A 44316-nucleotide genomic window follows, 5' to 3' on the forward strand; every position below is an offset into this window, starting at 1 on the left:
GCGTCCGGCGCAAGCACATTGGAGCCGTTGCCCAGCACCGTGCAGGGTACCCCCTGCGCCCGTGCCTCGCAGATTACCGCGCGCAGCGCGTCCACCGACCGCGGCCGCAGGAAGATATCCACAGGGCCGCCGATGCGGAACGTGGTGTGCCGCGCCATGGGTTCGTCATACAAAATTTCTATTTCACCGGAAAAAGGCTGCAAAGCCTGTAAATATGCATGGTATTCCGCCATGAAAATGCCCTCCAACAGCAGGTACCTCCGTAAAAAGGTTCAGTATTAGTATAGCAAATTTTACGCCCCTTTAGAAGGGGGCAACAAAAAAAAGCCGCGGCAGTCCCCCTGCCGCGGCCCCTATTTTACATAAATTTTATCGGGACAGCCAAACGTCCTCGCTCTCGTGCTTTTTGGCGCGCGTCATGAGCTGCACAATGGCTTCCTTGGCGCTTGCGCCCTCATACAGGACTTTGTACATCCCCTCGGTGATCGGCATGGATACGCCGGCCTGCTGCGCGAGGTGGTAACCCGCCTCGGTCGCGTAGTAGCCCTCCACGACCGCGCCGACCTCCTTCATGGCCTGCTGCACGTCCATCCCCTTGCCGATCAGGATGCCGGCGCGCCGGTTGCGCGAATGCATCGAGCAGCAGGTGACGATCAGGTCGCCCACGCCGGACAGCCCGGCGAAGGTATCCTGCCGCGCGCCGAGCGCCACGCCGAGGCGTGCGATCTCGGTCAGGCCGCGCGTCATGAATGCGGCCTTGGAGTTGTCGCCCAGCCCCATGCCGTCCGCAATGCCCGCGCCGAGCGCAATGATGTTTTTGAACGCGCCGCCCAGTTCCGCGCCCACGATATCGGAGGACGTATACACACGGAACAGCGGGCTCATAAACATGTCCTGCACAAATTCCGCGGCCTCCTGGCTCTTGGAAGCGGCAAGGATGGCCGTCGGGATGCCGCGGGCAACCTCTTCGGCGTGCGTCGGCCCGGTCAGCGCAACGACGGCGTTCCGGCCGCCCAGCGCGCGCTCAATGGTTTCGGAAAAACGGCAGTAGCCATTTTTGGAATCCAGACCCTTGCCGACGTTGACCACGACGGTCTGCGGCGGCAAAATCTGCGCAAGCTGCGCCGCCGTGGACGCGACCGCGAAGCTCGGCACCGCGAGCACGACCATATCAGCCTTCGCGGCGCCGGACATATCGCAGGTGATCCGGATGCCTTCCGGCAGCTTGACGCCGGGCAGCAGCTTCTCGTTGCCGCGCTCCCGCTCGAGCAGGGCGCGTTCCTCTTCAAAAAACGTCCACATGGTGACCTGATGGCCGTTGCCGTGCAGCAGCATGGCGAGCGCCATGCCCCAGCCGCCGCTGCCGAGTACATACAAATTCATGGCTGTGCCTCCTATTTTTCGATCTTGGGCTGCTCCTTCTGGATCTGCGGTTTGCCGGTAAAGGAGAAGCGGTTTTCCTTGCCTGCCAGGATGCGCTTGATATTGGAGCGGTGCAGGAAAATCACCGCCGCCACCAGCCCGACCGCGATCGCGGTCATCAGCCAGTCATGATAGAAAAAATGCATGGTGAACGGCACGGTCAGCGCCGCGCAGATTGAGCCGAGCGAAATCCAGCGGGTGGCGGCCACGATGATCACGAACAGCACGATCGCAATCACGAAGATCCGCCAGTCGAACAGCGCGAGCAGCACCGCGCCGACCAGCACGCCCTTGCCGCCCCGGAACCCGAAATACACCGGGAACACATGGCCGACCACGACGAACACGCCCGCGATCAGCTTACCGAGCTGGCCGTCCAGCAGGCCGCCGACCGAGACCGCCGCCACGCCCTTCAGGATGTCGCCGAGCAGCACGTAGACGGTCTTCTTCGCGCCCATCGTGCGGTACGCGTTCGTCAGGCCGGCGTTGCCGCTGCCGTAGCTGCGGATGTCCTGGTGCAGCGTCAGGCGGCACACGATGATGGCGAAGCTCAGAGAACCCAGCAGGTAGGAGCTCGCCGCAATAATCAGGAAATTTACCAGTGTCATAATATAAGATCACTCCGTTCGGTCATTCTTTGTCGCCGCGCTGCCGCACAACCATGCGCACCGGCGTGCCGGTCAGGCCGAACACCTCGCGGATCTGATTTTCAAGATAGCGCTGATAGGAAAAATGGAACAGCCGCGCGTCGTTGCAGAAGCAGACGAACGTCGGCGGGCACACGCCGGCCTGCGTCATATAGTAGACCTTCAGGCGGCGGCCCTTGTCCGTGGGCGGCTGGACGCGCGCGGTGGCCTCGGCCAGGATGCTGTTGAGCTGCCCGGTCGGGATGCGCTTGTGGTTCTGCTCGTACACCTCGCAGATCGTATCGTAGATCTTGTCCACGCGCTGGCCGGTCAGGGCGGAGATGAACAGCACGGGCGCGTACGGCATATAGGCCAGCCCCTCGCGCACGCGGAGCGTATACTCCTTCATCGTCTTGCCGTCCTTTTCGACGAGGTCCCACTTGTTGACCACGATAATGCAGGCCTTGCCCGCGTTATGCGCCTCGCCCGCGACCTTGGTGTCCTGCTCGGTCACGCCCTCGGTCGCGTCGATCATGATGACGCACACGTCCGCGCGCTCGACCGCGAGCAGGGAGCGCATGACCGAAAACTTCTCGATCCGCTCCTCCACCTTGGACTTTTTGCGGATGCCGGCCGTGTCGACAAAGACAAAACGGCCGTGCGCGTTTTCCACTTCGGTATCGACGCTGTCGCGCGTCGTACCCGCCATGTCGGACACGATAACGCGCTCCTCGCCCACCACGCGGTTGACCAGGGAGGATTTGCCGACGTTCGGCTTGCCGATGATCGCCACGCGGATCGGCGGGTTTTCCTCCTCCTCCCCGTCCTCGGACGGGAAATGGCCGTAGGCGGCGTCGAGCAGGTCGCCCGTGCCATAGCCGTGCAGGGCGGAAATGCCCATCGGCTCGCCCAGCCCGAGGTTATAGAACTCGAAGATATCCGGCGGGGGCGCGCCCGGCGTATCGCATTTGTTGACCGCCAGGACGACCGGCTTGCCCGAGCGCTGCAGCATGGACGCGACGTCCTCGTCCGCCGCCGTCACGCCGGTGCGCAGGTCGGTGATGAAGATGATCACGTCCGCGTGATGGATCGCCGCCTCGGCCTGGTAGCGCATGAATTTCAGGATTTCATTGTCGTTCGTCGGCTCGATGCCGCCCGTGTCGATGACGGAAAAGGTGCGCCCGCGCCACTCCGCGTCCGCGTACAGCCGGTCGCGCGTGACGCCCGGCGTGTCCTCCACAATCGACAGGCGCTTGCCCACCAAACGGTTAAAAAGCTGGGACTTGCCGACGTTCGGCCGTCCTACAATGGCAACAATTGGTTTTGCCACTCCGTTCGCCTCCTTTCAAAGGGGTTACGATTCGAATATTTTTCTCAGCAGGTCTGCGCCGTCGATCTCGACCGGCACGAGCGGCACGCCGAGCGCCTCCCCAACCTGCCCCGGCGTCATATCGTCCAGGAACACGTCGCCGCCGTCGCGCAGCATATTGGCGGAGATGAGCACGCGCTCGCCGAGCGCCCGCCCCCGGAGCTGCCGCACAAGGTCCTGCCCGGTAATCAGCCCCGCGACCGACACGCCTTCCCCAAAGAAGTCGTTCCGGATGCTGATGACGCGGCTTGCCTCTAAATTATGGCACGATGGGGACGCTTCGTCAAGCAACTGCGCCAGGAAGGGCGCGGCCGCCGTACCCGTCGCAATGGTAAATGGCCGGGCGCCCCTGCCCTCATACCCCGGCAGCGCCGTGCGGAACTCGTCCATAAAGAGCGACATCATGCCGATGCCGTTTTCAAACTGGGTAAAATCCTCGTAGTAATCCACGTCCGGCAGCGGCCTGCCCGCCTTGATATAAAGCTCGTCGCCGCCCCAGGCCAGCCGCGTGCCGTATGCCTCCATGCAGTGTGCGGCGAAGGCTTCCACGATATCGATGATGTTGGCCGCGCCCCCGGCGGTGGTCGGCTGGAGCGGGTACAGGCCTTCGCGGTGCCGCGTCATGCCGAACGGCACGACGGAAATGCTGTTGACCGCAGGGTACAGCTTTTCCAGGTCGGAAAGCGAGCGCCGCAGTTCGTCCCCGTCGTTCATGCCCTCGCACACGACGAGCTGGCAGTTCATCGTAATGCCGCCCTCTGCAAAGCGGCCGAGGATCTTGAGCGCCTCGCCCGCCCGGCGGTTGCGCAGCATCTTGACGCGCAGCTCCGGGTTTGTCGTCTGCACCGAGACGTTGACCGGGGAAATGTGCATCTTTAGGATGCGCTGCACGTCGGCCTCGGACAGGTTCGTCAGGGAAATATAGTTGCCCATCAGGAAGGACAGGCGCGCGTCGTCGTCCTTGACATAGAGCGTCTCGCGCATGCCCTTCGGGAGCTGGTCGATAAAGCAGAACACGCAGCCGTTCGAGCAGCGCTTCATCTTATCCATCAAATAGGTCTCGAACACCAGCCCGATGTCCTCGCCCTCGCGCTTTTTGACCGGCACTTCGCGTTCCGTGCCGTCCTCCGCGGCCAGGCGCAGGGCCAGGTGCGCGTCGTAACCGTAAAACTTATAATCCAGCACGTCGCGGACTGGCGTGCCGTCGATCGCGAGCAGGGTTTCCCCCGGCCTTACGCCCGCGCGCGCCGCCGGGCTCCCCGCGTCTATCCCAACAATTTTCGGCGCCATGCGCCCGCCTCCCTTCCGGCTTTTTCGACAAAGTCAAAAAAAATAGAGAAAGCTTCCCGCCTTCCCTACTTTTTTCGAATTTTCACTTACGCTTCCTGGGTCTTGACGACTTCGCGGCCATTGTAATAGCCACAAGCCTTGCACATTCTGTGGGAGAGCTTCATCTCGCCGCACTTCGGGCACTTGGCCATGCCGGGCAGGGAAAGCTTCCAGTGGGAGTTACGTCGCTTATCACGTCTCGCTTTGGACGTTTTTCTCTTAGGTACTGCCATTCGGTAACACCTCCTACTCTATCTCATTCTTTTACCTAACGAATTAGTTGTCCTGCTTTTTATCGAGCAGGGTTTTCAGTACCGCAAGACGGTCGTCGATCTGCTGATCGCCGCAATCGCACGTTGTCACGTTGCGGTCGGCGCCGCAATGCGGACACAGCCCCTTACAGTCCTCTTTGCAAAGGTAAGCCATATCGATCTCAAAGTAAAGCGCCGGGATCAGGACATCCTCCGGGTCTACTTCATCGCCCTCAATCACAAAAACGTCCTCGGCCTCTTCCTCGCCGTCCTGCTCCTGAACCAACACCATCTGGACGTCGGCGCAAAGCGGGATTTCAAGGGGCTTCAGGCAGCGGGCGCACGCAGTGGCATAGGCCGTCGAGACCTCGCCCGTCAGCCGCAGCACGCCGAGATGGCTCGTGACCTCCCCCCGGTAGCTTACAGGGTACCGGAACGGGTGCGCGCCGTAAAGCTCTTCTGCGCCCAAATCAGCCGTGCCTTCGAACGGGATCCGCTCTACCGCACCGCTAAGCAGTTTTTTCAGATTGATTTTCATGATTACCTCACATGGTACATCTGATAGTATACTATAAGTAACAGAATGTTGTCAACAAATTTCTTGGGGAAATCGTGTATTTTCTTTTGCCTTTCCCTGCTTTATACTAGATAGATGAAAGTATACACGAAAAACCGGGAGGATGCAAGCCTTGAAAGAATTTCACATTGCTAAAAACGACAGCGGACAGCGCCTGAACAAATTCCTGGAAAAGGCCGTCCCCCGCCTGCCCGGCGGCATGATGCACAAATACTGCCGCCTCAAGCGCATCAAGCTGAACGGCAAGCGCGCCGAGCCATCCTGCTGCCTGCAGGAAGGGGACGTCCTGCAGCTCTACATCAACGACGAGTTTTTCAGCGTCCCCGACGGGGCGCAGGCCTTCCGCACCATTGCGCAGCCGCGCGTTTCCGTCCTGTACGAGGACGAAAACATCCTGCTCGCGGACAAGGCGCCCGGCATGGTCGTCCACACTGACGACCGCGGCGATACCGATACGCTGATCGCCCACATCCAGGCGCACCTGTACCAGTCCGGCGCGTGGGACCCGGACGACGAGCTGTCCTTCGTGCCCGCGCTGTGCAACCGCATCGACCGCGGCACCGGCGGCATCGTCATCGCCGCGAAAACCGCGGAGGCGCTACGGGTACTGAACGGCAAAATCAAAAACCGGGAACTCAGCAAAAAGTACCTGTGCATCGTGCACGGCCACCCCTCGCCCGCTTCCGGCCGCATGGATGGCTTTTTGCGCAAGGACGAAAAGCTCGGCCTCGTCACGGTGCACAAGACGCGCGTCCCCGGCGCAAAAACCGCGGTCACGCTGTACCGCACCCTGGCCGTGCGGGACGGGCTGGCGCTCGTCGAGTGCGAGCTGATCACCGGGCGCACGCACCAGATCCGCGCGCACATGGCCGCAGCCGGCCACCCGTTGCTCGGGGACGGCAAATACGGCCTGAACGAGCTGAACCGCAAGTTCGGGGAAAAGTCGCAGGCGCTCTATTCCTACAAGCTCCGGTTTGACTTCACCACGGACAGCGGCGGGCTTGCCTACTTAAACGGGCGCGCCTTCACCGTGCGTGCCGTCCCGTTTGTACAAAAGTATTTCCCGGGTTACCGTATCCCCTGAGCAGGAAAGGGCTTCCACAGGTTGTGGAAGCCCTTTTGCATTACTTCGCCGAGGGGAAGAACGACCGCAGACTGCCCGCGACCGCGCTGATCGGCATGGTTTGCAGGATCAGCTTGCCCGGCCCCTTGACGACCGTATTGAACACGCCCTCCCCGCCGAACAGCATGTTTTTGACGCCCGGCACCGTGACGATATCCATCGTACAGCTCTCGCTCATCGCGGCGAGGTAGCCGGTGTCGACAACCATGGATTCCCCGGCGGCAAGGTCGTACTCGACCGCGTGCCCGTCGATCTCCACAAAGGCCGTGCCCTGGCCGGAAAGCTTCTGCATGATGAAGCCCTCGCCGCCAAAGAACCCGGAGCCCAGCTTTTTCTGAAAGAATACCGACAGCGTCACCGTCGTTTCCGAAGCCAGGAAAGCGGATTTCTGCACGATCATGCCGTTGCCCGGCGCGATATCAAACGCGCGGATCGAGCCCGGGAAGCTGGACGCGAACGCGATCAAACCCGGCGCGCCCTGCGCCGTGTAACGGTTCTGGAACATCGCCTCGCCCGCGAACATACGGCCGAGCGCCTTGCCGATGCCGCCGTTCGAAGTCGTTTCCATCTTCATGTTCGGGCTCATCCAACTCATCGAGCCGCGCTCGGTGATCATGGCCTCCCCGGCGTCCATCGTACAGATTACAACCGGCAGCGTGCCGCCTTCAATCGAATATTTCATAGCCTGTCTCCTATCCTTTAGCTGTCATATGGGGGCTTGCCCCGCTACCTTGAGGGTACTTCGGCGGGGCGCGGTTGTCAAGCGTTATGCGGTAATTTTTGTATACACCTTGCCCGGCTGGAGCGTCACACCCTTGATTTCGGCAAGCTCGCTGACCGTGACGAACGCATAGCCCCGTGCCTGCAACTCGTCGATGGCGGCGAGCACGCCGTCGAGCGTGGGCTGGTGCAGGTCGTGCATCAGCACGATATCGCCGTCCCGCGCGTTGTTTACAATCGCCTTTTTGATCCGCGCCGCATCGCGGTATTTCCAGTCGAGCGTGTCCACGCTCCAATTGATGACCGGCATGCCGAGCGCCTTCATCTGCGCGCGCACCGTGTCGCTCACCGCGCCGCCGACCGGGCGCATGACGGTCGGCGCCGCGCCGGTATACGAGCGGATGAGATCGTTATTGGACGCCACCTGCTGCCGGATGCTGTCCGCACCCAAACGGGCGAATTTGAGCGGATGGTCCATTGTGTGGTTGCCCAGCTCGTGCCCCTCTGCAAGGTAACGCTCCATGTGCGTATGGAAATCCTTGACGCGGTAGCCGCACATGAAAAAGGTCGCGTGCGCGCCGCGCGCCTTCAGGCCGTCGAGCAGGCGCACGGTCAGCCCGGTCTTGCCGCCGGTCGGGCCGTCGTCGAAGGTCAGTGCGATATATCCCTTGGCATCCGGTTCTTTCGTTGGGAGGCCGCCGCACAGGGCGGAAATATAGGCCGTCTGGTCGGCATACCCATACAGCACCGGGCGCGTCAGCGCGATCTGCCCCTGCGCCGGGAAGCAGAGCGCATAGCCCGCCGCCGCGGCAAAGGCCTGCGGCGTGACATACACGGCCTGCCCTTCCTGCCGGATGCGGTACGCGCCATCGGCCTTGCCGTTTACTGTGCCGTCCGCGAGCGCCGCGGGTTCCATGTGGTTGACGCCGCGCAGCGTATAAACGCCGTCCGTCCCGCTGTCCACCCCGCCGCCAAGCGCTTCCGCGCAGGCGCGCAGCGGCAGCCAATAGTAGCCGTCCGCCGCCTTGGCGGCAATGAGTTTCCCATCCGCGCCCAAAAGCTGCACGCGGCTGGCATTCGCTACCGCATAGTCCGAACCCGCGCGCAGCAGCAGGCCGCCAGACAGCAACTCCTCCCGCGAAGGGCCGAGCGCCTGCTTTGCCGCCGCGACCGCCGCGTCGTNTGTATTGACTCGCCTCTTTCTACGTCGTTGCCCTTAGTATACATCTTCCCGCGCGGTACAACCCTCTTTTTTACCGGATTGAAACCGGAATTTGCTGCAAAAAACGCATGCGCCGCCCATCGGCTGCTTAAAATAACAATCATATGCCTTCTATTCCCGTAGACAGGCCCATTCCCCCGTCAATCCTTATCCGTCCGCCGGCGCCTCGCCCGCGATCAGGCGCTCCAGGCGGCGGCGCGCGCATGCCAGGATATCATAACAGTCCGCATCGCTACCGAGCGCCGCCGCGACCGCGTCCGCCAGGATATCGTCCACGAGGCCGGGGTCGACGAGCCGCCCAAAGGTGTCGTATACCGCCTCCCGCACGCCGCCGTTTGCATAGACACGGTCGACAAAGCCCAGCCACTTGTGCTGGCGGCGCAAGCCGGCATCCTGGTACACCGCAAGCGTCGGGATTCCGCCGCACATGCGCATATTGGCGACCGCGGCGCGGTCGGTCAGCATCCATTTGAGGTAATTGCAGCAGGCCTCCGGCTGCGCCGTGGCGCGGTGCACGCCAAGCGACCAGCCGCCCAGGATCGACCGGTAAAGCGGCACCGGCGCGACTTCGATAAAATTTTCAAACGTGTCGCCGTGGTACTTGTCCGGGATAAAGTGCGAGGTAAAGGAATGCACCATCGGCACCTCGCCGCGCAGCAGCAGCTCAATTACCTCGTCGTCGATCCCGCCCGCCCGCTGCGGGCAGGCGGAAGCGGCGGTCTGCCGCAGGTTTTGCAGGGCGCGCACGCTGCCGTCCTGGTCAAGCGCCACCTTGCCCCATTTGTCCACAATATGCCCATGGAACGCCCATTGCCGCGGCAAAAACTCGTTGACGCGTGCATTTGGCCGCGAGAGCGTCATCGCCGTGCCATAGTCGAACGGCGACAGCGGGTTATTCCCACGCGTAAAAAACTCGCTGATGAGCCGGAATTCCGTCCAGTTGCGCGGCACAGCGAGTGGGAACCCGTATTGCGCCGCAAATTGCGCGCGCATTTCCGGGTCGGAAAAGCAATCGCGCCGGTAGTAGATTGCCTGGATACCGGATACCACTGGCACGATATCCCGCCGCTCCAGGTTGCGGAAAAACGTTTTTTGAATGGATTCCGGGTATTTCTTCGTCAGTTCCGCCGCCAGCGCGCGCCCCGTTTCATACAGCAGGCCGCGGTTGACGAAATGCGGCAGCCACGGCAAGTCGAGCATAAGCAGGTCGTATTCGCTGTGCGCGGCGAGCGCCTCCCGCTCGGCCGCCTCCTTGAGCGTGTTGTAATCCACGCGGTCAAACACGGCGCCGACGCCGGCCTGTTCGCGGGCGCAGGCCGAAAGGCGCTCGAGCGCGTCGGTCGATTCGCAGTCAAGCGCTAGCACCCGCAGCGACCTGCGCCCGGGCAGGACGGGGATTGCCTCCTGCGCCCAGTCCGCCCGCGCGCGGATGCGGACGGTCTGCTTATCCATAGGGCATTTGCTTTCCGCCGCGCGCAGCAGCAGCGCCGCCGCTTCCTCCCCCGCGCGCGCCGCCTGCCGGGCGATCGGGAGGATGGAACGGTAGGCTGGCTGCAGGTTCCAGCCGTCGCCCGCGAGCGCATGGATTTCCATGGAAAGCCCGCGCAGGCCGAGCAGCTCGTAAAGCGCCAGCGCCAGCGGCATGTCCGACACGACCGCGGCGCGGTACTGCTCGCCGTCCTCTTCCAGGGCGGAAAAAAGCTGCTTGAAGGCCTCATTCCGCACCCGGCTGACCGTGAGCACCCGCCCCGCGCCGGCGGCGGAGCAGAACCCCTCCTGCGCCTCCTGCTCCGCGGTGTTCTGCACGCTGCTGCGGATAAACAGCAACGATGACGCGGGCAGCCGTGCGGCCAGGCTGCGCGTGCGCGCATAGACCAGCGTCTTATTGTCAAACAGCACCTGATGGCTATCCAGCCCTGGCAGGCGGCTTTCCACCAGCACCAACGGCAGGCCGCCTTCCGCATAAGCCCGGTAATGCCGCAGGCTGCGCGCCCCGCTAGGCACGGCGGCCAGCCCCATCACCCCGATGTCCGCCAGGCTGCGCAGCATTTCGGCCTCGATCCGCACGTCCCCCTGCGAAAGCTTGAGCACGGCGTAGCAGCCGCTTTCATCGAGCGCCTGCAAAATCCCCTGGTATATCTCCCCGTAGGGCGGATCCAGGCTGGGCAGGAGCACGCCGGCAAGCCGCGTTTTATGTGATTTTAGGTTGCGTGCGAGGTAACTGGGGTGGTATTGCAGCGCTTGCATCGCGCGGCGCACCCGCCCATAGGTTTCCCCCTTCATGGAGGCTTTCCCGTTTAAAATATTGGAAACCGTGGCCACCGATACGCCTGCCAGCTTCGCGACATCCCGGATCGTCGCCATGCCAATCCCCCCTTTTCCATTTTAGCATACGCGCCCCGGCGGCAGGGCGCAAGCAAAATGCAAAACCAATTTTTGAACCGGTCTAATTCTCAAAAAAAGGACTCCCCGGCGCGCAGGATGCATCCTGTACGCCGGGGCGTCCTACGGCTGGGCAGAGGCGCGGCGGGTCAGTCCTCGTCGTCGTCAAAGTCCGGGTCGTAATCCTTGAATAGCGCCGGTTCCGGGCTGGAAAACGGGGGCGGCACCTCCTGGCCGAAAAAGTTCAGCCATTTGCCGCATTCCTCGCACTGCCACGCGCCCCGGTCGTCGCCGCTTGAAACATAAATCTCGTTCCCGCAGCCGCACTCGATAATAAACACTGCTTCACACTTCCTGTCCCGCTAAAATTACGCCGCCTGCAGCTCCTGCAGGCGCATCAGCATGGCGGCGGCTTCCGCGCGGGTGGTGACGCCCTGCGGGTCAAGCCGCCCCGCTTCCTTCCCGGTAAGCAGGCCGCTGCCCACCAGATCCGTTACGGCCGCCTGCGCCCAGGCGGATACTTTCCCGCTGTCGCTGAACGCCCCGAGCGTACCGCCTGCGGCGCCCTGGTAGCCGCAGGCGCGGCGGCAATTATAGACCATGGCCGCGAACTCCTCCCGGGTCACGCGTTCCTCCGGGGCGAAAATGCCGTTGCCGACGCCCTGCGCGACATCGTTTTCCGCCGCCCAGATGACGGCAGGCGCGTAATATGCGTCCGCCGGGGTGTCGGTATAAGGCGGCCGCGCGCCGTACACCGCAGGGCTGCCCTGCATCCGGTACAGCACGGTTACGGCCATGCCGCGCGTAATGGGCGCGTCCGGGCTGAACGCCGTGGCCGACGTGCCGGAAAACAGCCCCTTGCGGACGGCCTCGTTTACAATATCCTCCGCCCAGTGCCCTTCCATATCGGCAAACTTCGGGGCGGCCGCCGGTTTTTCTTCCGGTTGCGGTTCCGCACCCCCGTCGATCGAGGGCTGTTCCAGGACGACTTTCTGCGAAGCGCCCTCCAGCACGCCGTCCGCCCAGCGGGCTTCGCCGGCAGAGAAGGTGTACACGTTGCGCCCGGCGGTGCGTACGACCGCGCCGCCCTCCGTCACCGTCATGCCGGGGATGGAGAGCGAAGCGCCCAGCATGGCCGCCTTGCTGCCCACGGCGGTCACCGAACCGCCGATTACCTTGAGCGCCGCATCCGCCTGGACCGCGACCGTGTCGGACGCGGCGGCCAGCATGCCGCCGCGGATCGAGATTTCGCCGCCGTTGCCCTCCTCGTCCGACAGCGCCTGGATCGCGACGTCGGCGGTCTGCAAGTCGAAAATGCCCTCGGATATCTGGATATCGCCGCCGGTGACGGAAATCGCGCTGCCGTTCGTCACGATGGACAAGCTCGCGTCCGCGGATTCATTTTCCGCCGTGCGGGTCAGGAACGTCAGGCTGCCGCCCTTCAGCGCAATCGCGGGGCTTTTGCCGCTGTGCAGCTTGTTGCGCCCAATGAACTGGATGGTGACGTCCTCGTCCTCCGGCAGCAAAATACAGCCGCTTTTGCCCGCGCTGTCGATATCCACGCCGTGCAGCGTCAGCAGCTTATTGTCATGGTTCCATGTCCAGCCCTGGGACGCCATACGGTCGTCGTTTTTATCCGCCCGCCGCAAATCAATGCTCTCAATTTGCGTATGGCGCACCGAATCCGCCGCCGCGGCCGAAAGCGGCAGCAGCGTGCAGGCCATAGCCGCCGCGATGAGCGCGGCAAGCCCTTTCCATGTTTTCCTCATGCCTGATCCTCCTAGATGATATGCCCGTGCGGCCCTTTGCCGCGCAAAGCCCTTTTGCACATAGCATACCACAATGCGCGTGTTTTTACCACCGTTTTGTTTGTGCGACATAGGCCGCGCCCGCCGTGCATATAGATGTACAAACCGGAAAAGGGGGACTTTGCATGACTTTAACCGTGGTTGCGGTTTTATTTTTTGCCCTGGGGCTTTACCTGACCATGCGCGGTGGGGACGCGTTTGTCGAAGCGGCGACCTTTATCGCCGAGGTGACCGGCATCCCCAAGATCATCATCGGCGCGACGATCGTCAGCGTGGCCACCACCGCGCCCGAGCTTTTCGTCAGCGTGCTCGCCACGCTGCACGGCGCGAACGACATGGCCGCCGGCAACGCGATCGGGTCGGTGTGCTGCAACATCGGCCTGATCCTCGGCATCTCGCTGCTGTTCCTGCCCGGGCGGCTGCCCGTGCGCGAAATCCGCGTCAAGGGCGCGCTGCTGTTCCTGTCCGCCATCCTGCTCGGGGTCTTCTGCGTGGACAACGCCCTAGAGCCGGCGGAAGGGCTTGTGCTGTTCGCCGTGCTCGGGATTTTCCTCTTCCTCAACCTGCGCGGCGCCAGCGCGGGCAAGCTCCCGCCGCACCACCGGCTGCACGCGGAAACGCCGGCAAAATTCCGCCACGGCGCAAAATTCGTACTCGGCGCGGCGGCGGTCGTGCTTGGCGCGCACCTGATGGTCGATAACGGCGCGCTGCTGGCGCGCCTATTCGGCGTACCCGAGGGGATCATCGGACTGACGCTGGTCGCCCTGGGCACCTCCCTGCCCGAGCTTGTCACCACGCTGACCGCGATCCGGCGCGGCGAGGCCGCGATGTCGGTCGGCAACATCCTGGGCGCGAACATCATCGACCTGACGCTTGTGCTGTCCGCCAGCGCCCTCGCCTCCCGCGGCACGCTCGAAGTGACCGCCGCCGTGGCGGCGCGCGATGTGCCGGTCGCGCTGATCCTGACGGGTATCGCGCTGCTCCCGGCCATGCGGGACGGGCGTTTCCGCCGGCTCCAGGGCGTCGCGCTGCTCGCGGTCTATATCGGCTATATCGCCAGTTTGATGTTGTGAACCGCCGGATTTATGGTATACTTAGAGGGAAGTGAGACATAAAGGAGTATCGTATACCATGGCTGATGAACTTCGCCGCGTCCCCAAAAGCGAACTTGACAACCGCCTTGCGGCCTTCCGCCGCGGCATGGACGCGCTCGACCCCGGTTGGTCGATGGCGCTGGTGAACCACAAGATCAATATGTACTACCTGACCGGCACCATGCAGGACGGCGTCCTCGTGATCCGGCCGGACAGCGCCATCCTCTGGGTGCGCCGCAGCTACGAGCGCGGCCGCAACGAGTCCCTGTTCGACGATATCCGCCCGATGCGCAGCTTCCGCACGCTCGGCGAGCATTACGGCGACGTGCCGGAAACCATTTATGTGGAAACCAAGACCGCGACGCTGGAATGGATCGGCCTTGTGCGCAAGTACCTGCCCTTCCAGGAATTTAAAAGCGTAAACCGGGTGCTAGAGGATATCCGTTCCATCAAAAGCCTGTATGAAATCGGCTGTATGCGCCTTGCGGGGCGCAACCACGCGGAGGCGCTCGAGGTCGTCGCGCCCTCCCTGCTGCGCGAGGGCGTCAGCGAGGCCGAGCTGGCCGCCGAGATCTTTGAAGCGCTGCTGCGCATGGGCAGCCACGGCATTTCGCGCTTCAACCAGCCCCTCGGCGAGGACGTGATCGGCTTCGCCTCCTTCGGCAAGGCCGCGCTCGTGACCACCGCGTTCGACGGCCCCGGCGGCACGGACGGCACCTGCATCGCCGTGCAGACCATCGGCTCCGCCGAGCGCAAGCTGTCGCGCGGCCGCCTGGTCTATCTCGACATCCCGAGCGGCATCGAGGGCTACCACACGGACAAGTCCACGGTCTTTTATTTCGGCCGCCTGGACGAAGACCCGGACGGGCAGCTTATCCGCGAGGCATACGCCTATTGCCAGGCGCTCGAAAGCGAGATCGCCTCGCGCCTCGTCCCCGGCGCGGTGCTGGAGGACGTCTACGCCGAGGTGATGGACAAGTTCGACGTGCGCTATATCGAGGGCTTTATGAACGGCGGCCGGTTCCTCGGCCACTCGATCGGCCTGACGATGGACGAAACGCCGGTCATTGCGCGCGGCTTCAAAACAGCCGTACAGGCGGATATGACGTTCGCGATCGAGCCGAAAATCGCGCTGCCCGGCATCGGCACGGTCGGCACGGAAAACACCTACCTCATCACGGCGGACGGCGCGGTATCCCTGAGCGGCACGCCGCAGCCCCTGCGCGAAATCTATTGACCCATACAAAATGCCCGCGGCGGGATGCCGCGGGCATTTTGTATGGCGCGATATAAAGGGTGCCGCTTTGGCCGGCACAGCCGCCGTTATACGGCGATATTGAGCTTGGACAGGTACTTCTGCTCATAGAAGTGCATCTGTTCCTCAAAGAGCGGCGTGCTCTTGATCTCGTGCTTGGAATAGCCGTGCGTATCAAACTTGGATGCGCCTTCACAGAGCTGGATGGTGTAGATCGCGATATTCGAGCAGTGGTCGCCAATCTTCTCCAGGTCGTGGATGATGTCCAGGAAGGGGACGCCGATCGTAAAGGTGCAGGTGCCCTCGTTGAGGCGCTGGATATGGCGGCTCTTGAGCTGGTCCTTGAGGATATCGACGATTTCCTCGATCGGCTCGACGCTGCGCGCGATAGAAGCCGACCGCGTGCTGTAAGCCTCGACCGTCATATCGATCAGCTCGCCGACCGCGTCGCACATGACGCGGAGCTCGTCGGTCGCGGCGGGCGAAAAGCGGTTGCCCGCCTCAATGAACTCGGTAATGGACTCCATGATATTCTGCGCGTAATCGCCCATCTTTTCAAAGTCGCTGAGCGAATGCAGCATTTCGGTATGCAGCTGCTGGCCGTCCTTGGACGGCAGGTTAGCCTGCATATTGAGCAGGTATTTGCCGATTTCCACTTCCGCCCGGTCGAGGAATGCCTCGTTTTCCTTAAAGGTCTCCTGATCCGGCTCCGCACCGCTGAAGATCGGGCCGGTGGCCAGCAGGAAGTTGGCCTTGGCCGCGGTGCCCATCTCGGAAATGCACTTCTGGCACTGGTCGAGCGCGATGGACGGGGTCGCAAGGAAACGGGGTTCCAGCTTGGACAGCGGGTCGGGCTTTTCCTCCCCGGCGGGGATGGTGCGCTCCGCCAGCTTGACCAGCAGGTTCGCGAAGGGCAGGAACATCAGGGTGGCGACCACGTTAAACAGCGTATGGAAGTTTGCGATGCCGCCCTTGTCGATCGCGGTCTCCCAGAAGGAGAAGTGCAGCGCGGCATTCAGCCCGTAGATCCCGACCAGGAAAATCACGGAACCGATGAGGTTAAAATAAAAATGCACCATCGCCGTACGGCGCGCGTTCTTGTTGCCGCCCAGCGAGGACAGGAACGCGGTGATACAGGTGCCTATATTCTGGCCGAGGATGATCGGGATTGCGGCGGCGTAAGTGATCACGCCCGTGGTGGACAGCGCCTGCAGGATGCCGACGGAAGCGGACGACGACTGGATGATCGCCGTGACGATCGCGCCAACCAGCACGCCGAACACGGGGTTCGAGATCGCCGCGAAAATCTGCGAAAACTGCGGCAGTTCCGCAAGCGGCGCGACCGCGGCCTCCATGGTGGACATACCGATAAACAGGATGCCGAAACCAATCAGGATATCGGCCTTGTCCTTCGTCTTTTTCTTTTTCGCCAGCATAATGATAATAATACCGGCGAGCACGGCGACATATGCGAGGTTCTTCGGCTTAAGCAGCTGCATAAACAGGCTGTCCCCCAGCCCCCCGGTCGAATCCAGCCGCAGGATCTGCGCCGTGATGGTGGTGCCGATGTTTGCGCCCAGGATGACGCCGACGCTCTGCTTCAGCGTCATAATGCCGGCGTTTACAAAGCCGACCACCATAACCGTGGTGGCGGATGAGGATTGGATGACCGCGGTGACCGCCGCGCCCATGATGAGCGCCTTGAAAATGTTGCCCGTCATCCTCTCCAGTGTCTTTTCCAGCTTTGCGCCCGCCGCGCGCTCCAGGCCGCTGCCCATGGTCGTCATACCATAGATAAACAGCGCCAGGCCGCCGATCAGGCGCAGAATTGACAGCAAGTCGAATTCCATTCTGACCCTCCCGTTAAGCCCGTCTTTTTGGCTTAACTAAAATTTTACAATTTTTTCACATTATCAAATTAAGTATACCGTGTGAAAAAGCGCACTGTCAACCTGTATTACAAAAATTACGGAATCCTTTTCAGTTTTGTCCAGACGATAACCTTTTACAATTGGGAGATGAATTTTTTGAAAAACCCTGTTATACTGTTATCATGCGGCAATACCGCGGGGGAATTGTCGCCGCAGCGCATCCTATCCGCCTATTACGGCGCGGCTTTCACCGCGGCGGGCACGCTGGCCGCGGCTTTTACCGGCGGTGCGCCGGAGGCGGCCGCGGGACGTTTCGACGGCCTTGTGCTCACAGGGGGCGGCGACCTTGCCCCCTCCTATTATGGGCAATCCCCTGAAACCGATACCCTTGCCATAGTCCCGGCGCGCGACCAGGAGGAGCTCGCCCTGCTCGCGGCCTTTGCCGCGCGGGGCAAGCCCGTGCTCGGCATCTGCCGGGGCGTCCAGGTGCTGAACGTATTCTTCGGCGGCACGCTGGTGCAGCATATGGAAGGGCACGGGGGCGGCGTGCGCCATACCGTGCAGGCCCTGCCGGGCAGCCGCCTGCGCGCATGGTGCGGCGCGGCCTTTGAAACGAACAGCTACCATCACCAGGCCGTCGATGTACCCGGGCGTGGCCTGCGCGTCACGGCGCGCAGCACGGACGGCACGGCCGAGGGGCTGGAACACCGCTCCCTGCCGGTTTTTGGCGTGCAGTGGCATCCGGAGCGCCAGACCGCGGCGACCTGCATGGACACGCCGGACGGCCAGGAAGCCCTGTTCGCAGGCTTTGCGGCGCTGTGCGGATGAAAAGACAAAGATAAGGGATGTAATCATTTATGGCACAAAATTATCGGATTATCAACCTGGAGGACGACCTCCCGACGGTCGAACAGGCCATGCGGCGGCTGGTCTGGGAGGTGCGCACCGCGCGCAAACAGGGCATACGCCTGCTCAAAGTGATCCATGGCTTCGGCTCGTCCGGCCGCGGCGGCAAAATCCGCCCGGCGGCGCGCCGAGAGCTGGAAACCCTGCAAAAGAGCGGCCACGTCCGCTTTTACATCCCGGGCGAACGGCTTTCGATCTTTGACGCGGACACCCGCCGCGCGCTCGACCTCGTCCCCGCCCTGCGCGGGGATTCCGACCTCGATCGCCACAACAACGGCGTCACCCTGGTCGTCCTCTGAACGGCAAAACAAAGGAAGTGTATCAATTATGGTAACCATCGACGAGGCGCATGACCTGCTGGACGAGGTCGCGCAGGAACTGCCCGAGGAATTTTGGGAAGGCCTGAACGGCGGCGTATCCCTGCTGCCGCAGTCCAAGCGCAGCCCAGAAGCCCGGGCGGACGACCTCTACGTGCTGGGGGAATACCGCATCGACCCGGCGCTGGGGCGCTATATCAACATTTATTACGGCTCGTTCCAGCGCCTGTTCGGCGATATCCCGCCGCAGCGGCTCAAGAAAAAGCTGCGCAAGACGCTGTTCCACGAATTTACGCACCATGTGGAATCTCTTGCAGGCGAGCGCGGCCTGGAGATCAAGGACGCGGAGCAGATGGCGCGCTACCTGCGTTCCCACGGCGAAGGATGAACAAAAAAGCCCCGCGGCTGCATAAGCAGCCGCGGGGCTTTCCCATGGATACGCCGTTTACTGCTTTTCCGCCCGGTAGATGCGGTATGCCGTCGGCGACATGCCGACATATTTGCGGAACAGCTTGTCCAGGTGCCCCGGCCCGTCGAAGCCGGTGGCCTCCGCGATCCGTGTCACATTCTCCCGCGTGTTCATAAGCAGGGACTGCGCCTCGCCGATGCGCCGCCGCAGGATATACTGCCGCACAGAATAACCGGTTTCCCGCTTGAACACATGCGCCAGGTGATACGGGCTGACGCGGAACCGCGCGCCGAGCGCCTCCAGCGTGAGCGCCTCTGCGTAATGCTCCGCGATATACTCCTTGACGCGCGTGCAAAGCGGCGCGCCCGCAGTATCCTGTGCCGCCGCCCCTTCCCCGGCCATCTGTCCCGCCAGCAGCACGGCTGCGAGCATGAGCTGCTGGCAAAGCTGCGCGTCCAGGGCGGTGTCTGCGGCGGCATGGTGGTTGATCATGTAAAGCAGCGCGCACAGCTCGTCGAACTGTGCAGGACGGTGGAAAACCGGGGAGGCGCCCGGCGGGAGCAAGCAGTTTTCCCGCAAATCCCCGTGCCGGATATTGGTCACGCCGATGCACAGCGTTTCGTAAGGCATGTCATGGTAAATCAGTTCGTCGTGCACCTGCCCGCTGTTGCAAATCACCACGTCCCCCTCGGAAATCGCGAAGCGCCGCCCGTCCAGGCAATACATCCCGTGCCCCTGGCAAATAAGCAGGATTTCCACAATGCCGCTGTGGCTGTGCATCATGTGGGAGTGCTCCTCCGTCGTGCGGTGGTCGATATGTACGAGGTGCGGCTGCCCGGGCGGCAACCCCGCGCGCCCCTCCTCTGTAAACACAATATACTGCTGCTGCATACCGCGCGCCCCTCCCGGGCAAGCCAAACGGCAAACGGGAGCCGTTTGCCGCTTTTTTACTGTTACTTAAACTTTTTCGCTACCAGGATCAGGATCGGGACCGCAATCGCCGCCCCGATGAGCCAGCAGGCCGCCATCATCAGTGCCATCGCGTCAGTTCAGGAAGTCCTTGAGCTTCTTCGAGCGGCTCGGGTGGCGCAGCTTGCGCAGCGCCTTGGCTTCGATCTGGCGGATACGCTCGCGCGTGACGTTGAATTCCTTGCCAACCTCCTCGAGCGTGCGGGTGCGGCCGTCCTCGATGCCGAAGCGCAGGCGCAGGACCTTTTCCTCGCGCGGCGTCAGCGTCTTGAGCACCTCGACCAACTGCTCCTTGAGCAGCATGAAGGATGCGGCTTCGGCCGGTTCCGGCGCATCGTCGTCCGGGATGAAGTCGCCGAGGTGGGAATCCTCCTCCTCGCCGATGGGGGTCTCGAGGGAGACCGGCTCCTGCGCGATCTTGAGGATGTCGCGCACGCGGTCGACCGGCATGTTCATCTCCGTGGCGATCTCCTCCGGCGTCGGGTCGTGGCCAAGCTCCTGCAGGAGCTGGCGGGAGACGCGGATGACCTTGTTGATCGTTTCGACCATGTGCACGGGGATACGGATCGTGCGCGCCTGGTCGGCGATCGCGCGGGTGATCGCCTGGCGGATCCACCACGTCGCATACGTCGAGAACTTGAAGCCCTTGGTGGAGTCGAACTTCTCGACCGCCTTGATCAGGCCGAGGTTGCCCTCCTGGATCAGGTCGAGGAACAGCATGCCGCGGCCGACATAGCGCTTCGCGATGGATACGACCAGGCGGAGGTTGGCCTCCGCAAGGCGCTTTTTCGCCCGCTCGCCCGCGGAAATCGCGCGCGTCAGCGTGCGGCGCTCCTCGTCCGTCAGCGCGCTGCTCTTTTCCTTGAGCGTCTTGACCGCGTCGTTGCCCGCGAGCATCTGCTCCGCGAGCTTGACCTCCTCCTCCGGGCTGAGCAGGTCGACCTTGCCGATCTCCTTCAGGTACATGCGCACCGGGTCGTCGATCGCGAAGTTTTCCGCCATCGCGGACGGGTCTGCAAGCTCTTCCTCGGGCACTTCCTCGATCTTTTCGGCCTCGAACTCCTCGTCCTCGTCCACCAGGTCAAGCGCGGCCAGCTCCGCGCCCTCGATCTCGATGCCCATGCTTTCGAGCGTCTCATACAGCTTATCCAGCTGGTCGGATTCCAGGTTGACGTCTGCCAGCGCATCCGCCATCTCTTTGAGCGTCAGCTTACCCTTTTTCTTGCCCATTTCGAGCAAATCACGGACGGCCTGCTTCTGCGCATCCATATCCGGCGCGCCCTGGGGGGCCTGTGCACTCTGTGTCATACTCTATTTCCTCCATAGCTCTTTTTTTCTCTTTGTTTCCGGCTCATTGCGAGCAGCGGGTCTTCGCCGTCCAGGGCGCCGTCCGCCTGCCGCAGCGCGCGCTGCGTTTCAATGATGTTTATGTAATCGTCGAGCGCCTTCTCGCGCTTCCCGACGGCGACCGGGGTGGCCAGGATGCCCGAAAGCAGATCCATTTCGCTTTGCTCCAGCCAGCCCTCGCACGCGGGCACCGTTATCAGGATGCCCTTCCCGTGCAGCTCGCGCGCGTAGCCGTAGATTTTCTCCAGCACGGGCGCGGAAAAGTGCCCGGGCGGCAGCCGCTCCCACAGGTAATCCATGGTTTCCGGGCTTTCAAACACCAGCCGCAGGACGCCTTCCTCCGCGCGCGCGGACTTGACGTCCGTATATTGCAGCGTGCGGTCCTTGGGCTGCACGGCGGCCACCGGCGCGCGGATTTCGCGCCGCTCGGCGGTCTTCTGCTTCTTGCGCCGGATGGCGAGCGCGCGGCGCACCTCGACCTGCATGGCCTCCATGCTGATGCGCGCCATCTGCGCCGCGCGGCCGGTATAGACCTCGCGCTCGACCGCGCCGTCGATCCTGGCAAGCTCCCGCGCCGCGTCCTGCAAAAAGCCGACGCGCTGCTCGTCCTCGTCCAGGTCGTACTTGGCGGCGATGCTGTCCAGCCGGTAGGCGATATGGTTCTCCGATTGCTCGATCAGGCGCCGGTAAGCGTCCGGCCCCTTGTCCTTGATGAACTCGTCCGGGTCCTTCGCCCCCGGGATGCGCAGCACCTTGACCGAAAGGTCGGCCTTTTTCAGGATGTCGATGGCGCGCTGCGCCGCCGCCTGCCCCGCGCCGTCCGCGTCGTAGGAGATGACGATCTCCTTCGTGTGCCGCGCGATCAGGCGCGCCTGCTCCTCGGTCAGCGAGGTGCCGAGCGAGGCCACCGCCGAGTCGAACCCGGCCTGGTGCAGCGCGATCACGTCCATATAGCCCTCCGCGAGGATAAAGTACTCCGCCTTGGTCTTTTTCGCGATGTTGAGGGCAAAAAGGTTCCGGCTTTTGTGGAACACCATCGTTTCCGGGGAGTTGAGGTACTTCGGCTTGGAGTCGTCCATGACGCGCCCGCCGAAGGCGATCACCTGCCCGCGCGTATCGATGATCGGGAACATCACGCGGTTGCGGAAACGGTCGTAAACGTGCCCTTTTTCGCTCTTGGACGCAAGCCCGGCGTCCAGCAGCTCGTCCTTCGTGTAGCCCTTGGCCTGCATCGCGTCCAGCAGCGCGGAAAAGCTGTCCGGCGCAAACCCGAGGCCGAAGCGGTTCATCGTCTTGCGCGTCAGCCCGCGCCTGGCGAAATACTGCTGCACGCGCACATGCTCCGGCGCCCAAAGCTCGTCGTAAAAAAACCGCGCCGCATCCCGGCACAGGCACAGCACCCGCTCCCGCCGGTGCGCCGCGCGCGGGTCCGCCCGGTCCTCTGGCACCTGCATGCCCGCCTGGTTGGCCAGGAAGCGCACCGCGTCCGGGAACTCCAGCCCCTCTGCGCGCATAATGAAATTGATCACGCCGCCGCCCGCGCCGCAGCCGAAGCAGTGGTAAATCTGCTTGTCGGGCGCGACCGAAAAGGAGGCCGACTTCTCGTTGTGGAAGGGGCACAGGCCAAAGTAGTTCGCGCCGCTCTTTTTGAGCTGCACATACCGCGAAACCACGTCCAGGATATCGCACCGGGCGGTCAGTTCGTCGAGGAAACCGCGGTCAAACGCCATACTTTAGTCCTCCTTCCTCGTGATAGAATACATGTTTCAGTCGTCAAACGGGTTCCAGCTCTTGGGGATAAAGAGCTTTTTATACATCATGATCGAGTACCGGTCGGTCATGCACGCGATGTAGTCGCACACCACGCGCGCGCGGCTGTCCCGGTCCATCAGCTGCCGGTAATCCTCCGGCAGCTCGTCGATATGCCCGTAAAAATACCCATACAGCGCGCGCAGCATATCCATCGCCCGTGCCTCCTCGGCCTGCGCCTTGGTGCCCTTGTAGATGCTCTGGAAATTGAAGCGCCGCAGCGCCAGCATGGCCTCGTGGATTTCTGCGTCCATGCCGATGCCGCCGGTGCGCTCGCCGTATGTAATCATATTGCTGACCAGCGTATCGATGCGCTGGCCGTGCGTGTCCCCGAGCGTCGCGCGCAGTTCTCCGGGGATATCCGCCTGCCGGATCAGCCCGGCGCGCAGCGCGTCGTCGATATCGTGGTTGATGTACGCGATGCGGTCGGCAAAGTGGATGATCTGCCCTTCCAGCGTCTGTGCCTTTTTGCCGCCGGTGTGGCAGACGATGCCGTCGCGCACCTCCCAGGTCAGGTTCAGCCCCCGGCCATCGTGCTCGATGCGCTCCACCACGCGCAGGCTCTGCTCGTTGTGCCGGAAGCCCTCCTCGCACACGTCATTGAGCGCGGCCTCGCCCGCGTGGCCGAAGGGCGTATGCCCCAGGTCGTGCCCGAGCGCGATCGCCTCGGTCAGGTCCTCGTTAAGGCACAGCGCGCGGGCGACGGTGCGGGCGATCTGCGCGACCTCCAGCGTATGCGTCAGCCGGGCGCGGTAATGGTCGCCCTCGGGCGAAATGAAGACCTGCGTCTTGTTGGACAGCCGCCGGAACGCCTTGGAGTGGATGATGCGGTCGCGGTCGCGCTGGTAGCAGGTGCGCATGGGGCAGGGGGCGATTTCCCGCTCGCGCCCGCGCGTATGCGCGGCCAGTGCGGCGCCCTTGCCCAAAACCTGCGCTTCCCGCGCCTCCAGCCGTTCCCTTACCGTCATAGCCGCCCTGCCTTCCTGCGTCCGCCACAAACCGTTCTACATGTATAATACCAAGCGGGTTTGTCTTTCCCTCTTTTTTTTCGTAAATTATTTTTTAAATATTATCCCGGGCGCGCCCTGCGTGCAATCCGCAAGTTTTCGCGCCCCTCTTGCAATCTTTCCCAAAGTATGCTATGATTACTCATGGAAAACAAAAATGCGGCAGCCTCCCGGGTGTGACAGCACCCGGGAAGCCTATGCAGGTGAGCACGCACCTACACAACGGCCATTCACAGGCCGTACCGCGGATTACAGTATACCACATTTCCCCCTTTTTTACAACCCCGGGCCAGCCACCGCCTCCGGTTTATTTACATTTTTGTACATAAACCCTGGCCCGGCGTCCCATCGCGGCAAAAAGGCAGCCCCCTTTTGCCGCCCTGTTTTGCGTTCTGGTTGTGGCGCGTCCCCTCCTCGGGATTTGAACTGTATGGGGGTTTGTGGCGCTGTTCCCCGCGCCCGCGTTTCTGACGATATGCGGCTTTTGCCGCCCCGCCGGACGCTGTGTAGGACTTCAACATCCTGCGCAGCGTTTTTTGTTTTCCCGCGCACGGCGGGAGGGGTTTTGTCCTTTTTTTTATCCCCTCCCTGTCCGCGGCGTGCGGAAAACCGGCGGGGCGGCGTGGTGCGCCGCCATCCGGCACGTCCCCCGGCCGGGCGGGGGGCCACAGAAAACTAACACGGACAGCGTGATGCTGTCCGTGTTTTTTTGCGCCTGTTTACTTGACCCGCCTGCCCATGAACCTGCTTTCCATCACCTCTGCGTACACCGTGCCCGCGGTCGCGTCCGCCAGCGCCCGGTTGAGCGCCGCCGCGCCCCCGGCAGGGATGGTGCAGGTCAGCGTCACATCCGCGCCGAAGTCCGTGTCCTCGGCCGCGCAGTCGAAACCGGGCAGCATATGCAGCACGGTTTCGTATAGGTGGTAGGGGCAGGCCACCAGCAGCACGTCGTACAGGCTCATGCGCTGCACGCCCGCCGCCGCGACGGCGATTTTCGCGCCTTCGGTATAGGCGCGCACCAGCCCGCCCGTGCCGAGCAGGATGCCGCCGAAATAGCGCGTCACCACGCAGCACACATCCACCAGCCCCTCGTGCCGCAGCACCTCGAGGATGGGCAGCCCGGCGGTGCCCTGCGGCTCGCCGTCATCCGAATACCGCATCATATTGCCCTCGCGCAGGATATATGCCCAGCAATTGTGCGCCGCGTCCCAATAGGTTTCGCGCATTTCGCGTATTTTGGCGGTCGCTTCCTCCGGCGTTTCCACATGCCACAGACGCCCGGTGAATTTAGAGCGTTTTTCCTCAAACCTGTCCTCGCCGTAGGGTTCGGCGGGAATGAAATAGTCCTTTTCCAAGCTGTCACCTGCCGTGCCGTCAGCCGTCCGTCATATAGGCCTGCATCCGCCCATAGGTTTTATCGTCGACCACCGCCTCGACCATCGTGCCCTCCGCGGCGTATTCCACCGTCAGCACCTGCGCCTCGCGGTGCAGCGCGTCGAGCAGCGCGCCTTCGCTGTACGGGATGAGCAGGCGTACGCGGTGCTTGCCGCGGCCGAGCGCGGTCTCCACCGCGGAAAGCAGGCGGTCAAGCCCCTCGCCCGTTTTGGCAGAGATGCGCACGCCCTCGCGCTCGGTAAACTCGAGCACGTCCGGGTCGCACTTGTCGGACTTGTTATATACCATGATGCAGGGGATTTGCTGCGCGCCAAGCTGCGCGATGACCCGCTCGACCGTGCGCACCTGCTCGCGCCACTGCGGGTCGGACAGGTCGGCGACGTGCAGCAGCAGGTCGGCGTAGCTCAGCTCCTCCAGCGTCGCCTTGAAGGCCGAAACCAGATGGTGCGGCAGCTTGCGGATAAAGCCGACCGTGTCCGACAGGAGGATTTCCTGCGTGTCGGAAATGCGCTTTTTGCGCGTCGTCGGGTCGAGCGTGTCGAAAAGGCGGTCGTTCGCCTCGATGCCTGCGCCGGTCAGGGTGTTGAGCAGCGTCGATTTGCCCGCGTTGGTATACCCCACGATGGCCACGAGCGGCAGCTCGGTCTTTTTGCGTTGGCGGCGCTGCACCGCGCGCACCTGCCGCACCTGTTCCAGGTCGCGCTTGAGCTTGTCGATCCGGCTGCGGATGTGGCGGCGGTCGCTTTCCAGCTTGGTTTCGCCGGGGCCGCGCGTGCCGATGCCGCCGCCGAGGCGGCTCATGGACTTGCCCAGCCCGGCCAGCCGCGGCAGGATATACTGGTACTGCGCCAGCTCGACCTGGAACTTGCCCTCGCCCGTGCGGGCGCGCTGGGCAAAGATATCGAGGATCAGCCCCGAGCGGTCGAGTACCGTGCGCCCGGTGATCTCCTCCAGCGTGCGCATCTGGGAGGGTGAAAGCTCGTTGTCAAATACAATGAGATCCGCGCCGTTTGCATCCGCCAGCATGCGGACCTCCTCGGCCTTGCCCTCGCCGATAAAGGTGCGCGCATCGGGCGCGGGGCGGTTTTGCAGCGCCCGGCCGACGCATGCGCCGCCCGCCGTTTCCAGTAGCGCCTCCAGCTCGTCCATCGTCTCCTCGGTGGAGTCCTCCTCCGCGGTAAAGCTGCGGCAGGACAGCCCGACAAGCACCGCGCGTTCCTTCTGATATTCCTGTTCTATGTTGTCCGTCAATGTACGTACCTCCGGTCTGGGGCGCATCCTGCGTCCCCCTGTGCGGCGTGGCCTGCGGTAGCGTCGTTTGCTGCGTACCGCGATTCGTGGAATAGCCGGTATAATGGCCGCTTTGCGGCTATTATACCACATTCCCGCCGCTTTATCCAGACGTACTTTCCCGCGCCCCCGCAGGCAAAGGCTGCGCCGTGCGGCACTGGGCCGCACGGCGCGTTAAAAGCTTTATTCCACATTTTCCGCAATTTTCAGGGTTTCCGCCTTGTCAAACGGGCCGCTGATTTTGAAAACCGATTCGCCGTCCGACCAGATGACCGCATAGCCGTCGTTTGTCTTGAAGAGCGCCGCGTCGTAGCCGCGCACCTTGACCTGCTCCGCCGGCTCGTCCGAGTTCTGGTACATGACCGTCGAGGTCGTCTGGCTCTGCTCATAGATCATTTCGTCGTCGCCGTTGGCGTAGAGCGCCAGCAGGTGCATGTCGCTGCCCGCGGTGTCGGTGAGGCGGTAGCCCTCCGGCAGGTACATCGGCAGCTTGAAGTCGCCTTCTATCGCACCGCCGCCCGTCTTGCCGGGCGTCTGGAACTGTATCCGCGTGCCGCCGCTTTCCGAGCTGTCCAGCACGATGTTGAGCAGCCGGACGCGCCACGCGTCCACGCTCATCATGGTGACCCCCGCAACCGTGACGACCAGCGCCGCCGCCACAACGCCGCGCCCCATATACCGGAAGCATTTGCGCCGCTGTGCCGACCGCCGTATTCTGCGCAGGAGGGCGTCCATCCGCCCTTCGAGCGCCGGGGAGGGCACGGCGTCGCCCACCGGATGCGCCGCGTCGCAGAACTGGTCGTAAAGCGCGCCGAGCTCTTCCTCCGCCGCGCACGAGAGCAGCTCGCCCAGGATATTGTCCGCCTGTTCCGTATTCACAACGCGTCGCCCCCTTTCCCTGCCAGCCACTCCTTCACCTTCTGTTTGGCGCGGTGCAGCCGCTGGTTCACCAGGTTTTCCTCGATCCCGAGCACCTTTGCAATTTCCACGCCCGATAGCCCCGCGCCATATTTGAGCAGCAGCGGTTCCGCATATTTGGGATCCAAAAACCGCAGCGCCTGCCGCAGCTCCTCCATGGACTCCTTACGCAGCAGCAGGTCGAGCAAATCCTCCTGCTGCATGTCCGGGTTCTCCCCATGCGCTTCGTGATCCAGCGTCTGCGCGCCGATCGTGCGCATCTTGCTTTCATAGAGGTCCGCCACCGCCTGCCGGCACATTAAAACCAGCAGGCCGCCCGTCCTCCGTTCATTATCTTCATCTATCCGGTCTGCCAGCCCAATGACCTTTTCGAAGGTTTGCTGCACCGCGTCTTCCGCCAGCTGGCGGTCGTCCGTCGCGGCCATCGCGGCCCGCAGCATGGCACCGGCATATTTCCGATAGAGGCGCTCCACCTTGTCCGCGCCGCCTGCCGATCCATCCGCCTTCATCCCAAAATCCACCTTTACATAAATTGCCTTGCCTTTATTATACAAATCTTTCCGTAGGTTTGCAATTTATTTTCTTGGCGGCAGGCCAGTGTCTTGGCTGTATCTGTAATTATATGAGTTTTCTTCCAGTCCAGGGGGAAAGGGGGCGCCGACCCGGCAGCCTCCTTCGGTGGCCAAATCGGCGTTATCCCACGCAGTAGCTCGCTTCATATGCCGTCTGCATATGGAGCAGTTTGCCGCACGGATTGGCCAGATAGGCGAACCCGTTCTCCACGACATCGTAAATATGCAAGGGGGAAACCTCGTAATAGTTGAGCAGATACGTAAAAAACGCCGCCCAGAGCTTGCTTTCCGTTACATCGTGCACTGCAATGCCCTCGCCCTCAATGCCGTACTGTGTAACCCCGCCGCTCTCGCGGCTGACAATCCGATACATGGCCATACCTCCTGTTTTTAGAAGAAAACTCCATTCCCTTTAGGGCGTCCCATCCAGCCCTATATTATATATACGGCTGGAACCATGCAAAACTTACAGCGTCCGACAAAAAAATTTAAACTGCTAAAGCGATAGCACAGAAACGCCGCCCGCCCCGTCCCCACGCCGGACGCGGGCAGCGCGATATCCGCAAGCCAGCCCTTCACCGCCCCGCGGGATGGGAAATAGCCGCTGGCGTACATACGGAACCCTTCCACACCAGCAGATGGTCTGCGCGCAGCAAAAAACCCCGCCGTCCCAACCGGGACAACGGGGCCTCTTCTCTGTGATTACTTGTCGAGATTGAATCTCTTCTTAAAGCGGTCAACACGTCCGCCTGTATCTACCAGCTTCTGCTTACCGGTAAAGAACGGGTGACACTTGGAGCAAATTTCGACAGAGATGTTCTCCTTGGTGGAGCCGGTTTCAATCACATTGCCACAAGCGCAACGAATCGTCGTCTGCTTGTAGTTGGGATGGATACCTTCCTTCATGCTTGTTTCACCTCTTTCCGCATAAGCCTTACAGTCGTACGATTATGATATCACAGCCCCCGGCAAAATGCAAGAACTTTTTTATCCTGGCATGCATAAAAACGCCGCAATTTTACAGCAGCCCAAAGCCGGGGCTTTCCATCACGGCTTCCATCCCGCATAGGCAGAACGGATGCCCGGCGGGGTCAAACATCACCCTCCAGGTATCGGAAAACTGCTGCTCCGCGACGGTCGCCCCGCAGCGCAGCGCGTATTGCACGGCTTTTTCCAAATCATTCACGGCGAAATCCAAATGCGCCATTTGCTGCTGCGCGCCCGGTTCTTCCGGCCACACGGGCGGCTGGTACGCCGGGTTGCACTGGAACGTGATGCCCGGATACGCGCCCTGCGCCGTACCGGGCGCGCCAATGCAGGCCCAGTCTTCATCGTGGAACGCAATTTCCCAATTGAGCAAGCCCGCATAGAATTTTGCCAGCCCATACGGGTCCTTGCAGTCCACCGTAAACGAATACATCTTGATTTTCAGCCCGTCACCCATTGCAAAAACCCTTTCAGCCCGTTGGGGCGCGCTTCCCTTTCGGCACGGCGCCGCGTGCCTGGGGAACCGTTATTTTTTACGCCTCGTCCGTCCCATCCGCGCAGCCGCCTTCATAATAACTGCCGTTGTAGCTGTCGACGACCTTTTTGCTGAGCGGCGACAGCAGCATGCCGGCCGCCAGGCCGGAAAGCGCCGCAATGGCCAGGATCAGCGCGCGCTCCGTCGCCGGCCGCTCGTCGCCCACCAGGCTTTTCATCCATTTACACATTTGCAATACCTCCTCATTCCGGATAAGATAGCTGTCCCGCCGTCCAGCCCGCGAGCACGGGGAGCATGCTGCACGCCATCTTGCGCGCGCCCTCAAGGTCGTGCTCCAGGTAGTTGCCGCACTCCGGGCGGCTTACGCCCGGCACCGCGCCTTCAAACGAGGCGACAAACGCCATCGTATCCTGTACCAGCTTGATCGCGTCCTGCGCCGCCATGTCCCGCACCAGGAAATAAAAGCCCGTGCGGCAGCCCATCGGGCCGCAGTAAATGACCTGCCCGCCCAGCGGCGAATTGCGCGTAAACGTGGCGAACAGGTGCTCAAAGGTGTGCATAGCCGCGTTTTCCAGGTATACGCCGCCGTTCGGCTTGACCATGCGGATGTCATAGGTCGTAATATCCCCGTCCACGCGGGAAACATACATGCCCGGCGTCAGGGTATCGTGGTTTACTTCAAAACTGGCAATCCGTTTCATGTGATCCTCACTCCGTAATTATCTGTGTCCTTTGATTATATCACAATCCGCAAAAAACAAAAGCGGTATTTGAATTTTTGCCCCGCCTTGACGGAAAAGCGCCGCATCCTGTATAATGGATCCCAAGCATACTATTTGTTATAAAAGGAGAGTTTAAATATGGTTTGGGGAATTTTAGGCGCGCTCGACGAGGAGGTCGCGCTGATCCGGGAAAAAATGGACGTACGCGAAAAGGCGGAGCTGCTCGGCACCTGCTTCTATCAGGGCACGGTTTCCGGCAAGGAGGTCGTCCTTGCGTGCTGCGGCATCGGCAAGGTGAACGCGGCGGTCTGCACGGCGACCCTGATCCAGCGTTTCGGCGCGGGCTGCGTCATCAACGTCGGCATTGCCGGCGCGATGCGGCACGGCCTGCACGTGATGGACGTGATCGCCGCGCGCGAGGTGGGCTTCCACGACCAGGACGCGGTTATGCTGCATTACTATCCGGAAAAGGAGTTTTTCCAAACGGACGGCGGCCTGCTCGACCTGTGCACCCGCGCCTGCGCGCAGCTCCCCGGCATGAAGGGGACGTTTTCCCCCGGCCGCATCGTTTCCGGCGACGTGTTTGTGAGCGATAAGGCCACAAAGGACGCCATTAACGCCCGCTATGCGCCGGATTGTGTCGAGATGGAGGGCGCGGCGGTCGGCCATGCCAGCTATATGCACGACGCGCCCTTCCTGGTCATCCGCACCATGTCGGACACTGCGGACGACGGCGCGCAGGAAAGCTACGACAACTTTATCCACGACGCGGCGGCGCAGAGCGCGCACATCATCCTTAAGATGTTGGAAATCGGCTGACCCCGGCAGGAAACCGCACCGTTAACTTTTCCCTTGACAATAGTTTACGGTGCGGTTATACTTTTACCAGTGTGGTAAACCATATGTTTTATTTAAGTTTACAAAAGGAGAATGAACATGAAAACCCCTGTCAAAACCATGGTGTCGGCTGCGCTGCTCGCCGCGCTGACCGCCGTTTGCTCACAAATCGCCATCCCCCTGCCGTGGGGCGTCCCGCTGAACCTGGGCACGCTGTCGGTCTTCCTCGCCGGCGCGCTGCTCGGCGCAAAGTGGGGCTTTATCAGCCAGCTTGTGTACGTGCTGCTCGGCGCGGTCGGCGTGCCGGTCTTTGCCGGGTTCCGGGGCGGGCTGGACGCGCTCGCCGGGCCGACCGGCGGTTACCTGCTGGGCTACCTGCTGGCTGCGCTGCTTATCGGCCTGCTGGTGCAGTACCGGCCGCAGAAAAAATGGATGCTGCCGCTTTCCATGGCCTGCGGGCTTGCCGTGTGCTACGCCTTCGGCACCGCCTGGTTTATGATCCTGACCGGCACGGGGCTGCTGGCCGCGCTCGCGCAGTGCGTGCTGCTCTTCCTGCCGGGCGACGCGGCAAAAATCGCCGTCGCCAGCCTGGTCGTCGCCCGCGTGGGCGCGCTGCGGCTGCGGCAGCCCACCCAGGACGTCCCCGCAGCCTAAAAAGAATCCCCGCAGGACCCAGGTCCCGCGGGGATTTTTGTCATTCGCCCTTATATTCCGGCTCGCGCTTTTCCAGGAACGCGTTCAGCCCCTCCTCAAAATCCTTGTGCCGCGCCATATACCGCGTATAGGTGACCTCCAGGTCGTTTTTGCGCTTCATCTGGAAATCCTCCTGCGCGTTGAGGCAGGCCTTGAGGTAGCGCAGCACCAGCGGGCCGCGGCGGCAGATTTCGCGCGCCTTGCCCATGGCGGCCGGCATCAGCTCGTCCACCGTATCGACCACCTGGGTCACGCCGCCGTACTTTTGCAGCTCCTCCGCGGTGATGAACGAGCCGCAGTAACACATGTCGCGCTGGATTTGCGGGGGCAGGATGCGGCCGAGGTGGCCGGAACCGCCGACAACCGACAGCTTGGCTTCCGGCGCGCCGAACTGCGTGCCCTTGACCGCGATCGTGATATCCGCGCCCGCCGGGTAGCACAGGCCGCCGCCTAGGCAGTGCCCGTGCACCGCACAGATGAGCGGTACGCGCAGCTCGTACAGCGCAAGCGCGCCGTCATAATAGACCTCCTGGGTGTTGGTAACGTCCTTGTCGACGACGCTCTGCTTGAAGCGTTTGATATCCACGCCCACGCAGAAGGTCTTCAGGTCGGAATGCAGGATGCATACCCAGATATCGTCGTCATGGTTGATGTAATCGCACAGCAGCAGGATTTCTTCCTGCACCGTGCCGCTCGCCGCGTTGACCGGCGGGTTATGCAGCGTCATAATGCCGATATGGTCCTCAACCGTCAGAAAAACCTGCTCCAGCGTGTGCCCGCCGACCGCTTCCACGTTCCTTGTCGCCATACTATTTCCGTCCTCCCGCAATATATCCCGCGCGCCGCGCCGCGGCGCCCTTTGTTTTCCAATACATCTTCACTATACTGTTTTGCTTGCATTTTGTCAACACATTGCACGAAAATGCCGTTGACACCCCTGCCGAATATGGTATAATAGCCGCAAAGCGGCGGTTATACCTATGGCATCCATGTTTGCGAAATACGGCGCAGAATTTGGCATTGGGGCTGTATGCCCGCCGCCGCTGTGGTATAATGGCGTTAAGGGAATTTTTGCGCGCCGCCCCGCCGTGGCCGGTGCGCGTACTATGACACAGGAGGCCAGACCCATGAAAGAATTTAAAATGTACCTCGACCTGCTTTACTATGATTCCTTCAAGGAATTTATGGAAGACGCGGCGGTCGGAGAAGGCGATTTCGTCCTGACGAATGAGTTCCTGTACAACCAGTTCGTCAAGCCGCTGGAGCCGTCCTGCGGCGCGCTGTTCATCGAAGCCTACGGCCTTGGCGAACCGACGACCGAAATGGTCGACCGCATCCGCGCCGACCTGCCGGACGGCGTGCGGCGCATCATCGCGATCGGCGGCGGCAGCGTGCTCGACATTGCGAAGATGCTGTCCCTGCACGTGTCCTCCGGCAAGACGGAGGACCTGTTCCTCGGCGACGAGGCGCCCAGCCGCGTCTATGACGTTTACGCCGTACCCACGACCTGCGGCACCGGCTCCGAGGTGACGAACGCCTGCGCGGTCGAACTCGTCAGCCTGCACACCAAGCGCGGCCTGAACAACAACCTGATGTTCCCCGCCAAGTCCGTCCTGATCCCCGAGCTGATTTCCGGCCTGCCCTACAAGTTCTTTGCCACCAGCTCCATCGACGCGCTGATCCACGCCGTCGAATCCTATATGTCCCCCAAGGCCTGCCCGCACACCGAGCTGTTCTCGAAGGAAGCCATCCGCCTGATCCTGCGCGGCTACCAGTACATTGTGGAAAACGGCCTTGAAAAGTGGACCGACCTTGCGGACGAGTTCATCCTCGCGTCCAACTATGCCGGTATCGCCTTCTGTTCCGCGGGCTGCGCGGCCGTGCACGCCCTGAGCTACCCGCTCGGCGGCAAGTACCACATCCCGCACGGCGAGGCCAACCAGCTTGTATTCGCGGCGACCTTCCGCAAATATAAGGAGAAAAAGCCGGAGGGCAAGATCAACGACCTGGAGGCGCTGTTCGGCGAGCTGCTGGGCGTGCCCTCCGACCAGGCGCTTGAAGCGGCCTTTGCCCTGTTTGACAAGGTGCAGCCGCGCAAGCCCCTGCGCGAGTTCGGCGTTTCGGACAGCGAATTCAAGGACTTTGCCGAGGGCGTGATCGCCGGGCAGACGCGCCTGCTGAACAACAACTATACCCTTCTGTCCCTGGAGGATATGGTCGAAATCTATCAGGCGATCTATTAAGCAGATACAGGATAAAGAGAAGGCCGGGAGCAGTTTGCTCCCGGCCTTCTCTTTATGATTTTATTTATGCGTTGCCCATCCCGGCGTCGGGCGTCAGGAAACGCAGCTCCTTGGTGTAAATGCGCCAGAGCAGCGCCATGGAAACCAGGAAGGAAACGATCTCCGCGACCGGGAACGCAAACCAGACGGCGGGCAGGCCGGACAGCTTTGCCAGCACAAAGGCCACCGGCAGGATGACGACGAGCTGGCGCGCGACCGATACGATCAGGCTGTCCACACCGCGGCCGACCGCCTGGAATACCGTGGAGTTCACGATACCAAACGCCGCACCGATAAAGGACAGGCTGATCAGCCGCAGCGCCGGCACGCCGATCTCCAGCATTTCGTCGGACGCGCTGAACATGAGCAGCAGCTTATCCGGCAGCGCCCAAAAGATCGCCGTGCCGACCGCCATAATGCAAAACGCGGCGATAAACGTGACCTTATAAGCGCCCATCAGGCGGTGCCGGTCGCGCGCGCCGTAGTTATAGCCCATAACCGGCATCGCGCCCTGCGTCAGGCCGAAGACCGGCATGAAGATGAAGCTCTGCAGCTTAAAGTAGACGCCGAGCACCGCAACCGACGTCGCGGACAGCGTGTTCAGGATCGCGTTCATGCCGGTCAGCATGACGGACGCGATCGCCTGCATAACGATGGACGGGAAGCCGACCTGATAGATCTGGCGCACAATGTAGCCGGAAAATTTGAACCCGCGGAAGGTGACGCGCAGGCCGTGGTTGTGCCGGAACAGAACGGTCAGGCCGATCGCCATGCTGACGAACTGGCCGGTGACGGTCGCGATCGCCGCGCCCGCGATGCCCAGCTTCGGGAATCCGAACAGGCCGAAAATCATGATCGGGTCCAGGATGATGTTGACGATGGCGCCCGCAAGGTTCTGGATCATCGGGAACAGCATGTTACCCGTCGCCTGGATGGTCTTTTCCGCGCACATGGACACGATCGGGAAGCACGCAAGGCCGATGACGATACGCGTATATACACAGCCGCCCGAAAAGACCTCCGCATCGTTTGTGAACGCGTGGAAATACGGCACGGTCGCGACGACCGCCAGGATCAGGAACGCCAGGCCGCTCAGCACCGCGAGCACGATGCCGTGCGTCGCGGCATGCCCGGCCTCCTCCACGTTCTTTTCCCCCAAGCGGCGCGAAATCAGCGAGTTTAAGCCCACGCCGGTGCCCACGCCGACCGAAATCAGCAGCATTTGCAGCGGGAACGCCAGCGATACCGCAAGCAGCGCCTTTTCGCTGATCATCGCGACGAAAATACTGTCGACGATATTGTAGAGCGCCTGGATCAGCATCGCAATGATCGCAGGCAGCGCCATCGTCGCAATCAGGCGGCCGATGGGCATCGTCGCCATCTTGTTTTGTCTCTTTTCTTCCACTTTACTTCCTCCTACCAAACCAAAAAACAGGGCTGCAACGGCAGGGTAACCCGCCATGCAGCCTTTCACTGTTGTTCTATTCTAACGCAATAAAAATTTGATTGCAATCCCCAATTTGCAAAAAACCGCTCTTTTCCCTGCAAAATTACAGGATGCGCGCCATATGGCACAGCGGGCCGTTGCCCGCGCCGAGGTCAAGCCCCCAGGCGATCGCGTCCGTAATATACGCCTTGCCCCGGCGCACGGCCTCCACGAGCGGCAGCCCCTGCGCGAGGTAGGCCGCGACCGCGGACGATAGCGTACAGCCCGTCCCGTGCGTATTCGGGTTTTGCAGCCGCGCCGCGCCCAGCCACAGGGGTTCGCCGCCGTCAAGCAGCAGGTCGTCGCTTGTCCCGTCCTCCAGGTGGCCGCCCTTGAGCAGCACCGCCGCGCCGGTTTGCGCGGACAGCGCGCGCGCCGCCGCGAGCATATCGCCGCGCGTCCGCACCGGCAGGCCGGTCATCTCCGCGGCCTCGGGCAGGTTCGGCGTAATGAGCGTGACGAGCGGCATCAGCGCCTGCATAAGCGCGCCGGACGCGTCCGCATCCAGCAGCCGCGTGCCACTGGTTGAGATCATGACCGGGTCGAGCACCGTATATCGCGGCGCGTAGGCGCGCAGGGCGTCCGCCACCGTTCGGATGGCCTCCGCTGTGCCAAGCATGCCGATCTTGACGGCGTCCGGCACGATATCCGTAAATACGGCCTCGAGCTGCGCGCGCACCATCCCCGCCGGGACGGGATGCACCGCATGGACGCACGCCGTGTTCTGCGCCGTCACCGCCGTGATGCAGCTTTCGCCGTACACGCCGAGCGCGGTGAAGGTCTTGAGGTCGGCCTGGATACCCGCGCCGCCCGAGCAGTCCGACCCCGCAATGGTCAGCACGGCGGGCAGCGTGCGGCCGGCCATCAGCCTGCCGCCTTTCCCGCGAGCTTGCCCGCGAGCTCGTCAAAGCTGCGCTCGATGAACAGGTCGCTCACCGAACGGAGCAGCGTCTCCCCGGCCGCGTACGCCGGCTCCGCCAGGCCGCACACGGCAAAGCCCGCCTTTTTTGCGGTCTCCGCCGCATAGGGCGCGTCCTCAAAAACCATGCAGTCCTCGGGCGCACAGCCCATGCGCGCCGCTGCCTGCAAATAAATATCCGGTTCGCGCTTGCTGACGCCGATGTCCTCGATGGTCAGCAGGAAATCAAAATACCGCAGCATATCGCGGTCGAGCAGCGCCTTTTCCGCGTGCATCCGCGAGGTCAGCGTCGCAATGCAGCAGGGTACGCCCTCGCCGCGCAGGCGTTCGAGGAAGCCGGTCACGCCGTCCTTCGGGCGCGCTAGGCGCGCATAGCGTTCGGCGATCGTGTCGTTCAGTCCCGCCGCCATCTGCTCCGCGGTCAGCGGCACCTGCGGGTAACGCCGGGCAAAGTATTCCGCCGTCTGGTACTGGGTATGCCCTTCGATCGCGGCGTAATCCTCCGGCGTGATGCGCACGCCATAGGGGTCTAAAAAGCCCTGCGAGAGCTGGTGCCACACGCACATAGAATCCAGCACGGTACCGTCCATATCGAATATTGCGCCTTTAATCAACTTCATTCCGTTTCATCCGCCTTTAATCAGTTTCACTTTTTTGCAATCCATCCCGCAGCCCGGGGCTTGCAAGGCTCGCGCCGCCCTATCCCGAAGCCTTTTACAGGCTTTTCAAGCATGTTATCTGATGCTGAAGTATATTATACCGTTTTTTATCCCAAAAGGCAATCCGTGCCCGGCATAAACGCCTGCCCGGCGGTACGGTGGCGGTGCACCGCATGGGCAACCATCCACCGGGTATGCCACATACCCCCGCGTGCAAAAAAAGCAGTTGATGCGGGGGACGTTTTGCCGTATGATGGAGATACAGCTTTGGAAGCCCCGTTTTATAGGGATTTGCCCACCTCATTGGCGATAAAGCAACTGGTTGCAAGCCGATCAAGGAGAATTTTATGCTGTTTCAAAAAGAAAAAGTAAAGGTGCTCGCGCACCACACCGGCAGGCTGGCCGCCTTTCCTGCGGAGCACCTGCTGCTCTCCGTGCAGGGCAGCCGCGGGGCGCTCCACATGGGCTGGCATGATACCGGGCAAGCCGAGCCGGATGATGGGCTGGGCTACCGTTCCATCCTGTACCTGGGCGAAACCCCACTGATCCAGATTTTAGGCAGCGGCTGCCCCACCTGCGAAAGCCTGTTGGCGGCCGGGTACGGCCTGCCGGGGGACTGTAACGCGCTCCAGGCGGTAAGGGCGGCATTGGGGCAGCCCTATGCCGGGCTTGCCGACGCGGTGGCGCGTGTGCGCCCAATCCTCGGCCTGCTCCAGCCGGGCATCTATACGCTGTCCTATTCGGGCTACTACCCTACAGACGGTGACGGGCGCTTCTTCTGGGACATACCGGAAGCGCCGACCCCCTATAAAGCGACGGCGGAATACTATAACACAGAGAATTACGGCGTACTGCCCTGCTTCCCCTGTTTCCTGTACCCCGCCCAGGGCGCGGGGACGTACGACCCCCGGCGGGTGGCGCACTACCGCCGGCGCCTCCAGGCGGGCGAGGATATCCCGCCCGTCCTGGCCTATTCGCTTTGGGGATACATGGGCGTGCTGCTCGACGGGCACCATCGCGCTTGCGCCTGCGCGCTGGAGGGGAAAACCGTGCCTGCCCTGACCATCTCCCGCCCTGGGCGCATCTGGCATGAGCAAGTCCCCTACCTCCTCTGGCCGGATGGGGAGGAGGTTCCGGCGTCTTCCCTGACCCCGACGCAGCAGGCTCTTCTTGCCCATCCGGCCGGGAAGAAGCACCCGGGGACGCCCCCGCCCATGGAACCTTGTATCCATTTCCGCCGGGCGTGGGAGCCGGCATATCGCAAGGCCGCACGACAATTTCCCACCTGTACCGACGTCGGCGCATTGGCGCTTTATCCGGGCATCGGGCTGGACGCGGACGGCCTGCGCCTACTGGCGATGGACGACGACTATGAGGCGCCGGGCTTGGCTGCACAGCTGCTCCGCTATGCCGCGCGGCAGCCCGGGGCGGATGCGAAAGGGCTGGCGATGGCCTTTATTGCGCCTGGATACCCGGCGGTACTGCGGCAGAGTGCCTTTGCAGTTTTGGATCAAATCAAAGGCGACCCCGAAATCGACGATTTAATGATTTCTGTCCTGGTCAATTGTGAACGGAAGGACGACCCCATCTACCGGATCGCCGACAGGCATTGGGAATAGGGGGAGGGAACAGAACCATGCGGGGTGCGGCGTAATGGGCTGCACAGGGATAGATTAAAAGCACCCCCTTCCGCTTTAGGGCAAAATCGCCCAGCGGCGGCAAAGGGGACGGAATCAGAAAGGGAGTTACGCACGGTGACCACGTTTGCATTAAAAATTACCGCCCTGGTCTTGATGGTGCTCGACCACGTGGGCTTATATTTCCAGCCCTTCCTGCCGCCATGGCTATTCTTGCTGCTGCGGCTTATCGGGCGGGGGAGTTTTCCCCTTTTCCTCTTTTGCATGGCGCAGGGCTATTCCCACACCCACAGCCGGAAGGCCTACCTCTTGCGGCTTTACATCGGCAGCCTCTTTATGACCGTCTTTACCCTCGCCATACGCCATCTTTTTCCCGCTGAGGGCTTTGGCTACAACAACCACAACATCTTCCTGACCATGCTGCTGGTGGGTCTCCTCATCAGCACCCTGGAAACGGTGCAGCGCGACCGGAAGAAGGGGCTTTGGATGGCGGCGGGCATATTCGCCGTCCAGGTGCTCTATTTCGCCGTCTTCCACTTCGTCCCCTTCGTCAAACACAATGTCGGCGGCGACATCCTCGCTGGCGTGATCCCCAACCTGGCGCTGAGCGAATATGGGCTGGAATTCGTAATCCTGGGGGTGCTGATGTATTTCCTGCGCGGCCGCAAGGACCTGTTCGCCGCGACGTATCTCCTGTTCTGCACCGCGCAGTTTGGCTATGAGGCCGCCTGGAGCGCGTTGGGCTTTCCCATCCAGTTCGCCATGGCCATCGCCCTCCCGCTCATGCTGCGCTATAACGGCCAAAAAGGCCGGGGGATGAAGTGGTTTTTCTACATTTTTTATCCCGCCCATACCTTCCTGCTCTTTTACCTGGCAAACTTCGTATGGCAACCGTAGCGAAAATACCGGGAACCAGCCGGCGACGCCAGAGAGGAAGCCCCGTAGCGGGCGGGAAGGCTGCATTTTCGCCGCCCGCCATATTCTCCCATTGGGGAGCCTTTCGGGCGACGTCCGGCACAGGGGCTTCCCAGCGCAGTTTGACGCGTCCGACCTCCCCGAACCCTCTTCCCCCGCCGGGCAGCTTGCCAAACGGGGCATCCCGCGAGCCGTGGTTATGCCTGTCCCAAAGCGGATACTGCCGGAGTTACAAAAAAGGCGCTGTCATATGGAAGCACTCCGCTTCCTTCATGACAGCGCCTTTCTTTTTATAAGCGAGGGGGGGGCAACCACGCCCCTCCCGCGCCCCTCCGTACAATCCTTTTATGCCCGCGCGGATATGGCTATCGCTGCGGCCCCGCGGTATGGTGGAGTGCCGGCGGCTTTACATTGAAATTAGAACGGTACTCCGTCTCATGCCAGTAAATATCCTCGGCTACCAAGCATTCCGGATTCAGTACCACCCCGTCCAAGATGAGTTCCTTGAATTTTTTATAGCCTGCCCGGTCAATGAGATGGCCGCCATGGAGGTATTCCGGCTTGTAGTCCATCACCCAGGCGGAGAACTTCTGCCAGTTGCGCAGGACCGCGAGTATCACGTCCTCCGTGGCCCAGTTGAGGAACATCTTGCCGGTGCGCGGCGTCTGCCGCCCGGTGCGCCCGCCCAAAATGACGCGGTAAAACTTTTGGGCGTCCCGTGTCCAAGCGCCGGCAGGGCACGCACGCACGCACTCGCCGCAGCCCACGCAGCAACACGCATCCTTTTCGACCTTGCCCGTGTTCTCATTGAGCGCGAGGACACGGGACGCCCGCTCTTCACAGGCGCGCACGCATGCGCCACAGCCCAGGCACCGCTCCGGGTGATAGGTCATGTGGGCAATGCCGATCACGCCAAAGTCGCACAGGTGCGCCTTGTTACAGTCGTTCGGGCATCCGGAGATGTTCAGCTTAATGTGATAGTGGCTGGGGAAAATAATGGGTTCGATCTTCCTCGCCAGTTCAAAGGTATTGCAGTTGCCGAAGATACAGTGGTAGTTGCCGATACAGGCGGTAATATTACGGGCGCCGATCGTGGGATAACCGCTCTTGGGGTCCCACGGCTGCGGCTTGCCCGCTACCGTATCCATGTCCGCGCCGCAGAGGGTTTCGTCCACCTCCCGGATATACGTTTCCAAATACGCGTTGACGGCCGGGATATCCTCATACTTGATGCCGGGGATTTCAAAGGACTGGCGGGTGCCGAAGTGGAAGTTGCCGTCGCCCCAGGTTTTGGACAAATGCTCCACCATAGACAGGTACTTGGCGTCCACCATGCCGCCGGGCACCCGCATTTGGAGCATGAACTCCCCAGGCACCTTGGACTGCCGGAAACAGTTTAACCGTAGATTTTTGACGTTAATATCATGGTTCATGGCATGTTCTCCTTCCTCAGTCCACCAGTGCGCTGGCAATGGGGTATGGGAATACCGGGCCGTCCAGGCAGACATATACCTCGTTGATTCGGCAGTGGCCGCACTTGCCGATGGCGCAGGACATCTTCCGTTCAAAGCTCATCCAGATTTTGTCCGGTTCTGCGCCGCACTTCAAAAGCTCCAGGCCGGTAAAGCGCATCATGGACGGCGGCCCCACCACCGCGACGGCGTATTCCCCGCCAAAGGTGCTAAAGGGGACCTCCTTGACAAAATCCGTCACAAAACCCGTCCTCCAGCCTTCCTTCTGCGCGGCGTCCAGGGCATAGATGGTGTTAAAACACCCTTGCCAGCCGTCCAGCTCCCCGCGGAACAGGATGCCGCCCTCGTCTTTGAAGCCCGAGATTAAGTAGACGTCCTGCACGTAGCCGGGATGCTCCTGAAAGAAGCGGAGCATCGAGCGGACTGGCGCCAGGCCGGTGCCGCCCGTGATAACCACCACGTGCTTCCCCTGGAACGACTCCAAAGGCCACCCCTTGCCATAAGGCCCCCGGAGGAAGAGCGCATCCCCCGCCCGCTTGGTAAAGATACGATCCGTGACCTTGCCTACGGAACGGATAGTGAACTCCAGCCAACCGTCCCCTTGGGCGGAAACGGAGATCGGCACCTCGCCGACCTTTGGGATGGACAGCTGCATAAACTGCCCGTGGGCAGGATGGACGTCGGTGGCCACACGGAAAGTCCATTCATGCGTGCTCTCCTGATGAACCTGCAGTATCTCGCAGCATTGGGGCTGAACAGGATTTACCATAGCATGTCTCTCCTTTACTCTGTCAGGTCCGCTTTGATCTCCGCAACCGCCGCGTTCATTTTTTCTACCGTGGCGGCGATGGAGATGCATTCCGGGCAACGGCGGATACAGCGGCCGCAGCCCACGCACATATGGGAGCCGCCGAAGCGCGCCTTATAGTCGTAATACTTGTGGAACACCTTGTAGCGCATCCGCTCCCCAGGCGTGGGGCGGAGCTCGCGTTGGCCCGCCATCTGGTCGAAACCCGCGATTTGGCAGGAATCGGTCACGCGGCGGCGCTCCCCCACCTCGGGGTTGTCGCCGTACTGGATATCCCGGGTGGTGAAACAGGTGCAGGTGGCGCAGGCCACCGTGCAGCTGCCGCAGGAGATGCACCGGCTGTCGTACTCCTTCCACATGGGATGCTGCCGCAGCAGCCCGCGGACCTCCGGGTCGTCCAGGTCGGGGACCGATACTTTGAGCGCGTTCTCCTCCACAAAGGCCGGATGGTACTCGGTTTCCGGCAGGCCGCTGAAATAGGGTTTGAACGCCTCGTCCGCCACCTGCACCAGCGCGCCGTCCCCGCTAAAGCGGAAGGCCAGCGCATAGTTGTCCGTCCGGTTCGAACCCATGGAGACACAGAAGCAGGTGTCGTCCCCGCCGTTGCACTCCATCATGGCAAAGGTCACCAAATTGCGCATCCGCTCGTAATAATAGTCGTCGAACCCGCCATTCCCGGCATAAATCCTGGACTGTACCTCCTGGGCGTGGATGTCACAGGGACGCGCCAGCAGCAATATCGGCTTCTGGGGATCCTTGCTTGCACGGAACTCCTCTTCTGTAAAGTAAAACAGGGTTTGCTGGATGGGGGAAAGCACCTCTTTTGCCGGGAAGTCGGATTTTGTGTCCCACACGATGTCGCCAAAGGACTCCACCTCGGCGTACCGGATCATATCCGTGTCCGAGTACCGTCCCTCCTGCGGGAACCGCTTGGGGGCATACACCCGGTAATCCTTCCGGAGTGCTTTCAGGACGTCATCGCCCTGGTCCATTGTCAGTAAATAACCCATTCCACAAACCTCCTTCAATACATCTGCGCGCCGTTTCCTTGTTCCTCCATCATAGCACATCGAAGTCCCGGAATAAAATACGGAATTATCATAGCACCATAACGTACGGTAATGCCCAGGCGCCGCTGTCAGGCGTTTGCCTGCGGGAAACCGCACAGCTCTTCAAACAGGCTGCGGAACTCCGATTCGAAGATGCTGCCCTTCCGCCAGAGGAAGGTGAATTCATGGTAAATGGGGAACCCCTGCACGGGGACTTGCCGCAGGCTGCCCTCCTCGAGTTCCCGCGCCACGGCCCTGCCGTATAAAAAGGTAATGCCACAGCCGTTTTTCACCAGCTCCTTGATCACATGCAGGTCGCTGATTTGGATGGTGTGGCGGAAGTCGGAGACATAGCAGTTTTGCTCCGCCAGGGCATGGACGAGCACTTCCCGCGAACCGGAGCCGGGGGTGCGCAGGATCAGGTTTTCCCCTAACAGGTCTTCGATGGACAGCGTGCCATTTGGCAGCGCATAGTTTGCAGCACAGACGCAGAAAAAGGGTTCGGAGCTCCAGGGGATGCTGTCGAACTCGCTCCTGGTGAAGTACCCCTCCACGACGGCGAAGTCCAGGTCGCCCCGGTCCAGCGCGTCCAGCAGATGCTGGGTGTTGTCTACGGCCATGTAGATATCCGCGTCAGGGTGGCGGGAAAGGTAGCCCGACAAATGGGCGGGCATCGCGTATTCCCCGATGCTCATTGTGGCGCCGAACCGGATGGGCCTATCCATCCCCCGCCTGCCCTGGAGTTCGCGCTTGAGCTTTTCCTCATCATGGCACATGGCCAACGCAGCCCAGCGCAGCTGTTCGCCCTCCGGCGTCAATGTGAGCCGTTTGCCCTCGTAGGTGAAAAGCTTCACCCCATAGTAATCCTGCAGGAAGTGTATGTGGCGGGTCACGGCCGGCTGCGTCATACACAGCGCCTCGGCAGCCCGTGTGAAGTTGAGATATCGGCAAACCGCCAAAAAAGTCTCGATCCGGAAATCCAGCATTATGGTCGCCCCTTTCGCTTCCAGTATATCGCGAATCCGCAAGGGATACAAAGGAAATCGTAGGCGGCGCGGGAATGTAAAACAGCGTTGCCCCTATCCCGGAAGGAAGGGGCAACGCCGTTTATGCCATATTTCCCGCTCACTGCGGCTGGGAGCATCCCCAAAAGCCGGTTTGGGGCACGGTTCCCAAAAGATCGTGCCCTGCATGCTGGGACGGTTGATGCGTTTGTGCGGCCGGCCGCAAATATCACATGCCGCGCCTTGTCACCCGGCGCACACCCCGTCCGCCGCGGCACGCAGCACGCGCGCCGCCTGCTCAATGTCCTTACGCCCGTATACCGAGGAGATCGCGCACAGCCCCGCCGCGCCGCAGCCGGCAA

44 protein-coding genes and 1 pseudogene are annotated in these 44316 nt (G+C 61.9%); 11 read left to right on the forward strand and 34 right to left on the reverse strand.

The window, feature by feature from the left end; translation table 11 throughout:
* From CZ203_RS04290 to CZ203_RS04320, 7 genes and pseudogenes are all read right to left on the reverse strand, one after another.
* A pseudogene (locus CZ203_RS04290) lies at positions 1–233 on the reverse strand (UDP-N-acetylmuramate dehydrogenase); the annotation flags it as partial.
* 136 nt (positions 234–369) lie between these two features.
* A complete protein-coding gene (locus CZ203_RS04295; RefSeq protein ID WP_087064940.1) occupies positions 370–1383 on the reverse strand; it encodes an NAD(P)H-dependent glycerol-3-phosphate dehydrogenase in 1014 nt (337 codons plus the stop codon).
* 11 nt (positions 1384–1394) lie between these two features.
* The gene (plsY, locus tag CZ203_RS04300; RefSeq protein WP_087064941.1) at positions 1395–2030 is read right to left on the reverse strand and encodes a glycerol-3-phosphate 1-O-acyltransferase PlsY; all 636 of its coding nucleotides are present in this window, start codon (positions 2028–2030) and stop codon (positions 1395–1397) included.
* Positions 2031–2052: 22 nt separating this feature from the next.
* Complete coding sequence (gene der, locus CZ203_RS04305) at positions 2053–3378, reverse strand: ribosome biogenesis GTPase Der (RefSeq protein WP_087064942.1); 1326 nt, start codon at positions 3376–3378, stop codon at positions 2053–2055.
* Between the two features lie 24 nt (positions 3379–3402).
* The gene (locus CZ203_RS04310; protein ID WP_087064943.1) at positions 3403–4707 is read right to left on the reverse strand and encodes a DUF512 domain-containing protein; all 1305 of its coding nucleotides are present in this window, start codon (positions 4705–4707) and stop codon (positions 3403–3405) included.
* A gap of 86 nt (positions 4708–4793) precedes the next feature.
* Positions 4794–4979: a 50S ribosomal protein L32 gene (gene rpmF / locus CZ203_RS04315; protein ID WP_087064944.1), complete on the reverse strand. Its 186-nt coding sequence runs from the start codon at positions 4977–4979 to the stop codon at positions 4794–4796.
* 43 nt (positions 4980–5022) lie between these two features.
* On the reverse strand, positions 5023–5535 hold the full coding sequence (locus tag CZ203_RS04320; RefSeq protein ID WP_087064945.1) for a YceD family protein: 513 nt from the start codon (positions 5533–5535) through the stop codon (positions 5023–5025).
* Positions 5536–5686: 151 nt separating this feature from the next.
* Here CZ203_RS04320 and CZ203_RS04325 point away from each other — a divergent pair, with 151 nt between their 5' ends.
* Positions 5687–6658 (forward strand): RluA family pseudouridine synthase, encoded by a 972-nt coding sequence (locus CZ203_RS04325; RefSeq protein WP_087064946.1) that lies wholly within the window; start codon positions 5687–5689, stop codon positions 6656–6658.
* Positions 6659–6698: 40 nt separating this feature from the next.
* On the opposite strand, the gene CZ203_RS04330 is transcribed toward CZ203_RS04325, so the two are convergent.
* The 5 genes from CZ203_RS04330 to CZ203_RS04350 all read right to left on the reverse strand — a co-directional run bounded on the left by CZ203_RS04330 (position 6699) and on the right by CZ203_RS04350 (position 12790).
* On the reverse strand, positions 6699–7379 hold the full coding sequence (locus CZ203_RS04330) for a TIGR00266 family protein (RefSeq protein WP_087064947.1): 681 nt from the start codon (positions 7377–7379) through the stop codon (positions 6699–6701).
* A gap of 84 nt (positions 7380–7463) precedes the next feature.
* A complete protein-coding gene (locus CZ203_RS04335; RefSeq protein ID WP_087064948.1) occupies positions 7464–8546 on the reverse strand; it encodes a polysaccharide deacetylase family protein in 1083 nt (360 codons plus the stop codon).
* Between the two features lie 240 nt (positions 8547–8786).
* Positions 8787–11003 (reverse strand): extracellular solute-binding protein, encoded by a 2217-nt coding sequence (locus CZ203_RS04340; RefSeq protein WP_087064949.1) that lies wholly within the window; start codon positions 11001–11003, stop codon positions 8787–8789.
* A gap of 167 nt (positions 11004–11170) precedes the next feature.
* On the reverse strand, positions 11171–11362 hold the full coding sequence (locus CZ203_RS04345; protein WP_087064950.1) for a hypothetical protein: 192 nt from the start codon (positions 11360–11362) through the stop codon (positions 11171–11173).
* Positions 11363–11389: 27 nt separating this feature from the next.
* Entirely contained in the window at positions 11390–12790 is a 1401-nt protein-coding gene (locus CZ203_RS04350) for an S-layer homology domain-containing protein (protein WP_143436125.1), read from the reverse strand.
* 164 nt (positions 12791–12954) lie between these two features.
* Between CZ203_RS04350 and CZ203_RS04355 the strand changes: the two genes are divergently transcribed.
* Both CZ203_RS04355 and CZ203_RS04360 read left to right on the forward strand, forming a co-directional pair.
* The gene (locus tag CZ203_RS04355; RefSeq protein WP_087064952.1) at positions 12955–13902 is read left to right on the forward strand and encodes a calcium/sodium antiporter; all 948 of its coding nucleotides are present in this window, start codon (positions 12955–12957) and stop codon (positions 13900–13902) included.
* Positions 13903–13960: 58 nt separating this feature from the next.
* Positions 13961–15160: a M24 family metallopeptidase gene (locus CZ203_RS04360; protein WP_087064953.1), complete on the forward strand. Its 1200-nt coding sequence runs from the start codon at positions 13961–13963 to the stop codon at positions 15158–15160.
* Positions 15161–15246: 86 nt separating this feature from the next.
* Here the strand turns inward: CZ203_RS04360 and CZ203_RS04365 are convergent, their stop codons facing one another.
* Positions 15247–17028 carry a Na/Pi cotransporter family protein gene (locus CZ203_RS04365; protein ID WP_087064954.1) on the reverse strand — a complete coding sequence of 594 codons (1782 nt, stop codon included), beginning with the start codon at positions 17026–17028 and terminating at the stop codon, positions 15247–15249.
* A gap of 177 nt (positions 17029–17205) precedes the next feature.
* On the opposite strand from CZ203_RS04365, the gene CZ203_RS04370 reads away from it, so the two are divergent.
* From CZ203_RS04370 to CZ203_RS04380, 3 genes are read left to right on the forward strand one after another with little or no spacing between them, the layout of a single operon-like run.
* Positions 17206–17877: a gamma-glutamyl-gamma-aminobutyrate hydrolase family protein gene (locus CZ203_RS04370; protein WP_159456358.1), complete on the forward strand. Its 672-nt coding sequence runs from the start codon at positions 17206–17208 to the stop codon at positions 17875–17877.
* 29 nt (positions 17878–17906) lie between these two features.
* Positions 17907–18254, forward strand: coding sequence for a Smr/MutS family protein (locus CZ203_RS04375; protein WP_087064956.1), 348 nt, complete (start codon positions 17907–17909; stop codon positions 18252–18254).
* Positions 18255–18282: 28 nt separating this feature from the next.
* Positions 18283–18660 carry a metallopeptidase family protein gene (locus CZ203_RS04380; RefSeq protein WP_227107235.1) on the forward strand — a complete coding sequence of 126 codons (378 nt, stop codon included), beginning with the start codon at positions 18283–18285 and terminating at the stop codon, positions 18658–18660.
* Positions 18661–18717: 57 nt separating this feature from the next.
* Here CZ203_RS04380 and CZ203_RS04385 read toward each other — a convergent pair whose 3' ends face one another.
* From CZ203_RS04385 to CZ203_RS04450, 13 genes are all read right to left on the reverse strand, one after another.
* Positions 18718–19572 carry a helix-turn-helix domain-containing protein gene (locus tag CZ203_RS04385; RefSeq protein WP_087064957.1) on the reverse strand — a complete coding sequence of 285 codons (855 nt, stop codon included), beginning with the start codon at positions 19570–19572 and terminating at the stop codon, positions 18718–18720.
* A gap of 153 nt (positions 19573–19725) precedes the next feature.
* Positions 19726–20958 carry an RNA polymerase sigma factor RpoD gene (rpoD, locus tag CZ203_RS04390; RefSeq protein WP_087064958.1) on the reverse strand — a complete coding sequence of 411 codons (1233 nt, stop codon included), beginning with the start codon at positions 20956–20958 and terminating at the stop codon, positions 19726–19728.
* Positions 20955–22727, reverse strand: coding sequence for a DNA primase (gene dnaG, locus CZ203_RS04395; protein WP_087064959.1), 1773 nt, complete (start codon positions 22725–22727; stop codon positions 20955–20957). Before dnaG ends, rpoD begins: the two co-directional genes overlap by 4 nt.
* 36 nt (positions 22728–22763) lie before the next feature.
* A complete protein-coding gene (locus CZ203_RS04400; RefSeq protein WP_087064960.1) occupies positions 22764–23774 on the reverse strand; it encodes a deoxyguanosinetriphosphate triphosphohydrolase in 1011 nt (336 codons plus the stop codon).
* Between the two features lie 758 nt (positions 23775–24532).
* Positions 24533–25168, reverse strand: a complete 636-nt coding sequence (locus CZ203_RS04405; RefSeq protein ID WP_087064961.1) for an IMPACT family protein — start codon at positions 25166–25168, stop codon at positions 24533–24535.
* A gap of 19 nt (positions 25169–25187) precedes the next feature.
* The gene (hflX, locus tag CZ203_RS04410) at positions 25188–26459 is read right to left on the reverse strand and encodes a GTPase HflX (RefSeq protein ID WP_087064962.1); all 1272 of its coding nucleotides are present in this window, start codon (positions 26457–26459) and stop codon (positions 25188–25190) included.
* 222 nt (positions 26460–26681) lie between these two features.
* Positions 26682–27377, reverse strand: coding sequence for a DUF4367 domain-containing protein (locus CZ203_RS04415; RefSeq protein ID WP_087064963.1), 696 nt, complete (start codon positions 27375–27377; stop codon positions 26682–26684).
* Complete coding sequence (locus CZ203_RS04420) at positions 27374–27925, reverse strand: RNA polymerase sigma factor (protein WP_143436127.1); 552 nt, start codon at positions 27923–27925, stop codon at positions 27374–27376. The genes CZ203_RS04415 and CZ203_RS04420 overlap by 4 nt, the downstream gene beginning before the upstream one ends.
* A 184-nt stretch (positions 27926–28109) precedes the next feature.
* A complete protein-coding gene (locus tag CZ203_RS04425) occupies positions 28110–28361 on the reverse strand; it encodes a hypothetical protein (protein WP_087064965.1) in 252 nt (83 codons plus the stop codon).
* 329 nt (positions 28362–28690) lie between these two features.
* A complete protein-coding gene (rpmE, locus tag CZ203_RS04435) occupies positions 28691–28894 on the reverse strand; it encodes a 50S ribosomal protein L31 (protein WP_087064967.1) in 204 nt (67 codons plus the stop codon).
* Positions 28895–29006: 112 nt separating this feature from the next.
* A complete protein-coding gene (locus tag CZ203_RS04440; RefSeq protein ID WP_087064968.1) occupies positions 29007–29432 on the reverse strand; it encodes a VOC family protein in 426 nt (141 codons plus the stop codon).
* Between the two features lie 76 nt (positions 29433–29508).
* Complete coding sequence (locus CZ203_RS04445; RefSeq protein WP_087064969.1) at positions 29509–29700, reverse strand: hypothetical protein; 192 nt, start codon at positions 29698–29700, stop codon at positions 29509–29511.
* Between the two features lie 13 nt (positions 29701–29713).
* Entirely contained in the window at positions 29714–30172 is a 459-nt protein-coding gene (locus CZ203_RS04450; RefSeq protein ID WP_087064970.1) for an S-ribosylhomocysteine lyase, read from the reverse strand.
* Between the two features lie 159 nt (positions 30173–30331).
* Here CZ203_RS04450 and CZ203_RS04455 point away from each other — a divergent pair, with 159 nt between their 5' ends.
* Together CZ203_RS04455 and CZ203_RS04460 are read left to right on the forward strand one after the other, a co-directional pair.
* A complete protein-coding gene (locus tag CZ203_RS04455; protein WP_087064971.1) occupies positions 30332–31012 on the forward strand; it encodes a 5'-methylthioadenosine/adenosylhomocysteine nucleosidase in 681 nt (226 codons plus the stop codon).
* 117 nt (positions 31013–31129) lie between these two features.
* The gene (locus tag CZ203_RS04460; protein WP_235847456.1) at positions 31130–31684 is read left to right on the forward strand and encodes a biotin transporter BioY; all 555 of its coding nucleotides are present in this window, start codon (positions 31130–31132) and stop codon (positions 31682–31684) included.
* Positions 31685–31724: 40 nt separating this feature from the next.
* On the opposite strand, the gene CZ203_RS04465 is transcribed toward CZ203_RS04460, so the two are convergent.
* Positions 31725–32531 (reverse strand): enoyl-CoA hydratase/isomerase family protein, encoded by an 807-nt coding sequence (locus CZ203_RS04465; RefSeq protein ID WP_087064973.1) that lies wholly within the window; start codon positions 32529–32531, stop codon positions 31725–31727.
* 319 nt (positions 32532–32850) lie between these two features.
* On the opposite strand from CZ203_RS04465, the gene CZ203_RS04470 reads away from it, so the two are divergent.
* Positions 32851–33966 (forward strand): iron-containing alcohol dehydrogenase, encoded by a 1116-nt coding sequence (locus CZ203_RS04470; RefSeq protein WP_159456359.1) that lies wholly within the window; start codon positions 32851–32853, stop codon positions 33964–33966.
* A gap of 64 nt (positions 33967–34030) precedes the next feature.
* Here the strand turns inward: CZ203_RS04470 and CZ203_RS04475 are convergent, their stop codons facing one another.
* From CZ203_RS04475 to CZ203_RS04485, 3 genes are all read right to left on the reverse strand, one after another.
* Positions 34031–35410, reverse strand: coding sequence for an MATE family efflux transporter (locus tag CZ203_RS04475; protein WP_087064975.1), 1380 nt, complete (start codon positions 35408–35410; stop codon positions 34031–34033).
* A gap of 145 nt (positions 35411–35555) precedes the next feature.
* Positions 35556–36356 carry a bifunctional hydroxymethylpyrimidine kinase/phosphomethylpyrimidine kinase gene (gene thiD, locus CZ203_RS04480; RefSeq protein ID WP_087064976.1) on the reverse strand — a complete coding sequence of 267 codons (801 nt, stop codon included), beginning with the start codon at positions 36354–36356 and terminating at the stop codon, positions 35556–35558.
* A complete protein-coding gene (locus CZ203_RS04485) occupies positions 36356–37030 on the reverse strand; it encodes an HAD family hydrolase (RefSeq protein WP_087064977.1) in 675 nt (224 codons plus the stop codon). The genes thiD and CZ203_RS04485 overlap by 1 nt, the downstream gene beginning before the upstream one ends.
* 386 nt (positions 37031–37416) lie before the next feature.
* Between CZ203_RS04485 and CZ203_RS04490 the strand changes: the two genes are divergently transcribed.
* Together CZ203_RS04490 and CZ203_RS04495 are read left to right on the forward strand one after the other, a co-directional pair.
* Positions 37417–38688, forward strand: coding sequence for a hypothetical protein (locus CZ203_RS04490; protein ID WP_087064978.1), 1272 nt, complete (start codon positions 37417–37419; stop codon positions 38686–38688).
* Between the two features lie 135 nt (positions 38689–38823).
* Positions 38824–39603, forward strand: coding sequence for a TraX family protein (locus CZ203_RS04495; protein WP_087064979.1), 780 nt, complete (start codon positions 38824–38826; stop codon positions 39601–39603).
* Positions 39604–39986: 383 nt separating this feature from the next.
* On the opposite strand, the gene asrC is transcribed toward CZ203_RS04495, so the two are convergent.
* From asrC to CZ203_RS04515, 4 genes are all read right to left on the reverse strand, one after another.
* Complete coding sequence (gene asrC / locus CZ203_RS04500) at positions 39987–41054, reverse strand: sulfite reductase subunit C (protein ID WP_087064980.1); 1068 nt, start codon at positions 41052–41054, stop codon at positions 39987–39989.
* Between the two features lie 16 nt (positions 41055–41070).
* Positions 41071–41862 carry an anaerobic sulfite reductase subunit AsrB gene (asrB, locus tag CZ203_RS04505; protein WP_087064981.1) on the reverse strand — a complete coding sequence of 264 codons (792 nt, stop codon included), beginning with the start codon at positions 41860–41862 and terminating at the stop codon, positions 41071–41073.
* A gap of 14 nt (positions 41863–41876) precedes the next feature.
* The gene (gene asrA, locus CZ203_RS04510; protein WP_087064982.1) at positions 41877–42911 is read right to left on the reverse strand and encodes an anaerobic sulfite reductase subunit AsrA; all 1035 of its coding nucleotides are present in this window, start codon (positions 42909–42911) and stop codon (positions 41877–41879) included.
* Between the two features lie 128 nt (positions 42912–43039).
* Positions 43040–43936, reverse strand: a complete 897-nt coding sequence (locus CZ203_RS04515; protein ID WP_087064983.1) for a LysR family transcriptional regulator — start codon at positions 43934–43936, stop codon at positions 43040–43042.
* Between the last annotated feature and the right edge of the window lie 380 nt (positions 43937–44316).

The organism is Intestinibacillus massiliensis (genome assembly GCF_900155735.1).
Taxonomy (GTDB): domain Bacteria; phylum Bacillota; class Clostridia; order Oscillospirales; family Butyricicoccaceae; genus Intestinibacillus; species Intestinibacillus massiliensis.

Coding starts and splice junctions, on each gene's coding strand:
- CZ203_RS04310 (WP_087064943.1), bottom strand. CDS start 4,707: ATGGCGCCGAAAATTGTTGGGATAGACGCGGGGAGCCCGGCGGCGCGC.
- CZ203_RS04490 (WP_087064978.1), top strand. CDS start 37,417: ATGCTGTTTCAAAAAGAAAAAGTAAAGGTGCTCGCGCACCACACCGGC.
- CZ203_RS04485 (WP_087064977.1), bottom strand. CDS start 37,030: ATGAAGTTGATTAAAGGCGCAATATTCGATATGGACGGTACCGTGCTG.
- thiD (WP_087064976.1), bottom strand. CDS start 36,356: ATGGCCGGCCGCACGCTGCCCGCCGTGCTGACCATTGCGGGGTCGGAC.
- rpmF (WP_087064944.1), bottom strand. CDS start 4,979: ATGGCAGTACCTAAGAGAAAAACGTCCAAAGCGAGACGTGATAAGCGA.
- CZ203_RS04420 (WP_143436127.1), bottom strand. CDS start 27,925: ATGAAGGCGGATGGATCGGCAGGCGGCGCGGACAAGGTGGAGCGCCTC.
- CZ203_RS04515 (WP_087064983.1), bottom strand. CDS start 43,936: ATGCTGGATTTCCGGATCGAGACTTTTTTGGCGGTTTGCCGATATCTC.
- CZ203_RS04440 (WP_087064968.1), bottom strand. CDS start 29,432: ATGGGTGACGGGCTGAAAATCAAGATGTATTCGTTTACGGTGGACTGC.
- CZ203_RS04340 (WP_087064949.1), bottom strand. CDS start 11,003: ATGGCGACGATCCGGGATGTCGCGAAGCTGGCAGGCGTATCGGTGGCC.
- CZ203_RS04460 (WP_235847456.1), top strand. CDS start 31,130: ATGAAAACCCCTGTCAAAACCATGGTGTCGGCTGCGCTGCTCGCCGCG.
- CZ203_RS04470 (WP_159456359.1), top strand. CDS start 32,851: ATGAAAGAATTTAAAATGTACCTCGACCTGCTTTACTATGATTCCTTC.
- asrB (WP_087064981.1), bottom strand. CDS start 41,862: ATGGTAAATCCTGTTCAGCCCCAATGCTGCGAGATACTGCAGGTTCAT.
- rpoD (WP_087064958.1), bottom strand. CDS start 20,958: ATGACACAGAGTGCACAGGCCCCCCAGGGCGCGCCGGATATGGATGCG.
- CZ203_RS04380 (WP_227107235.1), top strand. CDS start 18,283: ATGGTAACCATCGACGAGGCGCATGACCTGCTGGACGAGGTCGCGCAG.
- dnaG (WP_087064959.1), bottom strand. CDS start 22,727: ATGGCGTTTGACCGCGGTTTCCTCGACGAACTGACCGCCCGGTGCGAT.
- asrC (WP_087064980.1), bottom strand. CDS start 41,054: ATGAACCATGATATTAACGTCAAAAATCTACGGTTAAACTGTTTCCGG.
- CZ203_RS04450 (WP_087064970.1), bottom strand. CDS start 30,172: ATGAAACGGATTGCCAGTTTTGAAGTAAACCACGATACCCTGACGCCG.
- CZ203_RS04330 (WP_087064947.1), bottom strand. CDS start 7,379: ATGAAATATTCGATTGAAGGCGGCACGCTGCCGGTTGTAATCTGTACG.
- CZ203_RS04360 (WP_087064953.1), top strand. CDS start 13,961: ATGGCTGATGAACTTCGCCGCGTCCCCAAAAGCGAACTTGACAACCGC.
- CZ203_RS04445 (WP_087064969.1), bottom strand. CDS start 29,700: ATGTGTAAATGGATGAAAAGCCTGGTGGGCGACGAGCGGCCGGCGACG.
- CZ203_RS04320 (WP_087064945.1), bottom strand. CDS start 5,535: ATGAAAATCAATCTGAAAAAACTGCTTAGCGGTGCGGTAGAGCGGATC.
- CZ203_RS04365 (WP_087064954.1), bottom strand. CDS start 17,028: ATGGAATTCGACTTGCTGTCAATTCTGCGCCTGATCGGCGGCCTGGCG.
- CZ203_RS04425 (WP_087064965.1), bottom strand. CDS start 28,361: ATGTATCGGATTGTCAGCCGCGAGAGCGGCGGGGTTACACAGTACGGC.
- plsY (WP_087064941.1), bottom strand. CDS start 2,030: ATGACACTGGTAAATTTCCTGATTATTGCGGCGAGCTCCTACCTGCTG.
- CZ203_RS04350 (WP_143436125.1), bottom strand. CDS start 12,790: ATGAGGAAAACATGGAAAGGGCTTGCCGCGCTCATCGCGGCGGCTATG.
- rpmE (WP_087064967.1), bottom strand. CDS start 28,894: ATGAAGGAAGGTATCCATCCCAACTACAAGCAGACGACGATTCGTTGC.
- CZ203_RS04355 (WP_087064952.1), top strand. CDS start 12,955: ATGACTTTAACCGTGGTTGCGGTTTTATTTTTTGCCCTGGGGCTTTAC.
- CZ203_RS04465 (WP_087064973.1), bottom strand. CDS start 32,531: ATGGCGACAAGGAACGTGGAAGCGGTCGGCGGGCACACGCTGGAGCAG.
- CZ203_RS04455 (WP_087064971.1), top strand. CDS start 30,332: ATGGTTTGGGGAATTTTAGGCGCGCTCGACGAGGAGGTCGCGCTGATC.
- CZ203_RS04295 (WP_087064940.1), bottom strand. CDS start 1,383: ATGAATTTGTATGTACTCGGCAGCGGCGGCTGGGGCATGGCGCTCGCC.
- CZ203_RS04375 (WP_087064956.1), top strand. CDS start 17,907: ATGGCACAAAATTATCGGATTATCAACCTGGAGGACGACCTCCCGACG.
- CZ203_RS04400 (WP_087064960.1), bottom strand. CDS start 23,774: ATGACGGTAAGGGAACGGCTGGAGGCGCGGGAAGCGCAGGTTTTGGGC.
- asrA (WP_087064982.1), bottom strand. CDS start 42,911: ATGGGTTATTTACTGACAATGGACCAGGGCGATGACGTCCTGAAAGCA.
- CZ203_RS04385 (WP_087064957.1), bottom strand. CDS start 19,572: ATGCAGCAGCAGTATATTGTGTTTACAGAGGAGGGGCGCGCGGGGTTG.